This is a genomic window from Gynuella sp. (assembly GCF_050297175.1).
GTDB lineage: Bacteria > Pseudomonadota > Gammaproteobacteria > Pseudomonadales > Natronospirillaceae > Gynuella.
In genome coordinates, this window is the sequence record NZ_JBNKSF010000006.1 from 115,343 (window position 1) to 173,013 (window position 57,671).

Here is a 57,671-nt window from a genome sequence, read left to right on the forward strand (position 1 = left end):
ACGGCGAGTGATGCATTAACCCTTCTCCCTTTACCCGCTTCATTCCGGTGGGCGGACTCTGTCAATCTGAAGACTGGCTGCCGGTCTGGCAGTCATTGTTGGAGCATCATTATGGAGACAACCCTGTCATTAACGACCAGCATAGAACGCAAAACCCTGAGTGATGTTGCTCAGCGGCGTCTGATTATCATACTGTTTCTGGCTGTACCGTTGAGCTTATTGGCGATATTTTCATTTTACCCGGCAGCCCGGTTGGTTTACCTGAGCCTAATGGATTGGGATGGATTTTCACCTGATATGGACTTTGCCGGACTGGCCAATTACATCGAAATTCTGTACTGGGACCCGGATCTGCTGGCACCTTTGTTAAACAGTATTTATTACTTCGCCGGTTCGCTTGTACAGCTGGCTCTGGCCTTGTGGTTTGCCGTTGTTCTGAACCAGAAACTGCTGGGACATAATTTTTTCAAGATTCTGTTGTTTCTGCCTTTTGTATTGAATCAGGTGGCATCGGCATTTGTATTTCGAGTGTTTTTTCAGGTGGATGGTGGCCTGGATTCATTTCTGGGCATGATTGGTCTGAGCCAATGGAGCCAGCCCTGGCTGATGGACAGAGATGTCGTTCCCTGGTCACTGGTTGGTGCCTCGGTCTGGCGTTATCTCGGATTTAATCTGGTCGTGTTTTACGGTGCCCTGCAGTCCATTCCCACAAACCTCTATGAGGCTGCCACAATTGATGGAGCCAATGAGTGGCAGCAGTTCCGCTTTATCACATTACCGGCCATCAAATTGATGATTATGTTGCAGATGTTGCTGGCCCTGGTTGGTTCTCTGGAGGTGTTCGAAATACCGCTGCTGATTACCGATGGTGCCAATGGCACCAAAACCTTTGTGATGGCGACCGTAGAGCAGGCTTTTGAATTTCAAAGCTTTGGCGTGGCCTCTGCCATGGCGGTGTTATTGCTGGTAGTGGTTCTGGCTTTTCTACTGGTCCAGAAAACCCTGAATCAGGAGAAAATGTTATGACTGGCCGCTCTCAACGCCGAATCTTCAAATGGTTACAGCGCCAGACGCCATCGAGTCTGTTCTGGTGGTTGGTCAAATACCTCTCGTTATTGTTTGCTGTGATGGCAGTATTGGTGCCGCCCTATGCGGTGGTAGTCACTTCCTTTAAAACCAAAGAGGAATACCTGGCCACCGGAGCGATGGTGTCGCCTCAGAACTGGTTTAATTTTGAAAACTATCTGACGGTTTTTCAGCAGGGACATTTGGGACTCGCATTTCTAAACACCGCCATTATTCTGATTTCGACGCTGGTGATCGTCGTGGTGATGGGCACGATGGTGGCCTATATCGTATCCCGTTTTGAATTTCGTGGGCGTTCGGTGGTGTTGATGGCTTATATCGTGGCCATGGTTGTGCCTTATGTCACCACTCAAGTGGCCACTTTTGAAATTATCCGCGGATTGGGGCTGATCAATAATAAACTGTCGCTGATCTTGCTGTATTCCGGTGTCGATGTGGTGACCATATACATTTATTTGCAGTTTGCCCGCAACATTCCGAAGGAGCTTGATGAGGCGGCCATCATGGAAGGTGCCGGTTATTTCACCATCTACCGTAAAGTGATTTTTCCGCTGTTGTGGCCGGCGACGGCAACGGTAGTGATTTTAAAATCCATCATGATCTACAACGACTTTTACCTGCCGTTTTTGTACTTGACCGATCAGGATCAGAAGACCGTTTCCACAGTACTGTATGGCTTTACCAATCTGTTTGGTACCAACTATGCCGAAATCTCGGCCGGGATTGTGCTGATCGTCATACCGTCGCTGATTCTGTTTTTTGTCATGCAGAAACAGATTTTCAATGGTGTCACCCATGGATCGGTAAAAGGATGATGGTCAAAACGCGACAAAATGAGCCGGCTGCGGCAATGCTGATCACCCTGGCCGGTTAGTTCTGGCCGCTCTGTTGATTATGTTTGCGGTAGGAGGGTTGTACAGGTGCGCAGCGCGTCTGGTGGACGGCAGAATCTCTCATACATAAGCACGAAAAACTCGTGATTGGTACTGCCTTTGCGATGCTGTTGATCGTCTTCAACCCAACAGCGGGGAGGTTGTATGCGAATAGATGCAGGAGTTAATGCCAGTCAATTGGCACAGGCAATGTCGTCGGTTAATCAAGTGAAATCCAATGCCACGAATTCGAACAGCGATGTGCAGCGTTCAGCAACAAACAATGTTGAGCGGCTGGATTTCAGTAACATGAGCCGGGCAGAAATGCGCACCTGGATCAACAACGAAATAAAAAGTGGCCAGATGGACCTGGATGACAGCAGTGCTTTGATGGCCATGACCATGAAGATTCCGGTTGGCGGTGCTGGTGAGGTTGCTGTGGAAGGTGACAACGAGCGCTTTGACTTTGTGCAAAAGGCGATTGATGGTATGGATGCGGCGTTGTCAAATCATGATCAGGCCAGCTATGAGCGGCTCAGTATGGCAGTGCAAACCATGCAGCAGGCCCAGGGGGGAATCGCCAGTCTGGATCTTCATGTTTGATTCGATGACGGGGTGTTGTCATCGTCCTGATATAACATCCCGCCAGATTCTTCAACGAATATTGATTTGTACGTTCATCGTATTCCACGGTGAATTGGTGGAGGTGTTGCGGTATTTGAACGTACCGCTCTGGTTGCCATCCAGATTAAATTCCCGCAAGAAACCTACGACCGTCTGGCCTGCCGTGCAAGGCCAGGTATAGTAACCGCCAGTGACGCAGACGGTGGTGTTGGAATATTGCGCCGAACTAGGCAACAGGCTGCCATTCATCCAGGCAAATTCACTGTAGCCATAACCGATTTCCAAAACTGCCGCCCGCATCTGGCTGCCACCGTGATCACACGAGGTAATATATTTGCCAGCCGTGCCTTCCCAGCCGCAGTCTGATGAACCAACGGCATATACCCACATTTCTGTCAGTGGTGGTGCTGGTGCCAGCATGGCGGTATTTGATTCGGGTTTGAGCTGAACATCTGGAGGACTGATCTGACCGCTGTCCAGTCGGGGCAGGGCTTTGATGGCGCTTTGCTGCTCAGCTATGGCAGAAGTACCTGCTAATACAGCAATCATTGGCACTATTGCGATTAATAAGGTTTTGATGTGCATTGTGGAACACCTTTTAATAGTTGTTATAGGTACAACGGGTGTCACAGTAGTTTTGTTAACTAGTTAACACACTCATTCATTTGACTGAGAAGAAGTAAGGCATTGGAAAGGCCTGTCTTTTGGTGGTTACTCCGGCAGGGTTTCTGTTGTATCGAAAGTCACTGATTTGCCGGACAGCGCCCTCATCGAAGCAAATGGATCACGTGATTCGACATATTTCAACGCCGTTTGGGCATCGCGCCAGCCGACGTATGCCATCAGTGTTTTGGTGTCCCAACCATTGCTCGCGGCCCAGGTTGCGAAGCCACGCCGCAAGGAATGACTGGTAAACACTTCAAATCCGGCAATGCCGGCGCTTTTAAATAGCTTGCGTATTAGTTTTCCGAGGCTGTTTGGATGCATTGCCTCAGCATGTAAGTTGCCCCAGCGATCAATTTTCCGAAACATTGGCCCGTTGACGATACCGCTTTCATCCAGCCACTGCCGAGATGCGGCAACGGGGCATAAGGCTTTTAGTGCGGGCACTGGATAGGTTTTGCCGATTTGCCGGCGGTCACCTTTGCTTCTGTCCAGATAAATGGCCATTTCACCATAATGACGAAATTCGATATCTGCCACGTCAATGCGACACAATTCCTCGCTTCTGAAAGCACGCCAGAATCCCAAGTACAACAACGCCCGATTTCTCAGTAGTTGCATATAAACAGAGGGATTTTTTCGCTGACAACTCAATTGCTGTTGAAACCACTCATCCAATTGCTGCAGCTGTTCAATAGAAATGGGGGAGGCTTGTTTGGGGCGATGGGGATGCTCTGCGCGTATACCTTTGAGCACTGCTTTGACCAGCGGTGAATCCGTAGGGTCCGGAAAGCCCTGATCCTGATGCCAGCGGGCGAGGGCTGAAACCCTGGTTTTTAACGAACTGAAGGCAAGTTTGTCGGCGTATTCCGCCAGGTACTCGGCAACATTATTCGCCGTAGCCGGCAGTAATCCTCCCCAATCTTCCTCGAAATGGCGGATGGCTGACTGATAGGTGACCCGGGTATTTTGCCGGGTGGCAGCTTTCAGGTAGCGGTCGATGTTTGCCATGGGAGAGGGGTTCCTGTTGTTGAAAAGAGAGGTGTTTTCATACTGTTTTTCAATTGCGCCACTTTGGTCAATGATGCTGAACCAGGATACCAGTGATGACTTCTCAGGTTTACCTGGTGACGAAATTAATAAGAGAGTTTTCAGTCCGTTGTCGTTGTCGAAACTCTGCCGGCGAACAATCAGCTTCCCGCCTAAAGACTTTACTGAAGTTTCGTTAACTCTTTGAAAGCAAGCTCAATATTCTGCGTGACGAACTTCCAAACCTGCAAGTGATTCTCAGCGATGGCGCTGACCCGCCTGCTGACCAACATTGTGCCTGATGGTCAAGATAGCTAGAAACAAGGCACGCCGTGGCATTCGACTTGGGTGTACCGTCTTATCAATGGTCAGTAATGCGTAGTGCATATGGGGTGGTCATCCCCCTGTCATCCGGCTGTGGAGTGGAGTGTGATGTCCTAACTGGTATATTCCAATGTATCTTCAATCGATGATGTCAGTGGTCGTATGTTGGCCGCAGACCTGTTCACTGAACAGATAATGTTCAGGTAGGCAAATTACCTGCTATAACGGGTCATAAAGTAGCCGATGCTTTTGCGAAGCACTATATATAGTCACCCAGTAGTATTTAATAGTCTGACATCAGACGAGTTTGGTCAGAGACTGGCACCGAGTTGGTTGTCGGTTGCCTGGCCAACGCACTCGCCACAAATACTGCTATCGATCAGTGCATAGTGTATAAAAGCTGCTCGAAATTTAGCTTTGGGTTGTTAGGCAGTGGCTGTCTGGCCTGAGTATTTAATCCCTCACGTCACCAGGCCGGAATGACAGCTTGGCTGATGGTAGTGGCCTGGTTTATTCGCTTGAATGCGTATTGAAGCAGAGAATGAAGTCGCTTAACGGCGTATTCCTTAACGTATTTGCGTCTGGATCATGCGATTGATACCTGGCGTGTGTAATTGGTAAACAACACAAATAGCAGGATGTTAATCATGACAATTCGCACAGCTTCGCCTTTGACCTGGTGGCTCTTTGTTGTAACGGCTGTTGCCATGCTGGCCTTTGCAGCCAACTCGCTGTTGACGCGAATGGCATTGCAAGAGACTCCTATTGATCCGGCAAGTTTTACGGCGGTAAGGCTGATTGGTGGAGCCCTTACGTTGGCTTGTGTTCTTGCTATTAAAGGTCAGCGCCCCAGTGTGACCCCTTCCGGCATGTTGTCTGCGGTATTGCTTTTTATCTATGCGGCAGCGTTTTCTTTTGCTTATCGTGGAATGGATGCAGGTGCAGGGGCGCTGGTATTGTTTGCTTCATCACAGTTGTTGATGATTGGGTTTGGGGTTTTTCGTGGCGAAAAAACCAGTTTGTGGGGGGTAGTATTGGCATTGGGCGGGTTGGTTGTATTCCTTATGCCCTCAGATACAGCTCCTCCACTGATTTACTCGGTCTTGATGCTTGTTGCCGGTCTGGCGTGGGGAGGGTTCTCTGTACTTGGCCGTGACAGTGGAGCCGCACTTGTCAGCACTGCAAACAGTTTTATTTTGGCTGTTCCATTGTCATTGCTGCTGTTATGGCAGCAGTGGGATCGATTGGAGATAAATGTGATTGGAGCCGGCTATGCTTTGTTATCCGGTTGCGTTACATCTGCCTTGGGGTATGTGATTTGGTATTGGGTACGAACTCGAATGGCGGCTATAACCGCTGGTACTGTTCAGCTGACCGTCCCGATATTAAGTGCAATACTCGGACTGCTGCTACTGGATGAAACTCTAACGCTCAGAAGTATCTTGGCATCTGGCGTGGTATTGCTAGGAGTGGGGCTGACAATCTGGACCACTCGTGCTGCAAAGAAGGCCAGTAAAAAGGCACCGGCCCAGTCAGGCTCGCATGATTCAGACTAAAGACATCAACCTCAACACAATACTTTTTGAATCACCGCCATGGCCAGAAAACCCAGCCCGATAGGGAAGGTCTCCCAAATTAAAGTCTAGGGCTCTGAAACTCCCAGATTTTTCGACCGGACATGACTTGTCAGTTAGATCATGGAATCTGAGGGGGCTATAGAGGTTTGGGCTTATTACCTGAAAGCAGCGAGTTACCTGAAAGCAGGGAGCCGCCTTAAGCTTGTCCTCAAACCTGTACTAAAGCATTTCAGCCCTTTGTGTCCTTCAAAGGCTATTCTTTTTGAGCCAGCCCTCCACCGAATCACTTCAAACTCCCTGCTGTAACCATCGTGTACAACTCTCCCTTATCCATCTTCATTTTGTGTACAAAATGACACCGTTGGGTCGACGTTTATAACTCAAAGGCTCAATAATTTTAATTTATTGAATTTTAAAAAATGAAATTTTTATAGAAATATATTTGATATTATAGTATGTATTTACATATTACGTAATACAGTATGAAATAATCAGAGAGAGGAATCCAGCATGGCCAGAGGCGGTATAACTAAGATCAATGTGATGGATGCCAGAACCCGTCTGCTGGCTCGTGGTGAGCGTGCAAGTATTGATGCAGTACGTATTGAATTGGGTAATACCGGCTCTCGCAGCACGATTCATCGGTATTTGAAGGAAATAGAAGAGGGCGACAAGCAGACTCTTCGGGATGAATCATTTTTGTCTGATGAAATCAAAAAACAGGTCATACAGCTGGCCACGTTGCTGCATGAGGAGGCCTCTGAGGTGGTCCGACAACAGTCGGATCAGTACGAATCGGAATTGCAGTTGCTGCGTGAATCGCTACAGGCAAGTGAGGATCAAGTTAAAACAATGGCGGCCGAACTCGAACAGCAGCACCATCAACTGGAGCAGCTGCAGCAGGAAAATACCGCGTTACAGCAAAGCAACCAAGCATTGACCGTGCAGCAGGAACTTGCCCGGCAACAGCAGCAGCATCTGGAACAGCAGGTAAGCCGGCAGCAACAGCATATTGAGTCTCTGGAAGATAAGCATCGTCAGGCTAGAGATTCTCTCAATCATTATCGCGAATCTGTCAAAAACCATAATGAACAGATGCAGCGTGAGCATGATCGGGCTTTGCAGCAGGCTCATGCCGAAGTGAGGGAGCTTAAACAAAGTATCTCTGTCAAGCAGGATGAATTGACCCGGGCAACCTCTGAGCAGGCCCGGCTATTCAGTCAGTTATCGGAAAGTCGTCAGCAGAACAGTCGCCTGGACCAGGTTGTGAGTGAACAGCGCAAAACCTATGACCGTCAAAGCCAACATGTTGGACAACTGGAGCAGCGGCTATCCGGACAGGATCAGCAGCTGTCGGATTTGAGGCAAAAGCTTGCGCAGCTCGAATTGTTGGAAGTACAGGTGCCCACATTAAAAGCGGAACTTGCGGTCAAAGATGCATTGATCCGCGAGTATATGACCGCCGGGGATGGGGATGACCCGTCTTTGCAACCAGATTCTGGGCCGGTATCCTCGTCAGAACCGGAGGATTAATTAATCCAGCGGTTACGATGTCGCTGGATTTCGTAACAGTCGTGCTTTGGAAACAGCTAGTTAAATTTTTCCGGATAAGTATACCGGACACGAATTGCCCACTCGGACACCATTGAGGAAACCAGTTCCTGTTGATCAAGGTGTAAAGTATGGCCGGCACCATCAATAATTGCGAATGTGGATCTGGGATATAGCGATAGTATCGCGAGGGCATCCTCATACCCGACCATGTTATCCTGGCGTGCCGTCAGGATGAGGGTGGGAACATCGGAACTCATATCGCTGCTTTGAAGGCTGATGCTACCGTTATTGTCAATGTGCTTCACCGCCTCAGGGTTGAAAGACTGTAAACCGGGCAGAATATATTGTTCGAACAATTTCCAGTTCTGTTCGTTTCTAATCACGGCGGTATGTTCATATGCATGGCGATCACCAGTGCTGATGGTCTTCATAAAAGCGTTGTCTTCGCATAGGACGGTTGCTTGTGGCAGGGTTCTCTTGTTCATGTCAACAACAATTTCCGGGCACAAAAGGAACATACCAATCACCTGTTGGGCATACTCAGTCGCAATCGCTCTGGCCAGCATGGCGCCAAAAGAATATCCCACCAGGACAAAAGCAGAGTCACCAATTGTTTCGTCAACAAATTGCTTTATTGCATCCAGAACGGTTTGGGCGCTATCAACGTTGGGCATATCCCGGCTTTGACCCATGCCAGGCAGATCCAGGTAAATGCGTTTCCAACATCCATCTCTGGCGAATACAGAATCGAATACCAGCAGAGATCGATGATCCAGTGGAAAGCCATGAAGAAACAGAACAGGAACACCTTCACCGTTGGTCACAGAATATAATTCAGTCATTTCTGAAGCCTTAATTATTAAGGAGCCTTTGATTTTTACCTCAAAACACGATCATTCGTTGACACAACTCATAACAAGCTTGAATTTGGAGCATATTTGTCCCATGAACTGGTCAATTTTCTTGAGATTTGAGCCAACCCCCTAGCTCCATTGTCATCGATGCATTATGTGACACTCGTTTGTGCCGTTATCAGTTTGCCGACTCTGGCAACCTGAAAAGGAGGGGGTTGTCGGACTTGTCCTTCGTCTATGGTGGCGATGAGGTCATCAGAGCGTTTCAAAAATCAGCAGAGTGGGGCTTGGAAGATCCAAGATAGTAGCCGGAAAAGAAGCGGACGTGGATGAAGTTCTGGCATTTGCCGTCAGGCAGACTCACCAATTTGATGTCTATATGGCAAGCCATAGATCCCAAGAAAATTAATATACTTCAGCTCATGCCGGCTCTTGATAGAGGATTAACACTGCCGGTTAGGGGCGCTAGTGTCTCTGCCGTGCAGCCTGTGTGGAAAATAACGGACCATTGGAACCCTCATCTGCGTATTCATAAATATCAATAAAATCAATGGTTTAAATTCATTCTGGCGTTTTTTGTGTCGTTATCGGTTTTTGTGAGCTGTCGCCTGTCTGCGGTATTTTGATAATAGTTATCATTCATAATTAAATTGCAAACAAATATGATAATTATTATCATTAAAAATCTAACAGGGCTCTTACGCTTTATCCATCAGGAATAACAGGCTTATTTTCCATATGAACAAATCTCTGCTGGCAGCAGCCATCGCTCAAGAAGTGCGACGTGCCATGCACGTGCTTTGTGCCGCGTCTATCATGATCATTCCGGTGTACAGTTTGTCCGAAGAAACAACGGATGAGCAGGGCAGCGCGGAAGAATCAGCGTCACAACAATTAAAAACTCTACGTATACAAGGTACCCGACTGAATCGTTATCAGTTTGATGAAGCCAATTCGGCGACCGGGTTTAATATTGATGTTGATGAATTGCCGCGTTCGGTACAGGTGTTACCGGAGCAGATTATTCAGGATCAAAACGCCGAAACGCTGGAGGATGTTCTGCAGAACGTTGCGGCGATTACCAGAGCGCACGGCTTTGGCGGTACCGAGAGCCAGGTCAATATTCGTGGATTCACCAACAGCTATTTGTTTGTGGATGGCAATCCGGTCAGCAACCGTTTCAATGTGGATGTGGCCACAATCGAACGGGTGGAAGTGATTTTAGGGCCAGCGTCTGTTCTGCATGGTCAGGTCAGTCCGGGTGGGTTGATCAACATTGTTACCAAAAAGCCTCAAGCGGAACGTGCCAACAATGTGCAGCTGGATTTGGATCAGTATGGTCAGAGAAAAATCACCGCTGACAGCACTGGTTCCGTCACTGATTCCATTCAATACCGCATCATCGTCGCCCGTGAGGATTCAGATACATTTCGTGAAGTGCAGACTGAAGACGGCAAAACGAGCGTCACCCGGGAAACATTAACCATTGCGCCTTCGATCAGCTTTACCCCCAACCTGGATAACACCATCACCCTGAGCTATTTGTATTCCGATCAAAGTCTGCCCATTGATCGCGGTAATGTGGCGGTGGCGGATGAAAACGGTGATATCAGCATTGCCGATATTCCGGTCGAGCGTCGTCTAGGTAGCAAATATGACAACCGTGACAGTACCGAGCACAAAATTCAGCTGGATTTTGACCACACATTTATGAGCGGCTGGAAGAACAAACTGAAAACCGGTTACTACCAGAAAGAATTTGAAGACTACCAGGCGCGTCCTTATCGCGGGCTGAGCGACAGCTGGACCGGCGGCACTGGCACGGTGGATTTATCCGATCTGGCGACATTGGGATCATTTACCAGTTCAATGCAGGGGTCTTCTGTGCAGTCCAACGGGTTGCTGGTACGTACTGCTGACTCCAATCTGGATGTCACTGAAAGCAATCTGTTTGTTTCCAACAGTTTGAGCGGTGATTACCGGATTGCGGGTATTCAGAATACCCTGTACTTCGGCGGCAACATCAACCAGCGTAAGGTTGACCACTCCGACGGTTTTGCACTGCAGGATGTATCCAATATCTTTGGTGCCGGTGCATATGCTCCAGTATTTGACGTGATCGATATTTATAGCAATAGCAATCCAGCCTACAGCAAAGCCGACCAGACTGTGGTTAGCGAAAACAGCGCTGAGTATCTGGAAATGGGATTATCACTGCAAAATCTGGCAAAACTGACTGAGCGTATGAATCTGCTGACCGGTCTCCGTTATGACCGCTTCGAAATTGATCGTAATGACACAATCTATTATCAGCAGCAAGCTAACGGAACCTTTGTCAAACAGGAAGATCCGCAGAAGGTCAAGCTGAGCGGTTCCAACGATAATTTCAGCGGCCAGGCCGGTCTGATGTATGACCTGACCAAAACCGTATCTGTTTATGGTTCCTGGGCAGAGTCGTTTACACCGAACTATCCGGATGTCACAGCCGGGCAAGTAACCGGTGACGACAATATGGACCCTGAAGAGGCCACTCAGTATGAAGTAGGAATCAAATCCAGTCTGCTGAATGACAAACTGCGTCTGGGGTTATCGTTGTACCAGCTGGAACGCTATAACGTGATGACCTTTGAAAACCTGGAAGCCAAATTAAACGGCAAAGAAGAAACCAAAGGGCTTGAGCTGACATCCACCATGCAGTTTGTACCGGGGCTCAACGTATTGGCCAGTTACACCAAAATTGATTCAGAAATCGTTGATGACAATAATGACAGTGTCGATCGGGAAGGAAATCGTCCCTACGGTGTACCTACCGACAAATTGCGCTTATGGGGTTCTTACGAGTTCCAGAATGGCAGGTTCAAGAGTCTGGGTTTTGGTCTTGGCATGGAGTATGTCAGTGATCGTTATGGTGATGACGACAACAGTTTTAAGTTGCCGGCGTATACGGTATTTGACATGTCTTCCTGGTACCACATCCCGTTTGGCAAGGATGACCAGCTCAGAGTACAGGCCGGCGTGAAAAACCTGACTGATGAGACTTATTACACTGCAAATCTGGGTAATGCTTATCGCATCAACGTCGGTAATCCACGAACATTTTACGTATCTGCCAGCGTCGATTTTTAAAACGATTATTGGCTGAAACTTAAGGAAGGGAGACTCGATCGAAAGAGTCGCCCTTTTGCTGTTTATAGGGTTGGCAATGTTAGCCGTTGAACATTTAAGTTTAGGATATCGGAATCGTCCGGTATTGAAGGATATTCATTTGACCTTTCCGGATACCGGAATGATTGTTCTATTGGGCGGAAATGGCTGCGGTAAAACCACCTTGCTGCATGCTCTGGCAGGGTTATTAAAACCGGATCGCGGCAATATTCTGCTGGAGAATGAACCATTGCGGCATCACAGCCGTAAGGCTATTGCCCGTAAGCTGGCGCTTTTGCCACAAGTCACATCTGCGCCTGCTGGCGTAACCGTCAGAGAACTGGTCATGCAGGGGAGGTTTCCCTGGCAGAACTGGTGGCGGCAATGGTCACAACAAGATCAGCATGCCGTTGATCAGGCCATTCGGATGACCGCCATCGACGACCTTGCGGATCGCCCGCTGGAACAATTGTCCGGTGGCCAACGACAGCGCTGCTGGGTAGCCATGACTCTGGCACAGGATACGCCATTGCTGCTGCTTGATGAGCCCACGACGTACCTTGATATTGCCCATCAGGTGGAGTTAATGAATTTGGTATCGTCTCTATGTGCCACCGGTAAACAGGTGATTGCCGTACTACATGATCTCAATCAGGCTGCTGCCTATGCTGATCATATGATTATGATGAAAGACGGTGAGATCTTCACTCAGGGAACGGTGGAAACGGTATTCACCCGGGAAAACCTGAAAAGCGTTTTTAATCTCGATGCCAGAATCATCCGTGACGAGCACAACGGACACTTGATCTGTGTTCCGGATATTCAACGTCATATGACCACTGGATGTTCTCAGTCATGACGGTGTTGTCCGGCAAACGACTACCATCACGGCGTGTTTATGGTCTGCTATTGATACTGTTGATGTTTTGCCTGAGTTGCTGGCTGCATCTGGCGTTGGGAGCGGAAAATATTCCCACGGCAACTATCTGGCAGGCTTTAACCCACTATCAATATGGCATCGACAGTCACGCCATCGTTCACGACCTACGTTTGAATCGCCTTTGGGTGGCGATGTTGGTTGGTGCTTGTCTGGCTGTGGCGGGTGTTTTAATTCAGGCGGTCAGTCGTAATCCGTTGGCAGATCCTGGTCTGCTGGGCATCAACAGTGGGGCAGCCTTTTTTGTGGTGACCGGGTTGTTGTTTATTTCAGCAGACCGGCAATATTCCGTGCCTTTGCTGGCATTTGCCGGTGCGTTATTTGCCTCGGTGCTGGTGCTGTCGTTATCGGGCAGACAACAGAATCCAAGTCGAATGGTCTTAGCGGGGGCGGCGGTCGCGGCAATGTTCACTGCTATGACCACGGTATTATTGTTGATCGATCAGCAGGGGCTGGAAAAACTACGGCACTGGTTAACAGGTGGGGTAGGGGCTGCCGACGTTCATAAGGTCATCTGGGTTGCGCCTTATCTGTTCATCGCTTTTCCAGCCACGCTGCTTATGTCTAGGTCCCTGAATGCTCATCACCTTGGAGATACCGCGGCTGCTGGTGTTGGTGTCAAAGTTGGCCGGCTTAAATTGATCACCTTGGTATTGGTGACATTGTTGTCTGGTTGTTCGGTGGCCGTAGTAGGCCCTGTGGGGTTTATCGGTCTGGTGGTCCCGCATATTGCCCGATTCTTTGTACGTAACGACTATCGCTGGCTGTTGCCGTATTCGCTGCTGCTCGGTGCCACACTGATGGTAGCGGCCGATCTCTTAGCCCGCATTCTGGTCAGACCCTATGAAATCAATACCGGTATCGTCACAGCATTGATCGGTGCTCCGGTATTCATTGGTCTGGTGATCTGGAGAGTGCGCTGATGTTGAGAATACAGATTCGCAGTGCCGATGTTGGCTGGCTGACATTGATGGCGGCTTTCATGCTGTTGTGCGTGCTCTGGGCGATCACCAGTGGCAGTTATGGATTGAGTATGCAACGGGCCATCACCGTATTATTGTTCCCCGAACAATCACCTGAACGGCTGATGACGGTGGTTTGGGAGCTGCGCCTGCCCCGGGTATTGGCGGCAGTATTGTCCGGTGCTGCATTGTCGGTAGCCGGTGTGGTCATGCAAACCATTACCCGCAATCCGCTGGCATCTCCAGGGCTGACCGGAGTGGAGGCGGGGGCTGGCGTAACCCTGCTACTGCTGATGATTCTATTGCCGGTCTCTCTGCCAGGGTACCTGCTGCCTGTGGCGGCCATGTCTGGTGGACTGGTCGTTGCCATGATGGTTTACGCGCTGGCGGTCATGCAGGGTTTTTCGCCTGTCCGGTTGATTTTGATCGGTGTGGGTATGACAGCCTTTTTGTCAGCCATTTCTGATCTGTTGATTACGTATGGTGATATCGAACGGGTGGAATCCGCGTTGGTCTGGTTGAGTGGCAGCCTGCATCAGGTGGTTTGGAGTGATGTCCATACTCTGGCCTGGTGGTCCCTGGCTGTGATCCCAGTGTGGATGAGTTTTCGTAGCCTGAATCTGCTGCGGCTGGGAGAGCATGTTGCCATGACTCGCGGCGTCAATCCCCGAACAATGATGCCGCTGTTGATTGTACTGTCGGTGTCTTTAACGTCGGCTGCTGTTGCCACCATTGGCACCATGAGTTTTGTCGGGCTGGTTGGCCCGCACATCGCCCGTCATTTCAGTGGTGACCGACACGGCGTATTGATTCCATTGGCGGCGCTGACCGGCGGTTTGATGGTGTTGATCGGCGATACCGTCGGGCGGATTTTGTTTGCACCATTACAGCTTCCCGGAGGGCTGGTCATCGTCATGATCGGGGCTCCGTATTTTGTATTTCTACTCAGAAGAATACGTCACTGACAAAGCCGTACCGGGTACGGATGATAATGGAGAAAGAGGAAATGAGGTTGACTCGGATACTGGTACTTTTAATCGTTATTACCGCGGGGATTTCTCATGCCCGTGCGGAAGGGGAAACCCGCGTATTTGAAAATCAATATGGCCGGGTTGAAGTGCCCGCTGCGCCTCGCTGTGTGGTTTCTTTACATGACTACAGCATCACTATTCAGTTATTGGAACTGGGTATCAAACCCTGTGGTTCCAGTGGTCGCAAGAAACTCTGGCAGGACCCATATTTTCGCGGTGCCGAACATCGTTTCGACATGTCAGGCGTAAGCTACATTGGCAGTCACAAAGCGCCGGACGAAGAAGCTATCGCGGCTCTCAAACCGGATCTGATCATTGGCCTGTCTTATCATCAGGCACTCAAGGAAAAACTGTCGCACATTGCTCCGGTTGTTATTTTGCCAACCGATGAATTGCCTATCAAGGAGTGGGCGGCACAATTGGCCGAAGTAGTCGGCAGACAGGAACAATATAAGAATCAACTGAAGGAATACAACTGGATTCTGTCTGAGTTCAAACGCATCGTACCGGAACCACAGAAAATTACCGTGACTACCTTGGAGATGTATCAAGACAGTATTTATTTGATTGCCCGGGGTGGGCTCGGTGAAGTCATCAAAGACATGGGATTGGGTCGCCCGGCAGTGTATCAGTCTGTTAAAGAAGGCATGGAATATAGTCTGGAACGCCTGAAAGATTTTGATGCGGATTTTATCATCGATACCTACGAACCCATGTTCAACAGCCGAGAGGAAACCAAACCTATCCGTCAATCCCGGCAATGGCAGGATCTATTTGCCGTCAAACACGACCAGTTCCTGTACTTCAACCGGAGTCGTTTTGGTGAATCCATGGGTGGACTTATTGGCTCCGGGTATCTGCTGCTCACACATATTGGTGAGCGTGGTATGCACCTGCGTTCCGATGAGCAATAACGCAACGATAGTCACCTTAACCGGGCCGGGTGTTTGAGCAACCAGGGTCATGCTTGCGCAGACGCGGGTGATGTTGTTATCTAATTTATCCGCAAATCAGTCTGGAATGCAGGATAAAAAAATATAGTTTGAAAGATACCCGGCCATCAGGAGCTTGGAAGTTATTTTTTGGAAGGGCAGACTTAAGGAACCTCTGAAAAATAGTTATTGCCAGAATATAGTGATATCACTAAATTTTTAATCGTGTGTTAAACCTTCTTGCTGCAACGAAATAAACAGAGTTGAAGCCAAATCCCTGTGGCTTCTCAGTATTAAGTGTCGAGTTTTAGTGTTGTCTCTTCTATCTTCGTAAAGCGTTGATCATTATCACGCTCTGCAAACACGTACACCTCTTGACATATTCGCTCTCCATCATGCGTCACAATTTCGATAATATGCCGCTCAGCGTAGCTTTTAGCATTATCGAACTCATTCAGAATCGTAACAGTTGCTTGCGCTATCACTTTTCTAAAATCTGTGAGGCGAGCAATAACCGTAGTGCGATCCTCCCAACGTCCATTTGTTCGTTGACGGAAGTCAGGAGTAAAGTGCTTATCAGCTGCCTCGTCCACGGTTAGTTTTCGATTGTTCAGCAAGTCCTCAATAGCGTCTTTGAGTCTACTCATTTTTATTCAACGGTCAGTACGAGTTTGCCGCGAAGATGTCCTTGTGCAGAACGCTCATGCGCTTTTTGCGCATCTTGCAGTGCGTAGGTGCTGTCGATGGCAACGCGGATGGTTCCATCTTCCAGCAATGGTGCCAATGCTGCTAGTTGAGCTCCACTTGAACGGACTTGAGTGGCTGAGACAGTAATGCCCATTTTTTTGGCATCTTCTCTACCAGTAAAGCCGAGAGGATAGATGGGAAAAAGTGCGCCACCAGGTTTAAGTACTTGCAGAAAACGACCGGTTTTTTCGCCACCAACGCAATCGATGACTAAATCAATATCTCCAACTTCTTTTTCTGGTGTTGTTTGAGTGTAGTCAATGAATATGTCTGCGCCCAGATCACGAAGGAAATTTTCGTGGCCGCCAGATGCAACAGCAATGACTTTTGCGCCTTTCCATTTGGCGACTTGTACTGCAATGTGACCCACACCGCCAGCGGCACCATTTATAAGCACGGTTTTACCTTCAAGTTCCACTGGCTTATGTGGTTCAGGTTGAAGCGGGTTTGGTGCGTTGTGTCCCTGCTCAATCATGTACTGCCAAACAGTTAATAGTGACATTGGTGCGGCAGCCGCATGAGAGTGATCTATAGTCGCGGGTTTGATAGCGGCTTCAGACGCTAATACGTTGACATATTGAGCATAGCCTCTGCTGTCTCCAGCTAAACCTTCTGGAAAGCGAACCATGGAGTATACCTCGTCCCCAACTTTAAACCCTGTAACGTCGTCGGCAACGGCTTCAACTACACCAGAGACATCCGTGCCGAGAATCAATGGGAAGTTTACTTGTGGTTGCCACTCTTTCGGTAATGCTTTATAGCCATCACGCAGATACCAGTCAGGGGGATTAATGCCTACAGCACGAACTCGAATTTGTATTTCGCCTAACTTAAGCTCAGGTATTGGCGCGTCTTCATAGCGCAGTACTTCTGGCCCACCAAAGCGATGTTGCTGCACTGCTTTCATCATTTTATTCGTCATTACTTTTTCCTCGATTAAAGATGTCTTACAATAAACGGAGCAGTGTTCATTATAAGCGGAGCAGTGCTCCGAAAGTCAAGAGGTTTTATGAGAGCAGACGCCGAAAAAAATTACGACAATATACTTTCCGTTGCACGGGAGGTATTTACCGAGCAGGGCGCTAGCGCCTCTTTACGCGAAGTTGCTCGAAGGGCTGGAGTGGGTATGGGAACGCTTTATCGCCACTTCCCGAACCGCGAAGCGTTGCTTGAACCGATTCTGCGTGAGGGCTTCGATAAGTTGAGCCAAAAGGCTAACGACCTGAAGAGTGCAAGTACTTCTAGCGAAGCATTGGTGTTATGGGTACAGGAAGTCATTGCCTTTACACACGACTACCAAGGCGTTATTTCTGTAATGATGAGTGCGATAGAAGATCTGGATTCCGCACTTCATGTATCCTGCCATACTCTCCGTGTCGCGGGAGCAGAACTGCTTATCCGTGCACAATCAGAAGGAAAGGCATGTACCGATCTTAGTGGTGATGAGTTGTTTGATCTTATAGCCGCATTAGCTTGGCTACGTGATCAGCCGTCACATAAGCAGCGCTCTGAGCACCTATTCAAAGTGATTGCTAACGCAATACTGATAGATGCCAAGCAAGTGGAGAATTAGTTCGATGTCAATCAAACTATGGAACCTCTGGAAAATGGTCTGTTTTTCAGATGCCCCTTAAGTATTTAACGCTATAAAAATAGTTAAACTTTATAAAATGGTCTGTTTTTGGCGGCATTGATGGAGGTCATTGCCGCTTTGTTTTTGTGGTGATTTGATATGTTTTTAATTTGAAAAATGGTGCTTTCGCATCGTTGATGAAGGGCCTCTTCTGTATCTTCCCTTGCTTCAAGGATATAAACTAATTCACCATTCACAGGCAAACTTGTATTGTGAGTTGCCATTACTATTTGGAAATTTTCTTTTACCTTGCGAAGCATTGGTATTAGGTCTTTGAAGGTGCTAGGTTTGATGAGTTGCCAATTTCCGAAGCACCTTATCCAAGGTGTGTCATTGATGGTGGTTGATTGGTGTAATTCACCTATCAGCCTAAGCAAACCCATATTCGCCTTAAACAGCTGCGCTGCAGGTATTGAATGCAATTGTGCAATTGTTTAAGAACGTTATATTTCATTAAATTTAGAGGGAATAATGCAAGAAAAAAGAGTACAAGATGTATATAGCTCTTACTTTCGTTTTAATAATCAGCGAACTTTGTCAACGGAATTACCCAGTGAACTCTCGGTGACTGAAGCTGATGGTTGTTCTATCTTTGTCGACAAAACACGTAGGTACGATAATCAGATTATCATCCGTGATGTCTGTAAAACAGAAGATTTAGAGGGACATCTACAACTATTTAGTGATGGCTGTTCACCAGAAGTTTCTATTGAGCCTCAGGCAAATACGGATGAGTTGCAAACGTGGCTATCCAGTCGTGGATTCGAGCCAGTTTATGAGCAAGAGTTTCTTGAGTTGCTGGCATCAAACTACGTTGCCTCCAAAGAGGTTTCAGAGTCAATTTCCATTGAACGCTGGGACGAAAGTCATGTCGATGAATTTTTAGCTTTGCTCAAAACATCAGGTCTAGAGTGCACAGATGAAATTTGGGAAAAAAAGCGTTCACATTATTGTACCGAGACCTTTCGTTGCTATGTTGCAAAATTAAATAATAAGCCTTGTGCCTGGGCAACGAGCTTTATCGAAAATGAGTATGCAATATTAGCTAATGCATATACGCAAGAGAACTATCGATCTAATGGGTGTCAAACGGCTTTGCTGAGAGTTCGAATCGAAGATGCAATAGACTTGGGTATTAAGGTGCTTTTAACTGACGTAATGCCAAGTAGTACTAGCTGCAATAATTGCAAGTCTGTGGGTTTTAATAGTATTAGTATTCGAAGTGTTTGGGGTAAACATTAGGGAACCTCTGAAAAATGGACTATTTTTCAGAGGCCCCTTAGATATATGAAAATGCACTTAGATGGATTAACAAACATTCCACAGTTTTAATGTATTTGAGTGCGGTGTTTATGGTAGCGAATAGCGTTGAGTACTAATTTTGTTAGCCACCTAGCTTAGTGTTATAAGTAAATCATAGTTTTGAGGTTGAAATTACAGATGAAGTGTTCTGCATTTATTGCCACTAGCGCTGATGGTTATATCGCGACACCTGAAGGAGGTGTGGACTGGCTTCATAACTCAGGCAACCAAGATGCAGATATGAGTGAAAGTCCCGATATGGGATTTAATGACTTTATCTCTTCGGTGGATTGTATGATTATGGGCCGTAAGTGTATGGAGACTCTTGGTGGCTTTAATCTTTCTCCTGAGCAGTGGCCTTATGGAAACAGAAAAGTTTATGCGCTAAGTCATTCTGTTAAGGTTGCCCCTGAAAATTTACGGGATAAAGTTGAAATGTATTCGGGAGACATTTTGGCTCTTGTAAATAGGCTCGATAGGGAGGGTTATAAAAGCGCTTATATTGACGGTGGCGCAACGATCACCTCGTTTCTAAACCTTCAACTGATTAACGAAATTATCATTACAAAAGCTCCCGTTATTCTTGGCGGTGGTATTCCACTTTTTGGTGAAACCTCTCACCCTATCAAGTTAAAAGGAGCCAGCACGCGAGCATTTCCAAATGACTATATTCAGGTTAAGTATACGGTAAATTACGGATAAAAAAGCGTTTAAGAGTGAATGGTAATACTTGGTATTTTAGTTTCAAGGTGGGTAACCGTATTACTTACACCTAAACACGGGCGCTAACCATAAAAAGTAGGATTTGATATGCGAGCACATTATTTACAGCATGTACCCTTCGAAGGTTTAGGCAGTATAGAATCTTGGCTCCAGGATGCAGGCTACGAAATATCGAGCACTCAGTTTTTCAATTCAGGCGTTATCCCTAGTATAAATGACTTTGATTTGCTCATTGTTATGGGTGGACCGATGAGTGTTAACGATGAAGCTGAGTACCCTTGGCTTATAGATGAGAAGAAATTTATTAAAGAAACGGTTGAGGCAGGAAAGTCTGTTCTTGGGATCTGCCTTGGTGCACAACTCATTGCGAACTCAATGGGTGGTGAAGTTTTTTCAAACGTAGAAAAAGAAATTGGCTGGTTTCCAGTTGAAGCCGTTGAATCAGAATGCTCTTCAGTTTTCCGTTTTCCAGAGAAAACAGAAGTCTTCCATTGGCATGGTGAAACATTCAGTCTTCCAAAAGGGGCTGTACGAATAGCAAAAAGTAAAGGATGCAAAAACCAAGCATTCCAAATAGGCAGCAACGTTATTGGCCTACAGTTCCACCTAGAAACAACACCTGCTTCAGCACAAGCGATTGTCGAAAATTGTCGAAATGAGCTTGTTGAGGGTAAGTATATTCAATCAGAAGCAACGATTCTTTCGGCTTCTGAAAGTCGTTATTCGTCAATAAATCGCTTAATGGGGAGTATTCTTAAGCATTTGCATTCAAGCAATGGTTAACAAACCAAGTTACAAGTTAGTCAGATTTATTTCGCTGTTGTTTCGCGACGAAACGCAAAAAAAGCGCCTCACTCTGATATCCGCATAATGGTTTATACACCATGCAGACCGTTTTTCTCTTACCCGTTTCAGTGCATCACGCCTAACCGCAGATGTGTCAGAAATTTTTGAAAAATCTTTTAAGAACCTGACCAACCAGAGATAGGCCTCTATTCATGTTGCATTTATGTGACAACGATGAATTCCAAAAATAAACAAATAGCCTTTGCTGAAGAACAGAAAAGTCATTTGGGAAATGTATTGCCTTAAGTGCGACACCGCACCGACGACTGCTACCTAACCCTATAAGGTGGTGGCTCCGATGGTCCGTAACAACACGGAAGCGGGATTGGAAGGAGATCCAAATGAGACTTATTACGCAGCAACAGCAACAGCAACAACAGAGTACGCACACAAACGATGAAATCAAGAGCAAATGGAAGAAGCAAGTGGGTGCGGCCAAGACCACATGGAGTAAACTGACTGAGGGCGAGTTGACTAAGGTTGTCGGTCATCAGACCAAACTGACCGGGTTGGTACAGGAACGTTATGCCATTACTCGCGAAGACGCGGAAAAACAGGTTAAAAAGTTTTTTGCCCAGAACAAATAGTAAGTTTCTTTTGGTATTAGGCAAAAAGATTACCGGGTACCGCTTAATTTTTTGGTTTGCTTCTGGTCTGAATTCTACATTCACATAAATGACCGGCGCGCTTGGAAATCTCTGATCAGGACAAGTTGTACCCTGAGCCAGAGTATCTGAGTGTGATGGAGATTCCGGTGCTGGTTCACTACGGAAATGTAAGCAGGGCCGCCAACCTGAGATTCAATCATCTATATAACCTGCAAACAAATTCTCTAACGCTTGCACATATTAAAGGTGACAGTGACAGAACAGAAAATGTCACGATTATCGTTACCACCAAATGTACATGCAGCACAGCGTTAGCCCCGAGCGCAGGGGGATTTATCAGGATAGTGAACCAGGTTGCAGAAAAGACTGTTCTAAAGCGCATAAGCCCGCATCGCCGTTGACGAAATGATAAAAGGCGCGGCACGTATTGGCGGCAGATAATTAGCCGACAAGCCTAAAGGCCGGCAGTGGCTATGAAGACGGGCATCATCATGTCCGATAACTGGATCGCAACTGAGGCCAGATCCGCCTGTCTGCATTCCAGTCGAGCCAACAACTCCGATTGAGACTTTTTAAACAGAGTTGTGACATTGAAAGGCATGGTCGACAGCGATGTCGAGTAGGCCTTGGTGGTTACACTTGCAGAGAATATTCAGGGTGTGAATGTGCTATTGGCAAAATTGGCCCATGGCTAAGCACCTCTAGCTTTCGTTTTTCTACGGCAACTCAAGTGTCATGCGTCCAACTAGATTGATTCTGGACCGGTGAGGGTCGGGTGATGAAAAACTATACTGTCAATGTTCTGTTGGTGGAAGACAAGGAAAGCGACGCCAGACTTATCCGGCTTGCTCTGGCGAAAGGCGACAACAGCGTTTTCCGGGTGCAATGGGTAACGCAAATCTCAGCTGCTGTGCAGCGTCTGGCGCGTTGTCAGGGTAATCCTGCCGAGCGTTTCGATATCATTTTACTGGATCTTACCCTACCTGACGCAGAGGGGCCGGAGGCATTCATTCCATTATTCGAAGCCGCTCCTGAAGCGTTGATTCTAGCGCTCAGCAATCCAGAAACTGAAGATACTGCACGTGCACTGATGAAGAAAGGTGCCTATGACTATCTGGGCAAGCAATTCGTGAATTCCCATTGGCTGCCAAGAGCTCTTCGCTATGTCGCCGAACGCAAACAGACAGAAAACATATTACTCGAATCGAAAGCTGTCCTGCTCAATGCCCATGAGCGGGCCGAGGTAACGCTCAACTCCATCGGTGATGCCGTTGTGGCTACCGACATGGTGGGCATCGTCACTTATCTGAATCTGATGGCGGAAACCATGACCGGCTGGCATCAGGAAGAAGCAATTGGCCGGCCGCTGGCCGAGGTATTAAAAATCATCGACTGCAGAACCCGAGAAATCGCAGAAAATCCGGTGCAAGCCGCTATCCGTGAGAATCAGGCGGTTGGGTTGGTGGCCAATTGCATGCTGATTCGCCGTGACGGTTTCGAATTAGCCATCGAGGACTCCACCGCGCCGATTCATAATCACCAGGGTCAGGTGTTGGGCGCGGTAATGGTGTTTCACGATGTCGGTGCTTCGCGTGAGATGGCCTTAAAGATGACACATCTGGCCCAGCACGATGTTCTTACCGGGAAGCCGAATCGGCTGCTGTTGCAGGAGCGTCTGGCGCTGGCCATTGTGCAGGCTCAACGTCACCACAGACAAGTCGGTTTATTGTTTCTGGACCTGGATTATTTTAAGTACATCAATGATTCCCTCGGTCATGCGGTTGGTGATCAGCTGTTGATATCAGTAGCTGATCGGTTGCAGAGCTGCGCACGAGCGTCAGATGCGGTGTGCCGTCACGGTGGTGATGAGTTTGTGATTTTGCTGACGGAGATCGAGCATCCGCAGGACGCGGCTCTGGTGGCGGGCAAAATTCTGGCCGCTATGGCACAGCCTCATTTTATTGGTACCCACGAGCTACAAGTCAGTGTCAGCATCGGAATCAGTGTCTACCCGAACGATGGCGACAGTGTCGACAGCATGATGAAAAGCGCCGATACCGCGATGTATCACGCCAAGTCCAGTGGCCGCAATAATTACCAGTTTTTTCGAGTGGATATGAACAACTGTGTCATGCAGCGCTTGTTGCTCGAAAATAATTTACGGCGCGCGCTTAAACAGCAGGAATTCGTGCTGCACTATCAGCCTCAGTTTGATCTGAAATCAGGTGTCATGACCGGTGCAGAAGCCCTGATCCGCTGGCTGGATCCGGAACAGGGGCTGGTGCACCCAGATCATTTTATACCGGTCTCTGTAGAGAGTGGCCTGATTGTACCGATTGGGCGCTGGGTGTTGCGCCAAACCTGCATCCAGCTCAGCGGTTGGCTGGCAGCTGGTTTGCGACCGGTGCCGGTGGCAGTGAATGTTTCCATGGTAGAACTGAGCCATTCACAGTTCATCACCGAGCTGGCGAACATTCTGAGGGAAACCGGCTTACCTGCGAATTATCTGAAACTAGAGCTTACAGAGCAGGTGTTGACCCAGGATACAGAAGCATTTCATCGGACACTCCAGATACTGATGACCATGGGGGTACGTCTGGTTATTGATGATTTCGGTACCGGCCACTCCAGTCTCAGTTTCCTGAAGCACTACGCCATTGACACCTTAAAAATAGACCGCGCATTTGTGCATGACATGGCCACCAATCCCGACGCCGCCGCGATCATCAGTGCGGTTATTGACATAGGACACAATTTCAAACAACAGGTGGTTGCAAAGGGCGTGGAAGATCGACAGCAGTTAATGATGTTGCGAGCGCAACAGTGCGATACAGGGCAAGGCTTTCACTTTGGCCACCCGTTGGAAGCGGGCGAATTTGAATACCTGCTGAAGCATCAAAATGACGGCACTTCTGAAGGCAAACAGGCTTGATATCAGGCCGACAGCACAGGAATGACGATCTGTGCTGCTCAACAACTCTCTCATGAGGGAATGATCATAACTATAATACCCCGGAATTTATTACACACCGTCCGCACCTGGTTCAAGCCTGTCAATGGCACGGATCAGGCACCGCTAAGGGCCGAGTTGTTCAGTGCAGACCAGATGGAACAGCACGGCAAGGCGCTGGCAAAGACACACATTACCCGCACATTCTGCAAACGGGATCTGTTGCTCAAGCGACTCGCTACCAACGAACAAGTATTGACGGCGACCTGCAGGTTATTGATGACCATCATCAAGGATCATCAACGCATTGCGCCGGCAGGTGAGTGGTTGCTGGACAATTTCTATTTGATCGAAGAGCAAATCCGCACCGCGCGTCATCACCTTCCGAAAGGTTATAGTCGAGAACTGCCACGGCTGGAACAGGGTGTGTCACAGGGTTTGCCACGGGTGTATGACATCGCACTCAATGCCATTTCCCACGGTGATGGCCGGGTAGACGCCGAAATACTGAATCGTTTTGTTGCGGCCTACCAAACGGTCACTCCGCTCACACTGGGAGAACTGTGGGCCATACCGATCATGTTACGACTGGCTCTGATCGAAAATCTGCGTCGTGTCAGTGTCCATATCGCGGATGCGCGTCTGTATCTGAATCAAGCTCAGCTATGGGCCAGCCAGATGATGGAAGTTGCTGAGCGCGATCCGAAAAGCTTGATCCTGATCATCGCTGACATGGCACGCTCCAATCCGCCCATGGTCAGTCCATTTGTGGCAGAACTTGCGCGCCGGTTACAGGGACATGGGCCGGCACTGGCTCTGCCATTGAGCTGGATCGAGCAACGGCTGGCCGAGTCCAGTCTCACGATTGAACAAATGGTACAGAGTGAGAATCAGCAGCAAGCGGCAGATCAGGTCTCCATCAGCAATTCCATTGCCAGCCTGCGTTGGCTGGGAGCCATGGACTGGCGTGAATTTGTCGAAAACAGTAGCTGTGTCGAACAACTGTTGCAGCAAGACAGTAGCGGGGTTTACGGCAGCATGGATTTCGCCACGCGGGATCGCTACCGTCAGGTCATTGATGGACTCGCCAAACGCACTCCGTTTTCCGAAGCCGAGATCACACATATCGTCCTCACACTGGCTATTGAGGGGGCCCGGCAATATGGTCGTGAAGCGCCCGCGGCCCATGTTGGTTTTTATCTGATCGATCGTGGACGATCACAGTTGGATGATGCACTGACTGCGCCGGGTCCTTTGGCGTCGCTACGACGCACGCGGGGTATCCGGATGCCGTTCATCTGGTACTTGAGTGCCATTACGCTACTCACCGCCATATTCACCGCGTTGCTGTGGGGATTGGCATACTCTGCCGGCATTGAGGGCTGGCGATTGTCGACCCTGGGCATACTGGCGGCATTGGCGTCCAGTCAATTGGCATCGATGCTGGTAAACTGGATTGCCACTCTAGTGGTCGAACCTAAGCGGCTGCCACGCATGGATTATGCTAGAGGACTGCCGCGGGAGATGTGCACACTGGTTGTGATTCCCACCCTTCTGCGCAGCATCCGCGACACTGAGTGTCTGTTGGAAGCGCTGGAAGTACGGTTTCTCGGCAACCGCGATGCCCATATACATTTCGCGCTACTGACAGATTTTCGTGATGCGCAGGAAGACCACCGCAACGAAGACAACGCGCTGTTGCAGCAGGCACGCATCGGCATTGAAAAACTGAATGCAAAATACCGGAGTCCGCCAACCGCCACCATCAGGGAGGACCGTTTCTTTTTGCTCCATCGTCCGCGCAGCTGGAATCGACAGGAGCGGATGTGGATGGGGTATGAACGCAAGCGCGGTAAGCTGGCAGATCTGAATGCATTGTTGCGTGGCTGCGGGGATAAATATTTCAGTCTGATCGTTGGCCAAATCGGCGCACTGTCGACCGTGAAATATGTGATCACGCTGGATACCGACACCCAATTACCACGCGATTCGGCACGCCAGTTCGTTGCGACCATGGCGCACCCGCTTAATCGCCCCCGTTTCGACGGCAACAAACGGCGGATCTGCAGCGGTTATGGCATTCTGCAGCCACGCATGGCGGCCAGTCTGGCGGGCACAAATCGGTCCCGCTATGCCCGGTTGTGTGGCGAGGAGCCTGGTATTGACCCTTACACCCGTTCGGTGTCGGACGTGTATCAGGATTTGTTTGGCGAAGGATCTTTTATCGGCAAGGGCATCTACGATGTGGATGCTTTTGATCAGGTCTTAAAAAATCAACTGCCGGAAAACCGCATTCTCAGCCACGATTTGCTGGAAGGCTGCTATGCACGCTCGGGCCTGCTCAGTGACGTGCAATTATATGAGGAATATCCGGTACGTTACGATACCGACATGTGCCGGCGTGAACGGTGGATCCGGGGCGACTGGCAAATTGCCCGTTGGCTGTTGCCATGGGTGCCCGGACCCGAAGGCCGCACCGTCAGAAATCCATTGTCGGCACTGTCACGCTGGAAAATTTTTGACAATCTGCGCCGCAGCGTAGAGCCATTGGTGCTGTTGCTGCTCTTACTCACAGGTTGGTGGGTGATGCCGGATACCGGCGTCTGGACCCTTGCTGCCGTGGCTATCTTACTGCTACCGCCAGTGCTGGCCGGGCTATTGGCCGGCGGCTCCAAACCCAAGGGGATGCTATGGAAGCATCATTTGCACGCCATACTGGACAGCACCGGCCACAGCTTGGGTCAGGCGGTATTTCGACTAGCCTGCCTGCCACACGAAGCAGTGTTCAATCTGGCGGCCATTCTGCGCAGCGCAGGACGCATGTTGTTCCGTCATCAAGGCCTGCTGGAATGGTCCACATCCACCTTTGCTGAGCAGCAAAATCGTTACGGAACAGGTATCGCGGGGTTTGTCTGCATCTTGTGGGCGGCACCGGCGCTGGCAGCCCTGAACGTGGTTGGCCTGCTGTTGCTGAGACCTGAGGTACTGACTCCATTGCCGCTTCTCGCGCTCTGGTTTGTGGCACCTGGATTAGCCTGGTGGCTAAGCCTGCCGCAACCGGATCTTGAGGTAACCCTGAACTCCGAACAGACCCGCTTTTTACAACGCATTGCCCGAAAATCCTGGGCCTATTTTGATCACTTCGCCGGTGCCGATGATCATTGGCTGGTACCAGACAATGTTCAGGAGCACCCCGGCCCGGTGGTTGCGCATCGCACATCACCCACCAACATCGGCCTGTCGCTGCTCGCCAATGTGACAGCTTGTGATTTTGGTTTCATTCCGGCCGGAGTACTACTGCAACGCACCGCCGACTGCTTTAACACGCTCGATCAGCTGAAACGGCATCGGGGTCATTTCTACAACTGGTATGACACCGAGACTCTGCTGCCCCTGCATCCTCATTACATCTCCTCCGTCGACAGTGGCAATCTGGCCGGACATTTACTCACCCTGAGAGTTGCCTTGCAGGATCTGCCGGAACAGAAAGTCCTGCATCCGCGCTTTTTGACCGGACTCGCCACCACTTTGGATATCGTCGAGCAGGGTATTGTGGCCGATATTGACAGGGAAATGGCTCTGGGATCCGATGCAGAAATGGTGCTCGAACCGGTGCGTAATATATTGGATGCTGCCTGCGCTCATCCGCCCGCTAATCTCAGCGCCGCCAGTCAGCAACTGACGTCCCTGATTCGATGTATCGATGAGTTGGCTGCCAGTCTTGCCCCTGAAACCGAGGCCCGTACCTGGGCCGATGACCTGCAAAAACAATGTCATTGTGCGTTGCAGGATTTGAATTTGCTCGCACCCTGGCTGACTATGTCTGAGGCGCCTGGCAGTCTATCGATGTTCGTCGAAGATGCGGACATTCCTACCTTGGGTGAACTGACAAAACGCAGCACAGCGCAATTGATAGCCATTGACACCCGCCTGCAAGACCCTATGACTCCTGACGAAAGTGCCTGGCTGACCCTGCTACGCAGACTGACTCACACGGGGAATGAGTATCTGACCCGGCGAATCTCGCAGGCGGCTCAACTGGCGCAGCAGGCGAATGGGTTTGCGGCCATGGAATATGATTTTCTGTACGACAACACGCGACATCTGCTCGCCGTCGGTTATAACGTCGATGAGTTGCGCCGTGATGCCGGTTTTTATGATCTGCTCGCATCGGAAGCGCGGTTGTGCAGTTTTGTTGCCATTGCCCAGGGGCAGGTGCCGCAGGAAAGCTGGTTTGCACTGGGTCGTCTGCTGACCACCGCTGGTGGCGATCCGGTCTTGGTCTCCTGGAGTGGCTCGATGTTTGAGTACTTGATGCCGATGCTGGTCATGCCCAGCTATGCAGGCACATTGCTGGACCAGACCTGTCGCGCTGCCGTGGCGCGGCAAATTGCTTACGGACAACAGTGTTCAGTGCCCTGGGGAGTGTCGGAATCCGGATACAATAGCATTGATGCCGGCCTCAACTATCAGTATCACGCTTTTGGTGTCCCGGGTCTTGGGCTGAAGCGCGGCATGGCAGAAGATCTGGTTATCGCGCCGTATGCATCGGCACTGGCTCTGATGGTGGCTCCGGAGGCTGCCTGTGCCAATTTGCAACGATTGGCGGCTAATGGCCTGGAAGGCCGTTACGGAATGTACGAAGCCGTCGACTATACCCCCGCGCGCTTAACACGGAATCAGACCAGTGTAGTGGTGCGTTCGTTCATGGCCCACCACCAGGGTATGAGTCTGCTGGCCCTGGCATTTCGTCTGCTGGATCGACCCATGCAGCGCCGCTTCGAATCTGATCCGCTGTGTCAGTCGGCGCTGCTGTTGCTGCAGGAAAAAATCCCCAAAGCGACCATTTTTCAACCCCTCATTGATGAGAATGCAGAGGCGGGTGCCCTGTTTGAAGCTGCGGAAAATTCTGTATTTGCTGCGGTCGGGCCGGACACCCAGACACCGGAAGTGCAACTGCTGTCCAATGGTCAATATCACGTGATGCTGACTAACGCAGGCGGTGGATACAGCCGTTGCAAGGATCTGGCCGTTACCCGCTGGCGCGAAGATACCACCTGCGATAACTGGGGCTCGTTCATTTATCTGCGCGACACCGGCAGTGGGGAGTTCTGGTCAGCCACCCATCAACCCACACTCAAAAATGCCCAGTCTTACAGTGCGCTGTTCTCTGAAGGGCGTGCCGAATATCGCCGTCGTGATCAGGACATCGAAACCCATTCTGAAATCGTAGTATCACCGGAAGACGATATCGAGTTGCGTCGGGTACGTATCACCAACCGTTCATCTGAGCGACGATCGCTGGAGGTGACCAGTTATGCGGAAGTTGTGCTGGCCCCCGTGGCTGCAGACATGATGCAGCCGTCATTCAGCAATCTGTTTGTACAGACGGAGATTCTGCCCGGAGCCAACGCAATCATTTGTACCCGGCGACCCCGTTCCATCGATGACAAAGCCCCATACATGTTTCAGCTGCTGGCGGTGCATGGCAATGATGAAGATTTTGACATCGGCAAAATGTCTGCTGAGACCGACCGCATGTGTTTTATCGGTCGAGGCCGCACGCTGGTGGCACCGCAGGCATTGAGAAAAACCGGCGAATTGTCTGGTAACCAGGGTTCGGTATTGGATCCCATCGTTGCCATCCGGTGCCCGTTCAGTCTCACGACCGAAAAAACCATCACGTTGGATCTTGTGACGGGCGTGGCGCACAGCCGTGACGCCTGTCTGGCCCTGATCGGCAAATATCAGGACCGGCATCTGACCAACCGCGTGCTGGATCTGGCCTGGACCCACAGTGGTGTTATTCTGCGTCAGATCAACGCCAGCGAGGGCGATGCCAGTTTGTATCGCCGCCTGGCCAGCTCCATCCTGTACGCAAACGCGGTATTGCGGTCTGACTCCTCAGTACTGATGCAGAATCGCCGCAGCCAGTCCGGCCTGTGGGGATATGCCATTTCCGGTGATCTGCCCATCGTCTTACTGAAAATCGCCAGCAGTGATCATATTGAACTGGCCCGACAGCTGATTCAGTGCCATGCCTACTGGCGTTTGAAAGGGCTGATGGTGGATCTGGTTATTTGGAATGAGGACCACATTGGCTACCGCCAACGCCTACAGGACCAGATCATGGGACTGATTGCCACCGGCATCGAAGCGCATGCCATAGACCGGCCGGGAGGTATCTTCGTTCGCTCGGCCGAACAGATTTCCAGTGAAGACCGCATTTTGTTACAGGCCGTCGCGCGTGCCATCCTGTCCGACAATCGGGGCACACTGGAAGAACAGGTGAACCGGCGTCAGCTGGCGGAACGTCGGGTACCGGCGCTGGCTACCACCCGGACGCTGCGCTATAAGTCTGCCGATCCGTCCGGCAGACCCAGAAAAGACCTGTTATTGGGTAACGGTGTCGGTGGATTCAGCGCCGATGGCCGTGAATATATAATAACCACCAGTCAGGATCACCAGACTCCTGCACCCTGGGTGAATGTACTGGCCAATCCACATTTTGGCAGCGTGGTGGCAGAAAGCGGGCTGGCCTACACCTGGAGTGAGAATGCTCATGAATACCGCCTGACCCCTTGGAGCGAAGACGCGGTCGGTGCATCTGGCGGTGAGGCTCTGTACCTGCGGGATGAGGATACTGGCTATTACTGGTCACCGTCGCCACAGCCGAGCAGGGGAGCCACGCCCTATGTCAGTCGTCACGGTTTTGGCTACAGCATTTTTGAACATACGGAAAACGGTATTCAGACCGAACTCTGCGTTTATGTGGATTTGCATGACAGCGTGAAATATTCGGTTCTGAAGGTGCGCAATCTATCGGGCCGCCCAAGGCGCTTATCTGCGACTGGTTATGTGGAATGGGTACTGGGTGATCTGCGGTCGAAATCTGCCCTCCACGTGGTCACAGAAATCGACGCCGACAGTGGGGCCCTGTTTGCCCGTAATGCCTACAGCACAGAATTTGGCACTCGGGTGGCATTTTTCGATGTGGACGATCTGTCGCGCACACTCACGGGTGACCGTACAGAATTTCTTGGCCGTAATGGGACGTTGCGTCGCCCCGAAGCTCTGAAACGAGCACATTTATCTGGTCGGCTGGGCGCAGCGCTCGATCCCTGTGGCGCGATCCAGGTGCCGTTCGAACTGTTGGATGGTCAGGTCCGTGACATCATTTTTCGGTTGGGAGCCGGGCAGGATCTGCCACAGACCCGTGCACTGGCCCAACGTCTGCGACGATCCGGTACCGCCCGGGCAGCGCTGAAGCAGGTACAGCAATACTGGCAACGCACCTTGGGTGCGGTACAGGTGGATACTCCTGATGTAGCCCTCAATCTGCTTGCCAACGGCTGGCTGGTGTACCAGACAATGGCCTGCCGTTTCTGGGCCCGAAGTGGTTTTTATCAATCTGGTGGTGCTTTCGGTTTTCGTGATCAGTTGCAGGATGCAATGGCGCTGATGCATGCGCAACCGGAACTGTTACGTCAACATCTGTTGCAATGTGCCAGTCGACAGTATTCTCAGGGCGATGTTCAACACTGGTGGCATCCACCTCTGGGACGAGGTGTACGGACCCGCTGCTCGGATGACTATCTGTGGTTACCGCTGGCCGTCTGCCGCTATGTTGTTGGTACTGGTGATACCGGCATCCTGGATGAAATGGTTGGATTTATCGATGGTCGTCCACTGAATGACGATGAAGAGTCTTACTATGACCTGCCGGTCGCCGGCAACGAAACCGCCAGCCTGTATCAGCATTGTGTGCGTGCCATTCAACACGGCCTGAACTTTGGCGAAAAAGGGCTGCCACTGATGGGTTCCGGCGATTGGAACGACGGCATGAATCTGGTGGGTATTCACGGTCAGGGTGAAAGTGTATGGCTGGGCTTCCTGTTGTATCAGGTATTGCAGGGGTTCGCCGAACTGGCTGAAGGGCATGATGATCCCGGATTTGCCGGCCGCTGCCGCTCCGAGGCCAAAAAGCTGCGCGCCAATCTGGCACAGCATGCCTGGGATGGTGGCTGGTATCGTCGTGCCTGGTTTGATGACGGTACGCCATTGGGTTCTGCGGTCAATCCCGAATGCAGTATCGATTCCATCGCCCAGAGCTGGTCGGTGTTGTCGGGCGCGGGTGACGATGAGCGCTGCCGTATTGCAATGGATGCACTGGATCAGCATCTGGTACGGCGCGATCATAAACTGATTCAGTTGCTCGACCCGCCCTTTGATCGTTCGGACATGAATCCCGGTTACATCAAAGGTTACGTCCCCGGCGTGCGGGAAAACGGCGGTCAATACACTCATGCCGCCATCTGGGCAGCTATGGCATTTGCCGCTCTGGATGACAGCCGCGCGTGGGAGCTGTTGAACCTGATCAACCCGATTAATCATGGTCAGACTCCCCAGGATGTGGCGATTTACAAAGTCGAACCCTATGTGGTGGCCGCCGATGTCTATGGCGTTTCACCTCACAACGGGCGAGGGGGGTGGACCTGGTACACAGGTTCGTCAGGCTGGCTGTATCGTCTGATTCTGGAGTCGCTGCTGGGTCTGACGCGGGAGGCTGATAATTTACGCATTCGTCCCTGTCTGCCGGAACACTGGACGACCTATTCAATCCACTATCGTTTTGGCAACACCGTCTATGAAATTGTGGTCACACAAACGGTTGCTGACAGCAATGGCATGAGCATTACTCTGGATGGTGTGACGCTGGTGCAACCCTGTATTCCTTTGACGGATGACCAGCAACCACATCAGGTGGAAGTCTTCCTGCAGCATGTTGTATCTGCCGGGGATCAGACACATTCTGAACTTACAAAAACCACGAGGAAGACCTTATGAGTATCACTGGCCTCGTTTCACCACTGCGCATTTATCTGATCCGTCATGCTGAGACCGATTGGATATTGAATCGTCGTTACACCGGTCACACAGAGATTGCGCTGACGCCAAACGGCCAGGTGGAAGCACAGGAATTAGCGCAACGTCTGCGCGATATTCCATTCACCCATGTATTCACCAGCCCGCGTTTGCGCGCGCGGCAAACGTGCCGGCTTGCTCAATTGAGCGAACGAGCCGATATCGACCCGGATCTGGACGAATGGGATTATGGCGATTATGAAGGGTTGCTTTCGGTGGAGATTCGACACCAAAGACCGGCGTGGAATCTGTTTCAGAATGGTTGTCCGCAGGGAGAAACACCGGCACAGGTTGGTGAGCGTGCTGACCGCCTTATTGACCGGCTACGCAGTTATCATGGCAATGTGGCGCTGTTTTCCCATGGTCACTTTGGCAGCACAGTCGCAGTTCGCTGGATCGGATTGCCATTAGCGACCGCGGAGCACTTTCCGTTGGCAGTGGCGTCCATCAGTATTCTGGCGTTCAACCCCCAGCACCTCGAAACGCCGGTTATTGTGCTGTGGAATGCCGTATTACCTCGGCAAATGAGTCCGCCCATCAGTCTTGCAGATGCCGCTTTGCGTTTATAGCGGCGCTTTCATAAGGAAGACAAGCTGGTCTCAGGCTGACAATGCCGGTGACAGCCGGTCGGTTTCTTTTTTGACGACGGCGTAGCATTCGCAACTGAGTTGCTCGAGTTTGTTGCGATTCAGCACTGTAATCTGGCCACGGTTGTAATTGATGATGCCCAGCTTATGCAGTTTGCCCGCAGCTTCGGTAACGCCTTCACGGCGCACACCCAGCATGTTGGCGATCAGCTCCTGCGTCATATTTAATTGATTACCAGGCAAACGATCCAGAGATAACAATAACCAGCGGCATAGTTGCTGAAGGATGCTGTGATGTCGATTACAAACAGCGGTCTGAGCCATTTGCGTGATCAGACATTGCGTATAGCGTAACAGCAACAGTAGAAGATCACCGTGCTTATGGAATTCGTCCTTCAGATGTTGTCTTGATAACCGATAGGCCAGACCGGCACTTTGCACAACCGCGCGATTGAGAGAGCTGTCACTGCCCATGAACAGCGCGACACCGATGATACCTTCATTCCCCACAACGGAAATTTCTGCGGATGCGCCATTTTCGAGTACATACAACAATGACACGATGCTGGTGATGGGAAAATACACATAATGTTGTGCATCGCCGGATTCATACAGCACCTTACCCAACGCCAGATTAACCAGTGTAAGTTGCGGAAAAAGACGTTGGCGGATATCGAGAGACAACGCCATTAGTAATTGATTTTGATCAGGAGAGGGTGTTTTGGTGGGGACTGTCATGCAGACCTCCGCGTTATGCGTCAAATTTGACTGAGGTATGTAGGGTGCGGGTCATCTATGCTACGCCTCCTCGCACACAAATAGTATGCCATCCATTAAAAGCACGATTCAAAGTGCGCTACCGCACCGACACGTTAAGTGATGGCGTGCAGGATAAACCTGCAGATATTTCATATGGTTCAGTACTGCCATTGATCACTGTCATTTCACAGTACGGTGCGTGGCATCCATTGACGGTTTTACTGATATCGGTGACAGGCACAGTTTCAGACTAAACCCCATTTCAGTATGCAAACGCTGATGTTTCACCCAAACAAGGCTTCATGGGCAATCAGCTGAAATACATCACAGGAGTATTCCCATGGAAAACAACGTCAAAGATCAATCAAAAAACCTGTTTCACAAGATCAAAGATAAAATAAAGGAGCTCACGGGCAGTATCTTTGGTAAATCTGATAAGGACCAGAAAGCAGGATCAAAAGAACCGGAAGTCCGTCCTCCAACAGTAGGTAAAGCGGAGAAAGTGACAGAGCAGTAGTCTGACGCCTCTGATCAGGAGAACCCGTGGACTTGCCGGAACAACAGGCTTGAGCTGAATCACCCTCTTCTCCAGTGATGGTATTTTTTCAGCCAGGCCAGTATCCGTTGTGGAGCATGGGCTTGTTTCCATGCGCCGGCAACATATTTGTTGGCTTCCGACCAGGTGGGGTAGGTGTGAATCGTCCCCAGGATCTTGTTTAGTCCCAGCCCGTGTTTCATTGCCAGCACGAATTCCGCCATCAGCTCGCCACTGTGTTCACCAACCATGGTTACTCCGAGGATTTTGTCTTTGCCAGGTTCTGTGAGTACTTTGACAAAACCTCTGGCGGCACCGTCTGCAATGGCCCGATCCAGGTCATCCAGGTTGTAGCGGGTTACCTCGTAGGCGATCCCTTTTGCTTGGGCTTCCTGTTCATTAAGCCCAACCCGGGCCACTTCGGGATCGATAAAGGTGGTCCAGGGAATGACCCGATAATCGACTTTGAATTTTTTAAATTGCCCAAACAATGCATTCACCGCTGCATACCAGGCCTGATGGGAAGCCGTATGGGTAAACTGATATGGCCCAGCCACATCACCCGCCGCAAAGATATTCGGATACAGGGTTTCCAGATAATCGTTGGTGACGATCGTGCGGTCAGTTTCGATACCCAGCTCTTCGAGGCCATATCCTTCCAGCCTTGCCACCCGGCCAACTGCATAGAGTAGGGCATCAAATTCAATCGATTGCTCTTCACCGTTATGCTCCACAATCAGGTATTTATGATCGGATGTTTTTTCGCATCGAAGGGCCTTGTATCCGGTCAATACAGTGACTCCGTCACGCTGCAAACTTACCCGGGCCAGCTCCGAGACCTCTTCGTCTTCACGTATCATAATCCGGGAGGCCATTTCCACCTGAGTGACGGCAGAGCCTAAACGGGCGAAGCTCTGTGCCAGTTCACAACCGATTGGACCGCCGCCCAGTACCACCAGTCGGCGAGGGGGATTATCCAGTTGCGCAAACTGTTCCCACAGCGTATCGCTGGTGACATAACCAACGTCTTCAATGCCTGGCAGCGGCGGCACAAAGGGGCGGGCTCCAGTGGCCAGAACAATAGCGCGGCTGGTGAGACGCTGAGTGTTACCATCGTTATGAGTGATTTCCACTGTCCAGGGATCAATCAACCGGGCGTACCCCTGAATGACCTCAACCCCAAGACCTTCATACCGTTCGATGCTGTCGTGGGGCTCTATGGCGCGAATCACCTCTTGAATCCGAGTCATTATTCGGCGAAATGAAAATCCCGGTTCGACATTGTCCAATCCATAATGTTGTGCCTGCCGCATCTGCTGTGCCAGTTTTGCACTTCTGATCAGCGCTTTGCTGGGGACACATCCATAATTGAGGCAGTCACCGCCCATTTTATGGGCTTCAACCAAGGTCACTTTCGCCTTCACCGCAGCCGCAATATAAGCGGCCACCAGACCACCGGCACCTGCGCCAATCACAATCAGATTGCGGTCAAACTGTTTGGGCTTCTGGTAACCGGAATAAACCCGACGGGCCTTGATAACGTTCAGTATTTTCTTGGCGACCAAGGGAAATAATCCCAGCAACGCAAACGATATCAGCAACGATGCTGACAGGATGTCTGACAAACCTTCCAGTTGAGCGAGCTGGGTACCTGCGTTCACATATACCAGAGTGCCTGCCAGCATGCCGACCTGGCTGATCCAATAAAACGTCACCGCGCGAATCGGCGTCAGCCCCATTAATAGATTGATCAAAAAAAACGGAAAAACCGGTACCAGTCTCAAGGTAAACAGATAGAAGACACCATCCTTTCGGATACCTTCATTGATGGGTTGCAGACGGTCACCAAAGCGCTTTTGTATCGTATCTTTCAGCAGATACCGGGAAGCCAGAAAAGCTAGGGTAGCTCCTATTGAGCTGGCGAAAGAAGCGATCAGTGTTCCCCAGAACAGACCAAATAAGGCTCCAGCCGCCAGCGTCATAACGACAGCTCCCGGCAAAGATAGCGCAGTAATCAGCACATAAAGCACCAGAAATGCTCCACCCACGAGCACCGGTTGTACGGCCTGCCGGGACTTAAACTCTGACAATCCGGACTTTAAACTCTCCAGAGTCAGTAACTGATTGAGATCAAAATAGAAAAAACAGACGACAACCGCTGCTATCGCAGCCAATAGGAGTAATTTTTTCATTCATATGTTCCAAGTGTTGGTGCAAGTCGCATGTTTTGAACGCCTTATCATGATTTTCCCACAAGCCATATGGCAGCTATGTGGGCTGGTTTTACGCTGGTGAGGCATGGAAATCCAGGTTTCTACTCACTGTGTTATATATTCTGGCACGAAATTCTGAAAACGAGTGCCTGATAGTGCTGAACGGTCTGATTTCTCACACATTTCATAATGTCATTATTTGAGACATGAGCCGGTCTGGAAAGTTCCACAGTAGTTGCGATCATCTGGCGAATACTATAAAAACAGAGAGGTTTCAGCTGGGTGTCGTTTGCGCCCGGGATCACCCTTATACATTCACCCTCTATCATGCGGGGCTTTTTGGGGCTCACGCAGGGTTTTAATATGAACAGCTTTTATGTTAACTCAGTCCAGGTATCATGGTTCGACAACGATCTCCTCTCAATCTTCCAGACAGAGTTCGATGTCTCCGTCTATGATGATGGGCTGATTGCAGAACTGAATTCTGATTACCATGCCTTTATTCAGAAGGCGGTCACGAAGCGAAAGTCGGAGTTTATTGCTGGTCGTTTTTGTGCGCTTAAATCGCTTCAGAAGTGGGGGATAGGGGACACGTTTATCCCGGTGGGAGAAAGACGCAACCCTGTCTGGCCATCAGGGATCATTGGTTCGATCAGTCATTGTCACGCCTATGCAATGGCAGTGACTGCACGATCTCAATACTCAATGGCCGTTGGTATTGATATTGAAGATGTGGTCGAACCGGAAATGGCGGATAACCTGCGGGACAGTGTCATTAATCCTGATGAATTTGTTTTGCAGGCAGGCAATGAACCACCGAATACTGTCTTTACACTGATCTTCTCGATGAAAGAAAGCTTCTTTAAAGCAGCATATCCGCATGTTGGTTATTACTTTGATTTTTCAGCCATATCTCTGCAAACAATTGACTGGCACACCGGTATGGTTGAATTCAAAATCAATCAGAATTTGAGTGACACTTTCAAAACCGGTGATCGGTTATCCGGTCAATTCAAAATGCTTGAGGACAAAAAAATCGTGACCCTGATACATATTGCCAATCATCTATCAGAATCCCAGGAGTCTTAATGCGGATTTTTGCACTATCTGACATTCATCTAGATTATGAAGAAAACAGAAACTGGCTGGCGGACCTGTCTGATACGACATATCAGGCTGACATGCTGATTCTGGCTGGAGATATATCCGATAGTCTGGAACTGGTTGAATGGTGTTTTGTCACCTTAAAACGCAAGTTTTTAAAAGTTTTTTTTGTTCCGGGAAATCACGAGCTTTGGGTCATTCGCAACAAGGGCATGAACTCCTTGGAAAAATTTGACACATTGTTGCAATTGGCCAGAGACAACTCGATCAGTATGGATGCTTACCACCATGGCAATCTATCGATTGTTCCATTTTTTGGCTGGTACGATTATTCCTTTGGATTCCCCAATGAAGAGCTGCTACAAAGCTGGGTGGACTTTAACGCCTGCCGATGGCCAGGCGGTATGAACGCAAGTGGCATAACCAATTACTTCTTACAGTTTAATCGCGAAGCGACCACCGTCAGCAATGATGTAGTGATTTCTTTTTCACACTTTCTGCCACGAATAGATATCATGCCTGCACAGATACCACAGCGATTTCGATATATTTATCCTGTTCTGGGAAGTAGCCTGTTGGATCAACAGATTCGGGCAATCCGCAGCAACCGGCACATTCATCTCTACGGCCACAGTCATGTTAATCGCAGAGTAATCATAGATAACATTGAATATATGAACAATGCGTTTGGATATCCCTCAGAGGGTTCTATCACCCGAAAACAATTGGTATGTATTTATAGTGTTTGATTATTCCAGGCTGGTGATTGCCGGGCTTGCATCAACACGTTAATCACTCGTTTTGTTTAGTGGATGTTGAATTAGCACCTCTGGTTAGGCAAACAAAGATCATCTGGATAAGAAATGTCCGTTCAAAAAAATTACCTTACAATGTTGATTTTGCTCTTTCGAACCATTGCAAAGTTTTAATGCGTTGCGCTTCACCATAAAGTTCGACGAATTTTTTAGTCATATCGTTGTTTGGACTATTGAGCGCCTCTATACGTGCAGCGATATATTCAGGCGTCAATGGTTGTCGGCAAATCACGGTTATACAGTGATACCATTGTTCGTATGTTTCACTGATCAGCGGAACAGTCATCTACGTTAGCCTCTATCGTTGGTCAGTCCGCAGCATTTTTTAAACTTACGTCCGTTACCGCAGGGGCAAGGATCGTTGCGTCCTACTTTGGGTGCTGCTCGAGTAATAGGATTTTGGGGGGCACAGCAATCCGAGTTACTGCAACAGCTTTGGCTATTATTCACAGCTTCTTGAGTGGATGGTTTCGTTTGATTGATCACAACATTATCCTTTGAAGTATTGTTTGGTGTGAGAACATGCCGACCGGTTTATAAACCGGTAGTACTGGCATGCTTTTGGTCAATCACCACCGCATTGTGTGCATGCAAACTTTCCTGGTGCTTCACTTTGAATCTATAATCCAAAACCCAGGTGGATTGCTCTAGCATGGCTTTGAGTTTGCGTGCCGCATCCTCGCAAAACATCAGATGTTCGGCGTTCAGTCGGGCAAATTCTTGTTCGTCCGCGCGCTTAACCATGGTTTGTACCGGCGTGCCGATAGCTTCCTCAATTTGAAAAATAAGCGATGGCAGAGCAGGCCATTGATGGTTGCCCAGAGATAATGTCAGGTAAGCATAAGAGCGCTGGCTGTGTGGTGTCGCCACTGAGGTTGATTGTGCCCAAGACAGTAGCGCTTGCTTATCAATATTCGCGGTAGGGAACTCTGTATCTATCGCATCAGCTAATAATTGACGCGACAGTGCAGCTGAGCAAGGGCAGGTACTGGAGTAGGGAACCGTTATTTTCAGGCTGTAGTCATATTCACTTTTTATTCGTTGCCCCTTTATTTCGACCCGATAAGTTTGGAAGCCCGATTCATGGCTTAATAAAGAGGGCTTGGGGAGCAACAAATCAAAGGCAAGATTAATTTTTGCGTTTTGGCTGATGCCTGCCTGGGAAGTAACCATTTTCTCCAGTAATAAATCGAGCGTATCTTTGTTGCAGCTCTGAGCGGCAAGCTCATTTAGCAGTGCATGCAAGCGCGACATATGAATGCCTTTAGCCGTTAAGTCATCAAGGCTGACATACACATCCGCTTTTGCGGCCATTGTCTGTTGATTACCATGATCGAGATCAAACGTGATCGGAACGGCAATCGCCTCCATACCTACCCATCGCAATGGTAAGGATTCGGCAACCTGTTGAGTCTTGGTAATATCGGGCAGTGTTTTTGATGTATGCATTAATATTGAACCTGAAAAATGTACTGAGAAATCTCATCCTTCGTGATCAAACTCTTTTCCTGTTGTGATATGCAACGGAGTATTGTTGTTTGAGCACTCCAAGGATTGGGGTAGCGGGTTTAACAAGGCATTTCCATGTAGCTGGTAATCCCGTCCGCGATGGCGGCGCGACATTCGATCGCCGATAATACGCACATAGAAGTCTTTGATTTGCCCCTCATTGACAACGCGGGCATGTTTAATCAGTGTGGTTAACATGATGACTGAACGAGATTCAGAGGCTGGTCCAGGTCATACTGTTCGAGCGCGGTGAAATAGCTATGCTCCATTCGCTTCTCCCTTCTTGATGACTAGGCTGGCCATGCTCCGCCATAGGATATTGCCAACCAGGAACATCAGCGCCGCAGTACAAACAATGGTTGGGCCTGTCGGGGTATCAAACACAAACGCAGCCCGAAGCCCGGATAAACTGGCAAAGCAGCCGATGATGCCTGCTATAACCGCCATGACTTCAGGTGTGCGACTAAAAGACCGGGCCGTTGCTGCGGGCACAATCAACATCGCTGCAATCAGCAAAACCCCCACGACTTTAATCGCGACAGCGACGACAGTAGCCAGGGCAATGGTCAAAATCATTTGCTCCCGTTTAGGGTTAAAGCCACTGGCGTGCGCGAGATCAGGGTTTAAAGTAGATAGCAGCAAACCCGACCAGCGTACGGTAATCAAGGCAACCACTGCGGCGGATCCAATCCAAATCACCGCCAAATCGGTTTTTCCGACGGCCAATATGTCGCCAAACAAATAAGCCATAAGGTCAATTCTGATCCCAGAGAGAAACGAGACGGCGACCAAACCAATCGCTAAAGAGGAGTGCGCCATCACCCCTAAAAGTGTGTCCATGGCGAAACCTTTGCCACTGAGCGCGGAGACGGTTATCGCCATAATGAGTGATACGACCAATACTCCGGGAAAAATGGGCAGGGACAAGGTTAAGGACAGTGCCACACCCAATACTGCAGCATGCGCCGTGGCATCACCAAAATAAGCCATTCGACGCCAGACAATAAAACATCCCAGAGGTGCGGCCGCAATGGCCACCCCAAGACTGGCCAATGCGGCTCTGACCATGAAATCATCCAACATGGTCAAGGTTCTCCTGATGGTTATAACGATGATGGCCCCGATGAAGATAGAGCGCCGCTTCACTTTCGCTATCTAAACCGAACAGAGAAAGATACTCTGGCGAACTGCTAACAGCCTCGGGCTTACCTTGACAACAGATATGCCCATTTAGGCAAATCACTCGATCCGTTTTGCGCATGACAACATGGAGTTCGTGGCTGACCATGATGATGGCGCAACCCAATTTATCCCTTACAGCCGTAATTTGCCGGTAGAAATCCGCAGCACTGCGGTGGTCCAGTCCTTGAGTGGCCTCATCCAACAGCAAGAGCTGGGGCTGACCCAGCAAAGCTTTGGCGAGCAATACCCGCTGAAACTGTCCCCCAGACAATGCCATGACTTGTTGTTTTTCAAGACCTGGGATGCCTGCATGATGCAACGCTGACGCCACATCTGATTGAGAGCCTAGCTTGGGTAAATTCATAAAACGCTTTACCGTCATCGGCAGCGTTTCATCGATGTAAAGTTTTTGGGGGACATAGCCTAATGTCAGCTTTGGGGACTTGAAAATATGGCCGGAAGCAGGGTTGACCGCACCAATCAGGGTCCTCAGTAATGTCGTTTTACCGGAACCATTTGGGCCGATAATCGTGACGATTTCGCCCGGTTCGACCGCCATCGAGATGTCTTTAAGTACCGTTCGCTTACCTAAACGAACGAATAGTGAGGTACAACTTATTAGCATTAACGCAGCCCTAGCCGAAAAAATTTAACCTTTAAACCTGTCTTTTAAAAAGTTATGTTATAACATAACCAAAAAAATTAATATCCCGTTAAAAACGGATATTTCAGTCAATTTTTTATTAAGAAGGTCTTGTTGTTATGCGCAAATTTTTAATCGCCAGTCTAGCGCTGCTGATGTTCCCACTACCGGTATTGGCCGCAGCGCCAAAGGTGGCCGTGGACATTGCACCACTTCATTCTCTCGTTTCCCAGGTCATGGACGGTGTTGAAGCGCCCAGTCTGCTTATCCAATCCGGTGCATCACCGCATCAATACTCAATGCGTCCCTCGGAAGCCGAGGCGCTTTCAGAGGCTGATATTGTTTTCTGGGTCAGTGAAGGATTAACGCCTTGGTTAGAAAAATCACTGGATACCATCGCCGGTTCTGCCCTAAAAATTGAAATGCTGGAACTGGAAGGAACGACGCAATACGACTATCGCGAAGGCGCTACATTTGAAGCCCATGACCATCATGATCATGAAGATCATGAAGAGCACGGCCACCACCACGAAGGGCATGATCCACATGCTTGGTTAGATCCGGTTAATGCCAAAGTATGGGTTAAGAAAATTGCCAGCGTATTGTCAGAAAAAGACCCGATGAATGCATCTGTATACCAACAGAATGCAGCTAAAACATTAGCAAAACTTGATGAATTGATCGCATCAATTAAACAGCAGGCAGAACCACTTAAAGGCATTCATTTCATCGTTTTCCATGATGCCTATCAATATTTTGAAAAGCGCTTTGGGCTCTCAGCTGCTGGGGCTATTTCACTGGGTGATGCGTCAGATCCTAGCCCTGCACGCATTGCAGAAATAAGAGACAAGGCTGCACAATTAGGTGTTACCTGTGTCTTTACCGAACCTCAGTTTAACGCTGAACTGGTACACTCCGTCTTTGAGAACACATCTGTTCACACTATTGGCGTCATGGATCCGTTGGGTGCCGACATTGATACTGGGGTAGATCACTATGGGCACTTGCTCAACTCAATGATTACCAGTTTAAGCAGCTGCAAACAATAATAGAGTAGCTCTTTAATAACCATTCAAAGGCATCATCGATTGTGTTGCTTTTGAATGGTGCTGTTGGTCAATGGCAAAGGTTATTTTTTGACGGAAATGTCCATTAAGGCAATCGATTCAGATAGCCATTTTTTGGTCTCTTGGTGCATATTCAAAAACATCTGAATAGCAGTTTTCCGTTTTTAAACCACTGTCTTTGAGTTTATCGATCGTGCCATACACCATTTGTGGTGAACCACATAGGTAAAACTCAGCGCCTTCAAGATTTTCAAAATCCTTTTCGATTACCTCATAAATATAACCTGACCGGCCAGACCAGCCTGAAGCCATTGACGCCAAGATGGGCGTGAATGCCAGGTGTTTATGTTCATCTACCCAGCCTTGAAAATCATCCAGTAGGTAAAAGTCATCCTTGTTTTTATTCGACCAGTAAATCTTTACATCAGCATTGGGTTGGCGTTTTAATATTTCTTCCGCTATACATTTGATCTTGGAAATGCCCGAACCTGCCGCTATTAAAAAATGAGTTAAATCAAGATTGGTTTGCAAAAAAGCTCGCCCCATTGGTAGCGTTACTTTAGCGGGTTCGTTTTTGGTAGAAAGATCAGAAAGGTGTTTTAGAATTTTATCTGTCAACTCACTGCTATTTTGGATAAAAATCTGCAAACGACAAGGTCGCAGCGGATTAAAGCTGTTCGCAATGGAATAAAACAGTGATTGTGATTGACCGTCTCGATTTAGATCTAATTCGAGCTGTAGATATTGCCCCGCATGATATTTTAAGGTAGTGCCGGTAGGGGCTTGTAAATCGACCTGAACGGTATTTGCGCTCAAGGGTAAAACATCCATTACCTGGCAGGCATAGGTAAGTGTCCGAGGTGATTTGTCAGAGATTTCTTGATTCATGTAACACTCATGTCTGGCTGTGGAAAAACGCAAGAAAATAATGGCATCGCCAATGCAGTTTCTGAGAAATCAGGATGTCTCGCGCGACATCGCCCGATTTCTCAGGATGACAATCAAACAGATCCGAACGATCCAGTTAATTATCAGGTTAATATGCGAACCAGAGTTAGAGTTCACTTCTCACAATGTCTGTGCCAGCCCGCAAGGCATTTAGCTTACCTCTTGCAACGTCACGCGAAAGCGGTGCCATGCCACAGTTAGTGCATGGGTAGAGTTTGTCGGCATCGACATACTTAAGTGCTTCGCGCAAAGTAGCGGCAACTTCTTCAGGCGTTTCAATGATATTGGTTGCCACATCAATAGCACCGACCATCACTTTTTTGCCTCGAATCAACTCAAGTACCTCAAACGGTACGCGGCCGTTATGGCATTCTAGAGAGACAATATCGATATTAGATTTTTGCAATGATGGAAAGGTTTCCTCGTACTGACGCCATTTAGCGCCTAGTGTATTTTTCCAGTCCGTATTCGCTTTGATACCGTAGCCATAGCAAATATGAACCGCGGTTTCGCATTTAAGTCCTTCAATGGCTCGCTCTAAACACGCAATCCCCCAGGCATTGACTTCATCGATGAAAACGTTAAATGCGGGTTCGTCAAACTGTATGATGTCGACGCCGACGGCTTCCAGTTCTTTGGCTTCTTCATTTAATACTTTGGCGAACTCCCAAGCGAGTTTTTCACGGCTCTTGTAGTGATCATCAAAGAGCGTATCGACCATGGTCATCGGTCCTGGCAACGCCCATTTAATTGGTTGATTTGTTTGTGCCCTCAGGAATTTAGCATCTTCTACAAATACCGGTTTATGGCGGCTAATGGGGCCGACGACAGTCGGCACACTGGCATCGTAGCGATTGCGAATTCTGACTGTCTTACGTTTTTCAAAGTCAACGCCGCTCAAGTTCTCGATAAATGTAGTCACAAAATGTTGACGGGTTTGCTCACCGTCGCTGACGATGTCAATGCCGGCCTGTTTTTGTTCTTGCAATGTCACGCGCAAGGCATCTTGTTTGCCGGTCATTAGTGCTTCATCTTTCAGTTTCCAAGAAGACCAGAGTTTTTCGGGTTCTGCCAGCCAAGAAGGCTTAGGTAAACTTCCAGCAGTAGAAGTAGGTAATAATTTTTTCATAATGAGTACTGTTGTATGTCCTTACAAAACGTTAGGCGTAATTCTCTGACCAACGTTCAAGAATGGTTTGATAAGGTTTAATAAAGTTCTCTTCTGTCCATTTGCCTTGTTCGACCGCTAATCGATTTCGTTCTACCCGGTCATACTCAACTTGAGTTAATGAGTAGTCCAGATGTTTCAAACTTGGCTTAAATACCTCTCCGGCGACAGAATTGGCGTTATAAATCTCAGGGCGGTAAATTTTTTGGAAGGTTTCCATTGTGCTAATGGTACTGATGAGCTCCAGAGTGCTGTAATCATTAAGTAAGTCGCCAAAGAAATAAAACGCATAAGGTGCAACACTATTTGGCGGCATAAAGTAACGAACCTGCATCCCCATCTTTTTGAAATACTGCTCAGTCAAAGATGATTCATTTGGCTGGTATTCAATTCCCAAGATAGGGTGTTGATTGCCTGTGCGCTGATAGACTTTATTCTCAGACACGCTGAGGCAAATTACTGGCCGCTTGCTGAAATTATGCTTATAAGTGTCTGACTCCAAAAAATCTTTGAACATTTTTCCATGTAGATCCCCATATTTTTCAGGCACACTGAATTGAGCTTTATCTTTATTGTGATTTAAAAGCAAAACACTGAAATCATAGTCGCGCACGTAAGATGAGAAGTTATTGCCGACAATACCTTCAATCCGTTTGTGAGCCTGATGATCAACAATGTAGGTTTTCAATATTTCAATGGTTGGGAAGCTCTGACCCTTGCCTTCGACATCAATATCAACATGGATAATTTCGAGTTCTACAGAATAACGATCACTGTTGGGGTTATCCCAATGAGCCAGCGCATTAAAGCTGTTTTCAATCATTTTTAATGCTCTGCTCAAGTTTTCTTGGCGCTTTTCGCCGCGAGCCAAATTAGCAAAGTTAGTTGTAAGGCGTGTGTTGTTTGATGGTTGGTAGTTCTCATCAAAACGAAGACGCTTAATGGTATATGTAAAACCTGAACTCATTGTAATCTGGTATCCCGTTTCTTGAATAAATTCTGACTTTTTCATTGTTCTTTCTGGACTCGCCATGGAGTCCGGTATTAAAACAATGAGCTTTTTATACACAGATTAATTTATGAGTAATATTGATTTTATCTCATGAACCCATGATGTTTCTTCATGGTTTAGATGTGATCAAGAAGATAATTTGGCTTGCGGCGCTACTGAGTGAAACTCAGTAGAAGCCGAATAAGAAGGGGAGAGCCGTGTTTTATCGAAGGTGTTTATATATCCATTCAAAATCAAGATGAGCAGCTATAGTGCGATACGCCACCGGCATTAAAGTATTCTTTAGGTTTTAAGCGATAGTATTTGTCTTCTATCGCTTTGGATTGCTCCTCATAAGGCTGGCTTAGCACATCTTGAAGTTCTTTGACCAACGTGTAATCCCCCTGCATGGCATGTTGATAGGCTGGGACGACTAACCACTCGCGCCATGTGTATTTAGGGTTGGTTTTTTTCATGTTTGCGGATACTGCCGCTAAGTCGCCACCTTTATTGACCAGGTCACGCCAACTGTTTAGCCAAGCTTGCCATTGTTCGTCGAGTTCTGGAGGTGTTTGGACGTAGAAGCTCTTTTTTAACGCTGAGACATCATCGGGTATGTGAGATAGCTCGCGGAAGAATAGGGTGTAATCCACTTTTGAGAGGGTCATCAGTTTCAATAGTTGCTTAAACAACGCTGGATTGTATTCGGTCAAACCAAGTTTGGCGGCCCACATGGTCTGAGTTTGATTTTGCATTGCTTCTGCAAAACCGCGACGTATTTGGTCTAATTGCTTTATTGCGTCGGTATTCTCTGCAAGCAATGGTCGCACTGCCGTCCAAAACATATGGAAATTGGCTTCCGCCGCGGCAGGCTGATTAAAGAATGAAAAATGCTTGCCGCCGCCCGTCCAGGGTTGGAATTCAGTATCGAAGATTTCACAAAAACCAAATGGTCCATAATCAAGCGTAAAACCACCGGCGGCGCAGTTGTCGCTGTTAAAATTACCCTGGCAGTAGCCGACACGGAGCCAATGGGTCACCAATGAGATCAAACGTTGGCGAAATAGCCTCGCCAATTCAATTAATTGATCATCAAAAGACTGAGTTCGGTTAATCTCGTTTCCGTATTCCCGTTCAATCAAATGCGCAACAATCATGCGTAATTCTTCAAATGCATTTGCGTGAGTATTTTTGCGAGTCCGACGGGCAAATAATTCAAGCTGGCCCACACGTAAAAAAGAGGGCGCCACGCGGGTGGAAATAGCCACCGGGTTGTCCACCAATATATCCGGGTTGGCGGAATATGAATGAGCAGAATACCAAGGTCGACTAACGGTTTCAGATTTGGATACATACAGTGTTAAAGATCGTGATGTCGGTACTCCCAAAGCATGCATAAATTCTTGAGCGAGAAACTCACGCACACTGGAACGTAAAACGGCGCGCCCGTCCGCACCACGGCAATAGGGTGTTGGGCCGCCACCTTTTAACTGCATTTCCCAGCGCTGGCCATTGATCACGGCTTCAAATACCGAGATTGCACGACCATCGCCGTAAGCGTTACCGGTGCCAAAAGGGCATTGTTGAGTGTATTCGGTGCCGTAAATAGAGAGTGCATAGCCAGTCGCCCAGCCAACTGGGCGCATAGGGGCATACGTGGCCGACATGTCGCCGGTAAATAATCGACAAAATCCTTCATCAAATGGTAGTTCGTTACTCAGCCCAAGCTCATTAAAAAATGTGTAGCTATGTGTGACGTATTCTGGTTCTGCAAGCGGTGTAGGTGCAACGGGTACGAAATGACCGGAAAACACCTGGCGGGGGAGGTGGTCATTACCATCATTTTTGGCATCAGGATCGGCATTTAAGTTATTCATCAAAGAATAATCAGCCAACTGTACAAACTCATCGAAGGTCTTCACATCAGCTTTGGCGGATGACTTGGACGGATATGTCATAATGTTAAAAACCTCATACCAATACGTTTGGTGTAATCGCGTGTGTTCATTCAAACAAGCCTATGCTGTTCAGAGAACTGGCATACTAAGCTTTGTACCATCCACATCAGTGGAACACTAATAATGGATGTGTAATCTTCACAATCAATAGCTTCGAACAAACTGTTGCCTCTGAGACTAAAATAAACAACCACATGAGCCAGCTTTCAGAGATCACGAAACTAAGGGGCCTCTGAAAAATAGGAGTAGTTTTGATGCAGGCAAGGAAACCGCACTCGCAACACCGAAATTTACTGGCGTAAATGGGGATGTGAGACGGGTGCTGACAACGTCCTACGCGAAAATAGGCCATTTTTCAGAGTTTCCCTAACAAACCTCTCGATGGCGGGAATATGATCATCCGACTTATGGTGTTCTCATGAGACTTATTCGTGCAACTTCAGTGTGTGTATATTTGGTTGTTGAGGTCCGTGATAGAGCAGTTATAAAAAAAGGGAGGCAAATCGCCTCCCTTTTGATTTTCTAAGCTGCCTGTGCGGCAGTGAACCCAACTTTGCACCATTTACACCTAAACAGGTATAAGACAGCCAGATCTGCGGGTTCTAGGGATATTCCAGCCGATGCCCGTTCTGGAATTAGAGCTATATGCGGCCTATAATGTGTATATATTTGCACCAGGATTCTGTAACGAAATGGTACAAAAGCGTCTCCCAGACAACGAGTTTCCCCACTCGCGCGCCCAGCGTCTCTTTCACCCTGTGGAAGCACCATCGGTCGATTTCCCAATTCAGTCTGTACGAATAGACTGGGATCGTCTTGTCGCCAAATGCCCAACAGTACTGGAAACGGTCAATGCTATGCCGACCTATCGATTGATACTCGATTTGATGTGGACGACTGGCGCGCGTATTTCCGAAGTGCTCGCGCTAAGCCCGAGCTCCTTTGTGGATGATGGTTACGACTTCGGTGTAATTTTAGCAAAGACCTGGTCGGCCCAGTCGAGCGAGCCTTCAGCGCTCGCCTAAGCGCTATATCCCGATTGTTGATCACGCGCTAGAGGATCGGATTCAGAGCTATCTCTAAGTAGGGCGTTTTAAAAAGAATGAACGAGTATTTCCGATGTGCCGTCAGACGGTTAACCGGCATATTTACGCCTTGGTCGAGAGTGTAGGGGCGCACCATTCGTCATCAGTGCACATACATTTCGACATTCGTTTGCAATTCATTTTCTTTTGCACGGGAGGCTGCTGAAGTACGTCAGCCAGCTCTTAGGTTATAAGTTAGTAGACAGTACCGAGATTTACACCAATGTGCTCATAGTCGACGGGGCGCATTTTTTAGATGGGGTGGATTTTCATTAATGTCCGTTGTCATTAGGGTCGTTGGTAAACCTTCGCGTCCATCAATGAGTTGAAATCAACAATATTCTGAGTAGTCGAACTATGTCTCTGACGAAAATTAACAACATAAGTGAGTCTAAAATCACTGATCGTGTGGCTAAGCTCATAAACCTAGATGAAGAAGTATCAGCTATTTTCCGAGGTGTTTTTACTAAGGCCAATGACTCTTGGTCGATGCTTATGGGGTTCATCATAGTGAACGACGACTCGAGAAAATCTGCTATTGAAGCTTGTCATTATCAGTACTCAGAGTATCAATTTATTTGTCAGCCGATCACGGGGTTAGACTTGGCTAAATTAATCAGCAACGTGGGGAAAAATGCAAATACGCTTATTCCTGGCCTTCCCGAGTTAGGCAAGCGAGAATCGCACCTAAACTGGACTGAGAGTTTAATTCCAAGCCACGCTCATCAAGAAGAATTCCCTGTTCGACAGTTCTCTGCTCGGGTATGTTCTGACGCCCATTGCCACGACACCAAATTGGTAGCGCACGGTATGCCCTTTCACCCATCCGCGTTCGATCTGACTAAAACTTTCCTTGGGCTGGATAAGTTTCACGGTTCCAGCGATGCTAGGAAAGGCGAATTGTGCATTTGTATTCCAGATCGGAGGGGCCATCTAGTATTGTCTGAAGGCGATATTCGATTTCATGGTGACATGCATGTTGAATTGTCAGTGGTGGGTGCTATTGACGGGACACAAGTTAATCTCGCCAATCCCAAAGACCAGTTTGACTTCGACTCGAAGAAAGCTCTGGACATGGAGCTATGGTTGGTTGGAAAGGACAATGAGATTATCGACTATTGCTCTTCAACTGAATGGGAATTCCGCTTTGGTATTCAATCTGACGGAACCGATCTTGAAAAGCTATTCAGCATCATTTCAAACGGTGAGAGCGAACACTGTGAATTTAAAGCGTATATCAATCTTGTTAATACAGACACAAAAGCGGTAGAGCTAGAAAAAACTGTCTGCGCCCTATCCAACCATCAGGGAGGTAAGGTGTTTATTGGAGTGGATGACGAGACTAATATCATCGGAATCAATGAACAATGCCAGAAGAGCTATAAATGCCACCTCAATGAAGCAATCAAATACTATCGGCAAGATATTGAAAAGAGACTGAGAGAGTCGCTCTTAAAAAACCAATGCTTCAGCTGTCTCTCCATTGAGCACAACAAATTGTTTGTATTAGTCATAGATGTTCATAAAGCCAATGGCCTGAACTATCTACTGGCTACAAAAGAAGCTTATATTCGGCGCGGAGCTTCTTCCCCTAAAATGACACCGACGGAAATACAGGCCTTTCCGCGAGAGAGGGATGTGTTCGGACGAGAGCTATTAGCAACTGATGCCAGTTCTGAGTGGGCGGCTTACTAATGGTCGATACCAACGTACCATTAGTACGAAAATTTTCGCTGGTTACTCCGAATAAAGATAGCGAATTTGACGGAGGCTGGCTTGAAGCCTACTGGGCACAGAAAGAGCCAAAAACTTGGTCTGATTTGGAGTCTGAGTATCGAGTGATTGTGCTCGCCGATGCAGGCGCAGGGAAAACTCATGAAGCGCTAAACAGGGCGCATCAAGGGAATGCAGAAGGGCGCCCTAGCTTTTTCATCCGCATTGAGGATATCGATCAGGATTTTGATGGGGCATTTGAAGTAGGCACATCAGAACAATTTGAGGAGTGGCTTACCTCCGTAGACGAAGCTTGGTTTTTCTTGGACTCGGTCGACGAAGCCAGGCTGGATAATCCGAAAGCGTTTGAAAAAGCGATCAAACATTTTGCAAAACGTATTCGCACGGCGATGCATCGCACGCATATTATTATTACAAGTCGCCCCTACGCATGGCGTTTTATAAGCGATACAGCGTTGGTTGAACGGCACTTACCTTTTAAGGTACTTAAACAGGAGCCCAAACAAGAGGTCCAAGAATTTGAGGATACTTCGTCCGAAAATGATGATAGAGACGAAAGTCCGGTAGAAATTTACGGGCTGAAAGCATTGGATGTTGATGACATCCGGTTTTTCGCCCGACATCACGCTACGCCGAATGTTGAACAGCTAATCGTTGAGATCCAACGTGCTAATTTGATGGAAATGGCATCTAGGCCTTTTGATCTTGAGGCATTGTTGTCCAAATGGGAGTCAGATGGAGAGCTGGGTGGTCGTCTGCAATCGTTGCGGCATATGGTGGACATTCGGCTGAGTGAGATCGACCCTGATCGTAAAGAACGTCAGCCTCTCAATAAACAGCGGGCACGTGATGGCGCTCGTCGATTGGCTGCAGCTGTTACCTTGTCTAATGAGGCTGGTATTTTGGTGCCGGATATTGCCCACGAAAGAGTGGGCATCGATGGCGAAACCGTCTTGGCTGACTGGGAAAATCCAATCGATGTGCGAAAGCTGCTTGAGCGAGGCATCTTCAATGACATTCTTTATGGCGCGGTGCGTTTTCGGCATAGGGATATCCGTGAGCTGCTGGCGGCTGAATGGCTCCACCATCTATTGCAAACAGGTAACTCCCGCCGAAAAATCGAATCACTTCTTTTTCGGGAGCAATACGGGGAGCAAGTCGTTGTCCCACGATTCCGTCCGATTCTTCCCTGGCTAATCCTCTTTGATGATGACATACGCGAGCGAGCGCTTTCGATACACCCAGAGATCGCCGTCGAAGGTGGAGATGCCGCTTATCTGCCGCTGCCAATCAGACAGCAAATTCTCAACGATATTGTCAGTCGAATTGTTGCTGACGAAGATGATCGTGGTGCTCGTGACAATGAGGCAATAGCACGGATTGCCCAGAAAGACCTATCTGATGATGTTCTGCGTCTTATCACAGAGCATAGGGCCAGCGACGATGCAATTTTCTTTCTGGGAAGGCTCGTCTGGCAGGGCGATATGGAAAATTGCATTGAGCCTTTAATCTCGATTGCTATAGACCCAAGTAGAGATATTTACCCACGAATAGCTTCTATACGGGCCGTGGCGACGGTTGGCTCAAGGGAACAGCTGAGATCGCTGTGGCAGTCTGTTAATACCAGATCAGAGGTCATTCATCGCAGACTACTCGTCGAGTTGGCAGAGGAAGCGGTTATTGACGATGTAACTGTAGACTTATTGTTGGATTCCCTTGATAAATTGCCTCCCTATAAGCAATACGAAACATCGGGTTTGGATCGAGCCATTCATACATTCATTGATAAGCTATCGGGGCTTAGCTCGCAAGAAAGAGAGCCATTGTTGATGAAGTTGTGTGCTGGCCTCAATGAACTCCTGAGCCGAGCCCCTCATCGCGAGCGCCGTGAGTGCCGTGTATCCACGGAGTTTAGCTGGTTGATGGGGCCTGCTATTCAAGTTGTAGAGCGCCTCATCCTAGATCGATCCGAAGCGTGCTTTGATAAAGATGTCATCGCGATACTCATCAAAATTCCCGCTGTTCGAGATTGGGCTGGAAATCAAATCAATGAATACAAAGATAAGCTCCACGAGCTAATACCGGCATGGACAGCGTTCAACGATGCCTACTTTTGGCGGAGCATTGAAGAAGCAAGAGTCAGACTGACTGAAAAAAACAAGCGACTTACAGATGTGTGGGTAGTGCTTTGGCGTGGACACTATTGGCAATATGAAGCGGACAGTTTTGGCCGTGTTTTAGCGTTTATCAAAACCAAGCAGCTTGAAGATGATCAGCTGGTTGCGCTTTCATTGGCGTTTCGACTCTATACGCAATCCGAAAAGCTTCCCGAATGGCAAAGTCAACTTGAGGAGATTGTAGCAGACAGTGAAACACTGGCAGCGAGCCTACAGGAGCTGCTTAATCCGCCAGTAAACGAAGATCATGATAAATGGGAGCAAGAGCACTTAGAGCGAGAACGGCAGCATGAGAAGGAAAAGTCCGAGAGAAAACGGAAAAGGGCCCAGTGGATTGAAGGGCTACGCGCCAATCCTGAAATAGTACGAAATCCGCCAGACCTTCCCCCTGGAGAGTGGACAAATAACCAACACTGGCTTCTTCTTGAGCTTGATGGCGAGGGGCTACGAACCTCTCGTGCTAAAGGTTCAAATTGGCTTTCGCTAGTCGATGAGTTTGGTGAAGATGTAGCCCGTGCGTTTCGAGACTCTGCAATCAAACATTGGCGACTGTACAAGCCTGAGCTGGGGTCTGAAGGTGCTGATATCTCATCTACCCCTTACTCGTTGATCTTTGCTATGTTGGGGCTGGAATATGAAAGTGGGGAGGTAGACAACTTTCCTTGCAATTTGAGCAGCACTGAGGTTTCTCTGGCATTGCGTTATCTAACACGAGAGCTCAATGGGTTTCCTAGTTGGCTAGAAACCATGCATAAGGCCTACCCAGAGCAGGTGCTCAAAGCCGTTTGGCAAGAGCTCCATTGGGAGCTGGTCAACGCTCGCGTTGATAATCCGATGCACTACATCCTACAGGATATTGTATACCATGCACCTTGGCTCCACGGTCAGCTAACACCTCTTCTCCAGCAATGGATTGAAGAAAACCCCAATTCAGATTGGGAGGTGTTGCGCCACTGCTTTCATATTTTGGATTCTGAACAAGTCTCCCTCGAATGGTTGACCTCTTTCGCTCAATCAAGAGTGGTAGCTAGTGGTAGTGCAGAAGAATCTGCCAAGTGGTATGCCCTGTGGGTGGATACTGATCCTGAAACGGGTATTGCTGTGGTCAATTCTTGGCTTGGAGGTATGAAAGCTGATGCGGCAACAATAGCTGCACAACAGTTTGTTGTACAACTTCTTGGAGGCAGGAGAGAGCGGGGTGGTTGGGCATTTGCTCAAAAATTTAAGTCTGTGCCTTACCTTACTGAGCTTTACGTTCTGATGCACCAATACATACGCGTAGAAGATGATATTGATCGAACAGGAAGAGGCGTTTATTCACCTAGCTTACGAGATGATGCTCAAGATGCACGGAGCCAGTTGTTCAATCTTTTGACAGAAATTCCTGGCAAGGAGACCTACAGTGCCCTTCTTAAATTGTCACAGTCTCATCCAGTAGAAGATCATCGTAAATGGATGACTAAGCAAGCGAGGCGTCGCGCGGAACAAGATGCAGATGATCTCCCTTGGACTGGTGAGCATATTTATGGCTTTTCCTTACTAATGGAACGAGAGCCTACTACACATCGCCAGCTTTTTGATATTGGAGTGCTACATCTCAACGACTTCAAAGATTGGCTGGAGCAGGGGAATGATAGTCTTTACGAAACCTACCAAAAAGCCAGGAATGAAACTGAGATGCGCAAAATTGTCGCTCATTGGATAAATGGACATGCGCTCGGTCGCTATACCTGTGCTCAAGAAAATCCACTGGCTAACGAACAGCGACCGGACATCTGGTTGCAGCATCCAACAATCGTATCGCCGGTACCTATCGAGCTAAAGTTGCTGGATAAAGATTGGTCGGGACCTGATCTCTGTGAGCGACTCCGCAATCAGTTAGCTGGCGACTATCTGAGAGAGGTAACGGCGGGTTGTGGCGTATTTCTTTTGGTCTGGCAGGGATCAAAACCTGATCGTCACTGGGAGGTAAATGACGTGCTAGTTGGAGTCTCAGATCTTCAGCAAGCTTTAACTGACTATTGGGTTTCTATTTCTCAACAATTCCCTAGTATTGCTTCTATTGAGGTGATTGTTATTGACCTCACATTAAGAGGCACTAAGGCAAGTACTTAGAGTAGCTTGCTAGGATTGTTGAAATAGTGGCCCGAAATTATCATTGGCCTCAATTTATCTTCTCTTCCGCTAGTCGAACCACTTTGAGAGTTAAGTTCCATCAATCCATCAATAGAGGAGAACCGGCGGGTGAGCTTAGTGGATAGGGAATTCACTTTTTGAAAAATTGGAAGACAAAAAAGACTAACACCTACGGTACTTCGTGTAAGATTTTTTACAAGGCCAATTTCGTTAATTAGTTTATATGAACTCGACAACTACCGAGCAAGATCGCGCGAAAATTGTAGCCAATCTTTTGAGAGACATGGAAGAAACTGCTGCCAACATTCGAGCTTTAATACTTGGGATGCCTGCTCAAGAACTTCTTGGGTACATCTATGCTCAGCGTATAATGAAACAGCTGGCGGACAACGAGATGACCTCGGAAGAAAACAACAATAATGACTCTCGTGAACAAATAAATGAGTTACAGTTTCTGCTTGAATACGTGCATGCCGTCCTAGCATCAGACGAGGCGCCAGAAGAAGTTAAATTTGATGAAGAACAGTGTGTAGAACTATTCGATCTTAGCAACAAACTGCGAGGACAAGCCATGTTCTTTGCCATGGCGTCATCTGCGGACAACACAAAGAAAGCGGATTTAAGCCCGGATATGGCAGAGATGGAGTTCCATATAAAATCAAATTGGATTTCACTCAGGGGGAACCGGTATCAGGTTCTGGAAGGTGAGTTTTACCGCTACGTCCTTGAGCCACACGATGATATTCTGAAAGAGGTCTACGGAGCAGGGGCCGAAGAGATTGCAAAAGGCTTTCAAGATATAGCTAATGCAACTCGAACAGGGCAAGCTGACGCGGTAGATATAATGAGGATGCAATTCGAGGCTGCTCAAAACTTCGCTGCTGCGCAAGAAAAAAGACTTGAAGATGTTATGGAGTTGTGGGTAGCCGAAAACGCTAGCCAGTCTGAAGCTGTTGGGTATGCTATTGAGGATATGTTCCGAGGCGGAATCGCCAATGTAAGCTGCCATACGAATTTGCCTGCAGAGCTACTAGCGGATTTGGCATATCAACGCGGAGAAGAGATTGATTTTTTCGCTGAGGGCGATTTTGTAGGGACTCCCTACCGGACGCTTCCTGCTCGCAAAAAGCCCTTAATCCAACTCGAAACAGATTATTACGCGATCGATCCATGTTTCGCTCGTGATGCTGGCTACCGTGCTCTTTTATTCAACCTACTTCAAAGGAAACCGGATTATAAACAACGTTTCTCAGATCGACAGAAAGTGATGAGTGAAGGAGCGTTTTCAGACATCCTCAGCGAGCAGCTACCGGAGGCGATTGTCTACCAAGAAGTGTATTACAAAGATCCGTTCACTAAACAATGGTCAGAAAACGATACACTAATCTTAGTCGACGATGTTCTCTACCTCGTTGAGGCTAAATCAGGCGCAGCAGCGACTATTGCTTCGCCCGCACTGGATCTTAAACGACACCTCCAGTCAATACAGGACTTAGTTCTTAAAGCTTACTACCAGTGTAAGCGTTTCTTTAATTACATAAATTCTGCCGAGGAGGTACCACTCTACAAGCTAATAGGAGGAAGATATGAAGAGTGCGGTCGAATTCGTCAGTCGGATTATCGAGTGATGATCCCCATAGGGTTAACAGTTGAGTCATACTCACCATTTTCGACTTTTTGCAAAGAATTATCTGAGATTAATCCACTTCTCGGAAAGTATAGTTTTATATCAATGTC

At 48.5% G+C, this 57,671-nt stretch carries 45 protein-coding genes (2 of these 45 running past the window's edge); 28 read left to right on the forward strand and 17 right to left on the reverse strand.

The window, feature by feature from the left end; all coding sequences use genetic code 11:
- The 4 genes from ACQY6I_RS00820 to ACQY6I_RS00835 form a co-directional block, all read left to right on the forward strand.
- Positions 1 to 19, forward strand: the end of a protein-coding gene (locus ACQY6I_RS00820) for an ABC transporter substrate-binding protein (protein WP_428239567.1). 1,244 nt of this gene lie to the left of the window's left edge; the window shows 19 of its 1,263 coding nt (coding positions 1,245-1,263); its start codon lies beyond the left edge, outside the window; the stop codon is at positions 17 to 19.
- Between the two features lie 92 nt (positions 20 to 111).
- Positions 112 to 1,026: a carbohydrate ABC transporter permease gene (locus ACQY6I_RS00825; RefSeq protein ID WP_428239568.1), complete on the forward strand. Its 915-nt coding sequence runs from the start codon at positions 112 to 114 to the stop codon at positions 1,024 to 1,026.
- Entirely contained in the window at positions 1,023 to 1,901 is an 879-nt protein-coding gene (locus ACQY6I_RS00830) for a carbohydrate ABC transporter permease (RefSeq protein WP_428239569.1), read from the forward strand. The genes ACQY6I_RS00825 and ACQY6I_RS00830 overlap by 4 nt, the downstream gene beginning before the upstream one ends.
- A gap of 222 nt (positions 1,902 to 2,123) precedes the next feature.
- Positions 2,124 to 2,561: a hypothetical protein gene (locus tag ACQY6I_RS00835; protein ID WP_428239570.1), complete on the forward strand. Its 438-nt coding sequence runs from the start codon at positions 2,124 to 2,126 to the stop codon at positions 2,559 to 2,561.
- A gap of 51 nt (positions 2,562 to 2,612) precedes the next feature.
- Here the strand turns inward: ACQY6I_RS00835 and ACQY6I_RS00840 are convergent, their stop codons facing one another.
- Positions 2,613 to 3,167 (reverse strand): YolA family protein, encoded by a 555-nt coding sequence (locus ACQY6I_RS00840; RefSeq protein WP_428239571.1) that lies wholly within the window; start codon positions 3,165 to 3,167, stop codon positions 2,613 to 2,615.
- Positions 3,168 to 3,293: 126 nt separating this feature from the next.
- Complete coding sequence (locus ACQY6I_RS00845; RefSeq protein ID WP_428239572.1) at positions 3,294 to 4,256, reverse strand: site-specific integrase; 963 nt, start codon at positions 4,254 to 4,256, stop codon at positions 3,294 to 3,296.
- A gap of 989 nt (positions 4,257 to 5,245) precedes the next feature.
- Between ACQY6I_RS00845 and ACQY6I_RS00850 the strand changes: the two genes are divergently transcribed.
- The gene (locus ACQY6I_RS00850; protein ID WP_428239573.1) at positions 5,246 to 6,154 is read left to right on the forward strand and encodes a DMT family transporter; all 909 of its coding nucleotides are present in this window, start codon (positions 5,246 to 5,248) and stop codon (positions 6,152 to 6,154) included.
- 531 nt (positions 6,155 to 6,685) lie between these two features.
- Positions 6,686 to 7,708 carry a DNA-binding protein gene (locus ACQY6I_RS00855; protein ID WP_428239574.1) on the forward strand — a complete coding sequence of 341 codons (1,023 nt, stop codon included), beginning with the start codon at positions 6,686 to 6,688 and terminating at the stop codon, positions 7,706 to 7,708.
- Positions 7,709 to 7,764: 56 nt separating this feature from the next.
- On the opposite strand, the gene ACQY6I_RS00860 is transcribed toward ACQY6I_RS00855, so the two are convergent.
- Positions 7,765 to 8,571, reverse strand: a complete 807-nt coding sequence (locus ACQY6I_RS00860) for an alpha/beta fold hydrolase (protein WP_428239575.1) — start codon at positions 8,569 to 8,571, stop codon at positions 7,765 to 7,767.
- A gap of 750 nt (positions 8,572 to 9,321) precedes the next feature.
- Between ACQY6I_RS00860 and ACQY6I_RS00865 the strand changes: the two genes are divergently transcribed.
- The 5 genes from ACQY6I_RS00865 to ACQY6I_RS00885 all read left to right on the forward strand — a co-directional run bounded on the left by ACQY6I_RS00865 (position 9,322) and on the right by ACQY6I_RS00885 (position 15,571).
- A complete protein-coding gene (locus ACQY6I_RS00865; RefSeq protein WP_428239576.1) occupies positions 9,322 to 11,709 on the forward strand; it encodes a TonB-dependent siderophore receptor in 2,388 nt (795 codons plus the stop codon).
- 76 nt (positions 11,710 to 11,785) lie between these two features.
- The gene (locus ACQY6I_RS00870; protein WP_428239577.1) at positions 11,786 to 12,586 is read left to right on the forward strand and encodes an ABC transporter ATP-binding protein; all 801 of its coding nucleotides are present in this window, start codon (positions 11,786 to 11,788) and stop codon (positions 12,584 to 12,586) included.
- Complete coding sequence (locus tag ACQY6I_RS00875) at positions 12,583 to 13,587, forward strand: FecCD family ABC transporter permease (protein WP_428239578.1); 1,005 nt, start codon at positions 12,583 to 12,585, stop codon at positions 13,585 to 13,587. The genes ACQY6I_RS00870 and ACQY6I_RS00875 overlap by 4 nt, the downstream gene beginning before the upstream one ends.
- Complete coding sequence (locus ACQY6I_RS00880) at positions 13,587 to 14,591, forward strand: FecCD family ABC transporter permease (RefSeq protein ID WP_428239579.1); 1,005 nt, start codon at positions 13,587 to 13,589, stop codon at positions 14,589 to 14,591. The genes ACQY6I_RS00875 and ACQY6I_RS00880 overlap by 1 nt, the downstream gene beginning before the upstream one ends.
- A gap of 41 nt (positions 14,592 to 14,632) precedes the next feature.
- Positions 14,633 to 15,571, forward strand: a complete 939-nt coding sequence (locus ACQY6I_RS00885) for an ABC transporter substrate-binding protein (protein WP_428239580.1) — start codon at positions 14,633 to 14,635, stop codon at positions 15,569 to 15,571.
- 311 nt (positions 15,572 to 15,882) lie between these two features.
- On the opposite strand, the gene ACQY6I_RS00890 is transcribed toward ACQY6I_RS00885, so the two are convergent.
- Positions 15,883 to 16,236, reverse strand: coding sequence for a hypothetical protein (locus tag ACQY6I_RS00890; RefSeq protein ID WP_428239581.1), 354 nt, complete (start codon positions 16,234 to 16,236; stop codon positions 15,883 to 15,885).
- A 2-nt stretch (positions 16,237 to 16,238) separates the two neighbouring features.
- Positions 16,239 to 17,258 carry an NADP-dependent oxidoreductase gene (locus ACQY6I_RS00895; RefSeq protein ID WP_428239582.1) on the reverse strand — a complete coding sequence of 340 codons (1,020 nt, stop codon included), beginning with the start codon at positions 17,256 to 17,258 and terminating at the stop codon, positions 16,239 to 16,241.
- An 87-nt stretch (positions 17,259 to 17,345) separates the two neighbouring features.
- Here ACQY6I_RS00895 and ACQY6I_RS00900 point away from each other — a divergent pair, with 87 nt between their 5' ends.
- A complete protein-coding gene (locus tag ACQY6I_RS00900; protein ID WP_428239583.1) occupies positions 17,346 to 17,909 on the forward strand; it encodes a TetR/AcrR family transcriptional regulator in 564 nt (187 codons plus the stop codon).
- Positions 17,910 to 17,992: 83 nt separating this feature from the next.
- On the opposite strand, the gene ACQY6I_RS00905 is transcribed toward ACQY6I_RS00900, so the two are convergent.
- Positions 17,993 to 18,346 carry a hypothetical protein gene (locus ACQY6I_RS00905; RefSeq protein WP_428239584.1) on the reverse strand — a complete coding sequence of 118 codons (354 nt, stop codon included), beginning with the start codon at positions 18,344 to 18,346 and terminating at the stop codon, positions 17,993 to 17,995.
- Positions 18,347 to 18,440: 94 nt separating this feature from the next.
- Between ACQY6I_RS00905 and ACQY6I_RS00910 the strand changes: the two genes are divergently transcribed.
- The 7 genes from ACQY6I_RS00910 (at position 18,441) to ACQY6I_RS00940 (ending at position 33,892) form a co-directional block, all read left to right on the forward strand.
- Positions 18,441 to 19,211 carry a GNAT family N-acetyltransferase gene (locus ACQY6I_RS00910; protein WP_428239585.1) on the forward strand — a complete coding sequence of 257 codons (771 nt, stop codon included), beginning with the start codon at positions 18,441 to 18,443 and terminating at the stop codon, positions 19,209 to 19,211.
- A gap of 186 nt (positions 19,212 to 19,397) precedes the next feature.
- Complete coding sequence (locus tag ACQY6I_RS00915; protein ID WP_428239586.1) at positions 19,398 to 19,973, forward strand: dihydrofolate reductase family protein; 576 nt, start codon at positions 19,398 to 19,400, stop codon at positions 19,971 to 19,973.
- 108 nt (positions 19,974 to 20,081) lie between these two features.
- The gene (locus tag ACQY6I_RS00920; protein ID WP_428239587.1) at positions 20,082 to 20,777 is read left to right on the forward strand and encodes a type 1 glutamine amidotransferase; all 696 of its coding nucleotides are present in this window, start codon (positions 20,082 to 20,084) and stop codon (positions 20,775 to 20,777) included.
- A gap of 404 nt (positions 20,778 to 21,181) precedes the next feature.
- Complete coding sequence (locus tag ACQY6I_RS00925; RefSeq protein WP_428239588.1) at positions 21,182 to 21,427, forward strand: CsbD family protein; 246 nt, start codon at positions 21,182 to 21,184, stop codon at positions 21,425 to 21,427.
- A gap of 799 nt (positions 21,428 to 22,226) precedes the next feature.
- On the forward strand, positions 22,227 to 24,380 hold the full coding sequence (locus ACQY6I_RS00930) for a putative bifunctional diguanylate cyclase/phosphodiesterase (RefSeq protein ID WP_428239589.1): 2,154 nt from the start codon (positions 22,227 to 22,229) through the stop codon (positions 24,378 to 24,380).
- A gap of 60 nt (positions 24,381 to 24,440) precedes the next feature.
- Positions 24,441 to 33,245, forward strand: coding sequence for a GH36-type glycosyl hydrolase domain-containing protein (locus tag ACQY6I_RS00935; RefSeq protein ID WP_428239590.1), 8,805 nt, complete (start codon positions 24,441 to 24,443; stop codon positions 33,243 to 33,245).
- Positions 33,242 to 33,892, forward strand: coding sequence for a histidine phosphatase family protein (locus tag ACQY6I_RS00940; RefSeq protein ID WP_428239591.1), 651 nt, complete (start codon positions 33,242 to 33,244; stop codon positions 33,890 to 33,892). The genes ACQY6I_RS00935 and ACQY6I_RS00940 overlap by 4 nt, the downstream gene beginning before the upstream one ends.
- 30 nt (positions 33,893 to 33,922) lie before the next feature.
- On the opposite strand, the gene ACQY6I_RS00945 is transcribed toward ACQY6I_RS00940, so the two are convergent.
- A complete protein-coding gene (locus ACQY6I_RS00945; protein ID WP_428239592.1) occupies positions 33,923 to 34,648 on the reverse strand; it encodes a Crp/Fnr family transcriptional regulator in 726 nt (241 codons plus the stop codon).
- A gap of 361 nt (positions 34,649 to 35,009) precedes the next feature.
- On the opposite strand from ACQY6I_RS00945, the gene ACQY6I_RS00950 reads away from it, so the two are divergent.
- On the forward strand, positions 35,010 to 35,186 hold the full coding sequence (locus ACQY6I_RS00950; protein ID WP_428239593.1) for a hypothetical protein: 177 nt from the start codon (positions 35,010 to 35,012) through the stop codon (positions 35,184 to 35,186).
- Positions 35,187 to 35,245: 59 nt separating this feature from the next.
- On the opposite strand, the gene ACQY6I_RS00955 is transcribed toward ACQY6I_RS00950, so the two are convergent.
- A complete protein-coding gene (locus ACQY6I_RS00955) occupies positions 35,246 to 37,396 on the reverse strand; it encodes an FAD-dependent oxidoreductase (protein WP_428239594.1) in 2,151 nt (716 codons plus the stop codon).
- Between the two features lie 384 nt (positions 37,397 to 37,780).
- Here ACQY6I_RS00955 and ACQY6I_RS00960 point away from each other — a divergent pair, with 384 nt between their 5' ends.
- Complete coding sequence (locus ACQY6I_RS00960; protein WP_428239595.1) at positions 37,781 to 38,506, forward strand: 4'-phosphopantetheinyl transferase family protein; 726 nt, start codon at positions 37,781 to 37,783, stop codon at positions 38,504 to 38,506.
- Positions 38,506 to 39,270: a metallophosphoesterase gene (locus ACQY6I_RS00965; RefSeq protein ID WP_428239596.1), complete on the forward strand. Its 765-nt coding sequence runs from the start codon at positions 38,506 to 38,508 to the stop codon at positions 39,268 to 39,270. The genes ACQY6I_RS00960 and ACQY6I_RS00965 overlap by 1 nt, the downstream gene beginning before the upstream one ends.
- Positions 39,271 to 39,406: 136 nt before the next feature.
- Here the strand turns inward: ACQY6I_RS00965 and ACQY6I_RS00970 are convergent, their stop codons facing one another.
- The 5 genes from ACQY6I_RS00970 to ACQY6I_RS00990 form a co-directional block, all read right to left on the reverse strand.
- Positions 39,407 to 39,622, reverse strand: coding sequence for a hypothetical protein (locus tag ACQY6I_RS00970; RefSeq protein ID WP_428239597.1), 216 nt, complete (start codon positions 39,620 to 39,622; stop codon positions 39,407 to 39,409).
- 5 nt (positions 39,623 to 39,627) lie between these two features.
- Entirely contained in the window at positions 39,628 to 39,822 is a 195-nt protein-coding gene (locus tag ACQY6I_RS00975) for an SEC-C metal-binding domain-containing protein (protein WP_428239598.1), read from the reverse strand.
- 48 nt (positions 39,823 to 39,870) lie between these two features.
- The gene (folE2, locus tag ACQY6I_RS00980) at positions 39,871 to 40,785 is read right to left on the reverse strand and encodes a GTP cyclohydrolase FolE2 (RefSeq protein WP_428239599.1); all 915 of its coding nucleotides are present in this window, start codon (positions 40,783 to 40,785) and stop codon (positions 39,871 to 39,873) included.
- Positions 40,786 to 41,103: 318 nt separating this feature from the next.
- Positions 41,104 to 41,928, reverse strand: coding sequence for a metal ABC transporter permease (locus ACQY6I_RS00985; RefSeq protein WP_428239600.1), 825 nt, complete (start codon positions 41,926 to 41,928; stop codon positions 41,104 to 41,106).
- On the reverse strand, positions 41,918 to 42,652 hold the full coding sequence (locus ACQY6I_RS00990; RefSeq protein ID WP_428239601.1) for an ATP-binding cassette domain-containing protein: 735 nt from the start codon (positions 42,650 to 42,652) through the stop codon (positions 41,918 to 41,920). The genes ACQY6I_RS00985 and ACQY6I_RS00990 overlap by 11 nt, the downstream gene beginning before the upstream one ends.
- Positions 42,653 to 42,789: 137 nt before the next feature.
- Between ACQY6I_RS00990 and ACQY6I_RS00995 the strand changes: the two genes are divergently transcribed.
- Entirely contained in the window at positions 42,790 to 43,719 is a 930-nt protein-coding gene (locus ACQY6I_RS00995; protein WP_428239602.1) for a zinc ABC transporter substrate-binding protein, read from the forward strand.
- A 117-nt stretch (positions 43,720 to 43,836) separates the two neighbouring features.
- On the opposite strand, the gene ACQY6I_RS01000 is transcribed toward ACQY6I_RS00995, so the two are convergent.
- The 4 genes from ACQY6I_RS01000 to ACQY6I_RS01015 all read right to left on the reverse strand — a co-directional run bounded on the left by ACQY6I_RS01000 (position 43,837) and on the right by ACQY6I_RS01015 (position 48,802).
- Entirely contained in the window at positions 43,837 to 44,625 is a 789-nt protein-coding gene (locus tag ACQY6I_RS01000) for an NAD(P)H-flavin reductase (RefSeq protein WP_428239603.1), read from the reverse strand.
- A 166-nt stretch (positions 44,626 to 44,791) separates the two neighbouring features.
- Positions 44,792 to 45,814: a methionine synthase gene (locus ACQY6I_RS01005; RefSeq protein WP_428239604.1), complete on the reverse strand. Its 1,023-nt coding sequence runs from the start codon at positions 45,812 to 45,814 to the stop codon at positions 44,792 to 44,794.
- A 31-nt stretch (positions 45,815 to 45,845) separates the two neighbouring features.
- Positions 45,846 to 46,820, reverse strand: a complete 975-nt coding sequence (locus tag ACQY6I_RS01010) for a DUF1852 domain-containing protein (RefSeq protein ID WP_428239613.1) — start codon at positions 46,818 to 46,820, stop codon at positions 45,846 to 45,848.
- A gap of 278 nt (positions 46,821 to 47,098) precedes the next feature.
- Entirely contained in the window at positions 47,099 to 48,802 is a 1,704-nt protein-coding gene (locus ACQY6I_RS01015) for a protein adenylyltransferase SelO (protein WP_428239605.1), read from the reverse strand.
- Positions 48,803 to 49,422: 620 nt separating this feature from the next.
- On the opposite strand from ACQY6I_RS01015, the gene ACQY6I_RS01020 reads away from it, so the two are divergent.
- The 5 genes from ACQY6I_RS01020 to ACQY6I_RS01040 all read left to right on the forward strand — a co-directional run.
- Complete coding sequence (locus ACQY6I_RS01020; protein ID WP_428239606.1) at positions 49,423 to 49,827, forward strand: hypothetical protein; 405 nt, start codon at positions 49,423 to 49,425, stop codon at positions 49,825 to 49,827.
- Between the two features lie 162 nt (positions 49,828 to 49,989).
- A complete protein-coding gene (locus ACQY6I_RS01025; RefSeq protein WP_428239614.1) occupies positions 49,990 to 50,163 on the forward strand; it encodes a tyrosine-type recombinase/integrase in 174 nt (57 codons plus the stop codon).
- Between the two features lie 81 nt (positions 50,164 to 50,244).
- Positions 50,245 to 51,582 (forward strand): AlbA family DNA-binding domain-containing protein, encoded by a 1,338-nt coding sequence (locus ACQY6I_RS01030; RefSeq protein ID WP_428239607.1) that lies wholly within the window; start codon positions 50,245 to 50,247, stop codon positions 51,580 to 51,582.
- Positions 51,582 to 55,913 carry an NACHT domain-containing protein gene (locus ACQY6I_RS01035; RefSeq protein WP_428239608.1) on the forward strand — a complete coding sequence of 1,444 codons (4,332 nt, stop codon included), beginning with the start codon at positions 51,582 to 51,584 and terminating at the stop codon, positions 55,911 to 55,913. Before ACQY6I_RS01030 ends, ACQY6I_RS01035 begins: the two co-directional genes overlap by 1 nt.
- A 304-nt stretch (positions 55,914 to 56,217) precedes the next feature.
- Positions 56,218 to 57,671, forward strand: partial view of a YecA family protein gene (locus ACQY6I_RS01040; RefSeq protein WP_428239609.1) — the 5' portion only. Its footprint extends 835 nt past the window's final position; the window shows 1,454 of its 2,289 coding nt (coding positions 1-1,454); its start codon is at positions 56,218 to 56,220; its stop codon lies beyond the right edge, outside the window.

Bases quoted from the DNA above. Each gene is read 5' to 3' on its own strand.
- ACQY6I_RS00825 (WP_428239568.1), top strand. From the start codon at position 112: ATGGAGACAACCCTGTCATTAACGACCAGCATAGAACGCAAAACCCTG.
- ACQY6I_RS00830 (WP_428239569.1), top strand. From the start codon at position 1,023: ATGACTGGCCGCTCTCAACGCCGAATCTTCAAATGGTTACAGCGCCAG.
- ACQY6I_RS00835 (WP_428239570.1), top strand. From the start codon at position 2,124: ATGCGAATAGATGCAGGAGTTAATGCCAGTCAATTGGCACAGGCAATG.
- ACQY6I_RS00840 (WP_428239571.1), bottom strand. From the start codon at position 3,167: ATGCACATCAAAACCTTATTAATCGCAATAGTGCCAATGATTGCTGTA.
- ACQY6I_RS00845 (WP_428239572.1), bottom strand. From the start codon at position 4,256: ATGGCAAACATCGACCGCTACCTGAAAGCTGCCACCCGGCAAAATACC.
- ACQY6I_RS00850 (WP_428239573.1), top strand. From the start codon at position 5,246: ATGACAATTCGCACAGCTTCGCCTTTGACCTGGTGGCTCTTTGTTGTA.
- ACQY6I_RS00855 (WP_428239574.1), top strand. From the start codon at position 6,686: ATGGCCAGAGGCGGTATAACTAAGATCAATGTGATGGATGCCAGAACC.
- ACQY6I_RS00860 (WP_428239575.1), bottom strand. From the start codon at position 8,571: ATGACTGAATTATATTCTGTGACCAACGGTGAAGGTGTTCCTGTTCTG.
- ACQY6I_RS00865 (WP_428239576.1), top strand. From the start codon at position 9,322: ATGAACAAATCTCTGCTGGCAGCAGCCATCGCTCAAGAAGTGCGACGT.
- ACQY6I_RS00870 (WP_428239577.1), top strand. From the start codon at position 11,786: ATGTTAGCCGTTGAACATTTAAGTTTAGGATATCGGAATCGTCCGGTA.
- ACQY6I_RS00875 (WP_428239578.1), top strand. From the start codon at position 12,583: ATGACGGTGTTGTCCGGCAAACGACTACCATCACGGCGTGTTTATGGT.
- ACQY6I_RS00880 (WP_428239579.1), top strand. From the start codon at position 13,587: ATGTTGAGAATACAGATTCGCAGTGCCGATGTTGGCTGGCTGACATTG.
- ACQY6I_RS00885 (WP_428239580.1), top strand. From the start codon at position 14,633: ATGAGGTTGACTCGGATACTGGTACTTTTAATCGTTATTACCGCGGGG.
- ACQY6I_RS00890 (WP_428239581.1), bottom strand. From the start codon at position 16,236: ATGAGTAGACTCAAAGACGCTATTGAGGACTTGCTGAACAATCGAAAA.
- ACQY6I_RS00895 (WP_428239582.1), bottom strand. From the start codon at position 17,258: ATGACGAATAAAATGATGAAAGCAGTGCAGCAACATCGCTTTGGTGGG.
- ACQY6I_RS00900 (WP_428239583.1), top strand. From the start codon at position 17,346: ATGAGAGCAGACGCCGAAAAAAATTACGACAATATACTTTCCGTTGCA.
- ACQY6I_RS00910 (WP_428239585.1), top strand. From the start codon at position 18,441: ATGCAAGAAAAAAGAGTACAAGATGTATATAGCTCTTACTTTCGTTTT.
- ACQY6I_RS00920 (WP_428239587.1), top strand. From the start codon at position 20,082: ATGCGAGCACATTATTTACAGCATGTACCCTTCGAAGGTTTAGGCAGT.
- ACQY6I_RS00925 (WP_428239588.1), top strand. From the start codon at position 21,182: ATGAGACTTATTACGCAGCAACAGCAACAGCAACAACAGAGTACGCAC.
- ACQY6I_RS00930 (WP_428239589.1), top strand. From the start codon at position 22,227: ATGAAAAACTATACTGTCAATGTTCTGTTGGTGGAAGACAAGGAAAGC.
- ACQY6I_RS00935 (WP_428239590.1), top strand. From the start codon at position 24,441: ATGATCATAACTATAATACCCCGGAATTTATTACACACCGTCCGCACC.
- ACQY6I_RS00940 (WP_428239591.1), top strand. From the start codon at position 33,242: ATGAGTATCACTGGCCTCGTTTCACCACTGCGCATTTATCTGATCCGT.
- ACQY6I_RS00945 (WP_428239592.1), bottom strand. From the start codon at position 34,648: ATGACAGTCCCCACCAAAACACCCTCTCCTGATCAAAATCAATTACTA.
- ACQY6I_RS00950 (WP_428239593.1), top strand. From the start codon at position 35,010: ATGGAAAACAACGTCAAAGATCAATCAAAAAACCTGTTTCACAAGATC.
- ACQY6I_RS00955 (WP_428239594.1), bottom strand. From the start codon at position 37,396: ATGAAAAAATTACTCCTATTGGCTGCGATAGCAGCGGTTGTCGTCTGT.
- ACQY6I_RS00960 (WP_428239595.1), top strand. From the start codon at position 37,781: ATGAACAGCTTTTATGTTAACTCAGTCCAGGTATCATGGTTCGACAAC.
- ACQY6I_RS00965 (WP_428239596.1), top strand. From the start codon at position 38,506: ATGCGGATTTTTGCACTATCTGACATTCATCTAGATTATGAAGAAAAC.
- ACQY6I_RS00970 (WP_428239597.1), bottom strand. From the start codon at position 39,622: ATGACTGTTCCGCTGATCAGTGAAACATACGAACAATGGTATCACTGT.
- folE2 (WP_428239599.1), bottom strand. From the start codon at position 40,785: ATGCATACATCAAAAACACTGCCCGATATTACCAAGACTCAACAGGTT.
- ACQY6I_RS00985 (WP_428239600.1), bottom strand. From the start codon at position 41,928: ATGTTGGATGATTTCATGGTCAGAGCCGCATTGGCCAGTCTTGGGGTG.
- ACQY6I_RS00990 (WP_428239601.1), bottom strand. From the start codon at position 42,652: ATGCTAATAAGTTGTACCTCACTATTCGTTCGTTTAGGTAAGCGAACG.
- ACQY6I_RS00995 (WP_428239602.1), top strand. From the start codon at position 42,790: ATGCGCAAATTTTTAATCGCCAGTCTAGCGCTGCTGATGTTCCCACTA.
- ACQY6I_RS01000 (WP_428239603.1), bottom strand. From the start codon at position 44,625: ATGAATCAAGAAATCTCTGACAAATCACCTCGGACACTTACCTATGCC.
- ACQY6I_RS01005 (WP_428239604.1), bottom strand. From the start codon at position 45,814: ATGAAAAAATTATTACCTACTTCTACTGCTGGAAGTTTACCTAAGCCT.
- ACQY6I_RS01010 (WP_428239613.1), bottom strand. From the start codon at position 46,820: ATGAGTTCAGGTTTTACATATACCATTAAGCGTCTTCGTTTTGATGAG.
- ACQY6I_RS01015 (WP_428239605.1), bottom strand. From the start codon at position 48,802: ATGACATATCCGTCCAAGTCATCCGCCAAAGCTGATGTGAAGACCTTC.
- ACQY6I_RS01020 (WP_428239606.1), top strand. From the start codon at position 49,423: ATGCCCGTTCTGGAATTAGAGCTATATGCGGCCTATAATGTGTATATA.
- ACQY6I_RS01030 (WP_428239607.1), top strand. From the start codon at position 50,245: ATGTCTCTGACGAAAATTAACAACATAAGTGAGTCTAAAATCACTGAT.
- ACQY6I_RS01035 (WP_428239608.1), top strand. From the start codon at position 51,582: ATGGTCGATACCAACGTACCATTAGTACGAAAATTTTCGCTGGTTACT.